The 56,769-nt window shown below is 73.4% G+C and carries 51 protein-coding genes (2 of these 51 cut by a window edge); 21 read left to right on the forward strand and 30 right to left on the reverse strand.

The features are described from left to right. A protein-coding gene (locus tag OHB09_RS07945; RefSeq protein WP_006143511.1) for a chorismate mutase crosses the window boundary here: on the reverse strand, positions 1-132 show its 5' portion. Its footprint begins 222 nt before the window's first position; 132 of the gene's 354 nt are visible here — the first part of the coding sequence; its start codon is at positions 130-132; its stop codon lies beyond the left edge, outside the window. A gap of 119 nt (positions 133-251) precedes the next feature. On the opposite strand from OHB09_RS07945, the gene OHB09_RS07950 reads away from it, so the two are divergent. The 4 genes from OHB09_RS07950 to OHB09_RS07965 all read left to right on the forward strand — a co-directional run bounded on the left by OHB09_RS07950 (position 252) and on the right by OHB09_RS07965 (position 4,022). Beyond that, complete coding sequence (locus tag OHB09_RS07950) at positions 252-1,154, forward strand: RING finger protein (RefSeq protein ID WP_328921770.1); 903 nt, start codon at positions 252-254, stop codon at positions 1,152-1,154. A 115-nt stretch (positions 1,155-1,269) separates the two neighbouring features. Next, positions 1,270-2,010, forward strand: a complete 741-nt coding sequence (locus OHB09_RS07955; RefSeq protein WP_167795567.1) for an ankyrin repeat domain-containing protein — start codon at positions 1,270-1,272, stop codon at positions 2,008-2,010. A 175-nt stretch (positions 2,011-2,185) separates the two neighbouring features. After that, on the forward strand, positions 2,186-3,019 hold the full coding sequence (locus OHB09_RS07960; protein ID WP_328921771.1) for a chitosanase: 834 nt from the start codon (positions 2,186-2,188) through the stop codon (positions 3,017-3,019). Between the two features lie 61 nt (positions 3,020-3,080). Continuing rightward, complete coding sequence (locus OHB09_RS07965) at positions 3,081-4,022, forward strand: chitosanase (protein WP_319352326.1); 942 nt, start codon at positions 3,081-3,083, stop codon at positions 4,020-4,022. A gap of 320 nt (positions 4,023-4,342) precedes the next feature. Here OHB09_RS07965 and OHB09_RS07970 read toward each other — a convergent pair whose 3' ends face one another. The 3 genes from OHB09_RS07970 to OHB09_RS07980 form a co-directional block, all read right to left on the reverse strand. Next, on the reverse strand, positions 4,343-5,806 hold the full coding sequence (locus tag OHB09_RS07970) for a glutamate synthase subunit beta (RefSeq protein WP_006143516.1): 1,464 nt from the start codon (positions 5,804-5,806) through the stop codon (positions 4,343-4,345). After that, the gene (gene gltB, locus OHB09_RS07975; protein WP_449336655.1) at positions 5,799-10,322 is read right to left on the reverse strand and encodes a glutamate synthase large subunit; all 4,524 of its coding nucleotides are present in this window, start codon (positions 10,320-10,322) and stop codon (positions 5,799-5,801) included. The genes OHB09_RS07970 and gltB overlap by 8 nt, the downstream gene beginning before the upstream one ends. Before the next feature lie 679 nt (positions 10,323-11,001). Next, the gene (locus tag OHB09_RS07980) at positions 11,002-11,733 is read right to left on the reverse strand and encodes a VIT1/CCC1 transporter family protein (RefSeq protein WP_191852853.1); all 732 of its coding nucleotides are present in this window, start codon (positions 11,731-11,733) and stop codon (positions 11,002-11,004) included. 297 nt (positions 11,734-12,030) lie between these two features. On the opposite strand from OHB09_RS07980, the gene OHB09_RS07985 reads away from it, so the two are divergent. Genes OHB09_RS07985 through OHB09_RS08010 form a run of 6 tightly spaced genes read left to right on the forward strand, consistent with a single transcriptional unit; the run spans position 12,031 to position 19,562 of the window. Next, positions 12,031-13,791, forward strand: coding sequence for an ADP-ribosylglycohydrolase family protein (locus OHB09_RS07985; RefSeq protein WP_328921772.1), 1,761 nt, complete (start codon positions 12,031-12,033; stop codon positions 13,789-13,791). Continuing rightward, a complete protein-coding gene (locus OHB09_RS07990) occupies positions 13,788-14,924 on the forward strand; it encodes an ADP-ribosylglycohydrolase family protein (protein ID WP_328921773.1) in 1,137 nt (378 codons plus the stop codon). The genes OHB09_RS07985 and OHB09_RS07990 overlap by 4 nt, the downstream gene beginning before the upstream one ends. Before the next feature lie 7 nt (positions 14,925-14,931). Beyond that, positions 14,932-16,089, forward strand: a complete 1,158-nt coding sequence (locus tag OHB09_RS07995) for an ADP-ribosylglycohydrolase family protein (RefSeq protein WP_328921774.1) — start codon at positions 14,932-14,934, stop codon at positions 16,087-16,089. Between the two features lies 1 nt (position 16,090). Then, positions 16,091-17,494, forward strand: coding sequence for an ADP-ribosylglycohydrolase family protein (locus tag OHB09_RS08000; RefSeq protein ID WP_328921775.1), 1,404 nt, complete (start codon positions 16,091-16,093; stop codon positions 17,492-17,494). Then, positions 17,491-18,717: a CaiB/BaiF CoA transferase family protein gene (locus OHB09_RS08005; RefSeq protein ID WP_328921776.1), complete on the forward strand. Its 1,227-nt coding sequence runs from the start codon at positions 17,491-17,493 to the stop codon at positions 18,715-18,717. The genes OHB09_RS08000 and OHB09_RS08005 overlap by 4 nt, the downstream gene beginning before the upstream one ends. Beyond that, positions 18,714-19,562, forward strand: a complete 849-nt coding sequence (locus OHB09_RS08010; protein ID WP_328919066.1) for an HpcH/HpaI aldolase/citrate lyase family protein — start codon at positions 18,714-18,716, stop codon at positions 19,560-19,562. Before OHB09_RS08005 ends, OHB09_RS08010 begins: the two co-directional genes overlap by 4 nt. An 83-nt stretch (positions 19,563-19,645) precedes the next feature. On the opposite strand, the gene lgt is transcribed toward OHB09_RS08010, so the two are convergent. The 11 genes from lgt to hisI all read right to left on the reverse strand — a co-directional run bounded on the left by lgt (position 19,646) and on the right by hisI (position 28,905). Next, complete coding sequence (lgt, locus tag OHB09_RS08015) at positions 19,646-20,755, reverse strand: prolipoprotein diacylglyceryl transferase (RefSeq protein WP_328921777.1); 1,110 nt, start codon at positions 20,753-20,755, stop codon at positions 19,646-19,648. A 120-nt stretch (positions 20,756-20,875) separates the two neighbouring features. After that, positions 20,876-21,652: a DsbA family protein gene (locus OHB09_RS08020; RefSeq protein WP_176945091.1), complete on the reverse strand. Its 777-nt coding sequence runs from the start codon at positions 21,650-21,652 to the stop codon at positions 20,876-20,878. Between the two features lie 96 nt (positions 21,653-21,748). After that, the gene (gene trpA, locus OHB09_RS08025) at positions 21,749-22,570 is read right to left on the reverse strand and encodes a tryptophan synthase subunit alpha (protein ID WP_328921778.1); all 822 of its coding nucleotides are present in this window, start codon (positions 22,568-22,570) and stop codon (positions 21,749-21,751) included. Further along, positions 22,567-23,850, reverse strand: a complete 1,284-nt coding sequence (gene trpB / locus OHB09_RS08030; RefSeq protein ID WP_328921779.1) for a tryptophan synthase subunit beta — start codon at positions 23,848-23,850, stop codon at positions 22,567-22,569. Before trpB ends, trpA begins: the two co-directional genes overlap by 4 nt. Positions 23,851-24,097: 247 nt before the next feature. Beyond that, entirely contained in the window at positions 24,098-24,415 is a 318-nt protein-coding gene (gene trpM / locus OHB09_RS33285) for a tryptophan biosynthesis modulator TrpM (RefSeq protein WP_371788678.1), read from the reverse strand. Position 24,416: 1 nt separating this feature from the next. Continuing rightward, positions 24,417-25,226: an indole-3-glycerol phosphate synthase TrpC gene (trpC, locus tag OHB09_RS08040; protein ID WP_006143531.1), complete on the reverse strand. Its 810-nt coding sequence runs from the start codon at positions 25,224-25,226 to the stop codon at positions 24,417-24,419. A 170-nt stretch (positions 25,227-25,396) separates the two neighbouring features. Continuing rightward, on the reverse strand, positions 25,397-25,807 hold the full coding sequence (locus OHB09_RS08045) for a DUF2752 domain-containing protein (RefSeq protein ID WP_191852860.1): 411 nt from the start codon (positions 25,805-25,807) through the stop codon (positions 25,397-25,399). Between the two features lie 101 nt (positions 25,808-25,908). Beyond that, positions 25,909-26,133, reverse strand: a complete 225-nt coding sequence (locus tag OHB09_RS08050) for an HGxxPAAW family protein (RefSeq protein WP_006143533.1) — start codon at positions 26,131-26,133, stop codon at positions 25,909-25,911. Between the two features lie 109 nt (positions 26,134-26,242). Further along, positions 26,243-26,881, reverse strand: a complete 639-nt coding sequence (locus OHB09_RS08055; RefSeq protein ID WP_006143534.1) for a TIGR02234 family membrane protein — start codon at positions 26,879-26,881, stop codon at positions 26,243-26,245. Between the two features lie 60 nt (positions 26,882-26,941). Then, positions 26,942-28,459, reverse strand: coding sequence for an anthranilate synthase component I (locus tag OHB09_RS08060; protein ID WP_006143535.1), 1,518 nt, complete (start codon positions 28,457-28,459; stop codon positions 26,942-26,944). Positions 28,460-28,470: 11 nt separating this feature from the next. Continuing rightward, positions 28,471-28,905 carry a phosphoribosyl-AMP cyclohydrolase gene (gene hisI / locus OHB09_RS08065; RefSeq protein ID WP_050811340.1) on the reverse strand — a complete coding sequence of 145 codons (435 nt, stop codon included), beginning with the start codon at positions 28,903-28,905 and terminating at the stop codon, positions 28,471-28,473. Positions 28,906-29,144: 239 nt separating this feature from the next. Here hisI and OHB09_RS08070 point away from each other — a divergent pair, with 239 nt between their 5' ends. Beyond that, the gene (locus OHB09_RS08070; protein WP_006143537.1) at positions 29,145-29,780 is read left to right on the forward strand and encodes a TIGR03085 family metal-binding protein; all 636 of its coding nucleotides are present in this window, start codon (positions 29,145-29,147) and stop codon (positions 29,778-29,780) included. Positions 29,781-29,804: 24 nt separating this feature from the next. Here the strand turns inward: OHB09_RS08070 and hisF are convergent, their stop codons facing one another. The 8 genes from hisF to hisD all read right to left on the reverse strand — a co-directional run bounded on the left by hisF (position 29,805) and on the right by hisD (position 35,744). After that, on the reverse strand, positions 29,805-30,560 hold the full coding sequence (hisF, locus tag OHB09_RS08075; protein ID WP_006143538.1) for an imidazole glycerol phosphate synthase subunit HisF: 756 nt from the start codon (positions 30,558-30,560) through the stop codon (positions 29,805-29,807). Further along, entirely contained in the window at positions 30,557-30,961 is a 405-nt protein-coding gene (locus tag OHB09_RS08080) for a RidA family protein (RefSeq protein WP_006143539.1), read from the reverse strand. Before OHB09_RS08080 ends, hisF begins: the two co-directional genes overlap by 4 nt. After that, complete coding sequence (gene priA, locus OHB09_RS08085) at positions 30,958-31,683, reverse strand: bifunctional 1-(5-phosphoribosyl)-5-((5-phosphoribosylamino)methylideneamino)imidazole-4-carboxamide isomerase/phosphoribosylanthranilate isomerase PriA (protein ID WP_006143540.1); 726 nt, start codon at positions 31,681-31,683, stop codon at positions 30,958-30,960. The genes OHB09_RS08080 and priA overlap by 4 nt, the downstream gene beginning before the upstream one ends. 4 nt (positions 31,684-31,687) lie before the next feature. Beyond that, positions 31,688-32,335 carry an imidazole glycerol phosphate synthase subunit HisH gene (hisH, locus tag OHB09_RS08090; protein ID WP_006143541.1) on the reverse strand — a complete coding sequence of 216 codons (648 nt, stop codon included), beginning with the start codon at positions 32,333-32,335 and terminating at the stop codon, positions 31,688-31,690. Further along, entirely contained in the window at positions 32,335-32,493 is a 159-nt protein-coding gene (locus tag OHB09_RS08095; RefSeq protein ID WP_006143542.1) for a hypothetical protein, read from the reverse strand. Before OHB09_RS08095 ends, hisH begins: the two co-directional genes overlap by 1 nt. Before the next feature lie 88 nt (positions 32,494-32,581). After that, a complete protein-coding gene (hisB, locus tag OHB09_RS08100; protein WP_006143543.1) occupies positions 32,582-33,175 on the reverse strand; it encodes an imidazoleglycerol-phosphate dehydratase HisB in 594 nt (197 codons plus the stop codon). Then, on the reverse strand, positions 33,172-34,422 hold the full coding sequence (locus OHB09_RS08105; RefSeq protein WP_328921780.1) for a histidinol-phosphate transaminase: 1,251 nt from the start codon (positions 34,420-34,422) through the stop codon (positions 33,172-33,174). The genes hisB and OHB09_RS08105 overlap by 4 nt, the downstream gene beginning before the upstream one ends. Beyond that, entirely contained in the window at positions 34,419-35,744 is a 1,326-nt protein-coding gene (gene hisD, locus OHB09_RS08110) for a histidinol dehydrogenase (RefSeq protein ID WP_167794391.1), read from the reverse strand. The genes OHB09_RS08105 and hisD overlap by 4 nt, the downstream gene beginning before the upstream one ends. 233 nt (positions 35,745-35,977) lie before the next feature. On the opposite strand from hisD, the gene OHB09_RS08115 reads away from it, so the two are divergent. The 4 genes from OHB09_RS08115 (at position 35,978) to ybaK (ending at position 40,244) form a co-directional block, all read left to right on the forward strand. Then, a complete protein-coding gene (locus tag OHB09_RS08115; RefSeq protein WP_191853209.1) occupies positions 35,978-37,534 on the forward strand; it encodes an oxidoreductase in 1,557 nt (518 codons plus the stop codon). 209 nt (positions 37,535-37,743) lie between these two features. After that, positions 37,744-38,934: a hypothetical protein gene (locus OHB09_RS08120; protein WP_328921781.1), complete on the forward strand. Its 1,191-nt coding sequence runs from the start codon at positions 37,744-37,746 to the stop codon at positions 38,932-38,934. 11 nt (positions 38,935-38,945) lie between these two features. Continuing rightward, positions 38,946-39,686, forward strand: a complete 741-nt coding sequence (locus OHB09_RS08125) for an LON peptidase substrate-binding domain-containing protein (RefSeq protein WP_093595831.1) — start codon at positions 38,946-38,948, stop codon at positions 39,684-39,686. 54 nt (positions 39,687-39,740) lie between these two features. Beyond that, positions 39,741-40,244 (forward strand): Cys-tRNA(Pro) deacylase, encoded by a 504-nt coding sequence (gene ybaK / locus OHB09_RS08130; protein ID WP_191852863.1) that lies wholly within the window; start codon positions 39,741-39,743, stop codon positions 40,242-40,244. Positions 40,245-40,487: 243 nt separating this feature from the next. Here the strand turns inward: ybaK and OHB09_RS08135 are convergent, their stop codons facing one another. From OHB09_RS08135 to OHB09_RS08150, 4 genes are all read right to left on the reverse strand, one after another. Further along, positions 40,488-41,195, reverse strand: coding sequence for a DUF2567 domain-containing protein (locus OHB09_RS08135; protein ID WP_006143550.1), 708 nt, complete (start codon positions 41,193-41,195; stop codon positions 40,488-40,490). Between the two features lie 34 nt (positions 41,196-41,229). Further along, positions 41,230-42,054, reverse strand: a complete 825-nt coding sequence (locus tag OHB09_RS08140) for an ABC transporter permease (RefSeq protein WP_006143551.1) — start codon at positions 42,052-42,054, stop codon at positions 41,230-41,232. A 104-nt stretch (positions 42,055-42,158) separates the two neighbouring features. Then, complete coding sequence (locus OHB09_RS08145) at positions 42,159-43,172, reverse strand: ABC transporter ATP-binding protein (protein WP_006143552.1); 1,014 nt, start codon at positions 43,170-43,172, stop codon at positions 42,159-42,161. Between the two features lie 177 nt (positions 43,173-43,349). Beyond that, on the reverse strand, positions 43,350-44,561 hold the full coding sequence (locus tag OHB09_RS08150; RefSeq protein WP_040896925.1) for an NYN domain-containing protein: 1,212 nt from the start codon (positions 44,559-44,561) through the stop codon (positions 43,350-43,352). Positions 44,562-44,792: 231 nt separating this feature from the next. Here OHB09_RS08150 and OHB09_RS08155 point away from each other — a divergent pair, with 231 nt between their 5' ends. Then, a complete protein-coding gene (locus OHB09_RS08155) occupies positions 44,793-44,987 on the forward strand; it encodes a hypothetical protein (RefSeq protein ID WP_006143554.1) in 195 nt (64 codons plus the stop codon). A 175-nt stretch (positions 44,988-45,162) separates the two neighbouring features. Here OHB09_RS08155 and dnaE read toward each other — a convergent pair whose 3' ends face one another. Further along, on the reverse strand, positions 45,163-48,702 hold the full coding sequence (gene dnaE / locus OHB09_RS08160) for a DNA polymerase III subunit alpha (protein ID WP_006143555.1): 3,540 nt from the start codon (positions 48,700-48,702) through the stop codon (positions 45,163-45,165). Between the two features lie 327 nt (positions 48,703-49,029). Here dnaE and OHB09_RS08165 point away from each other — a divergent pair, with 327 nt between their 5' ends. The 4 genes from OHB09_RS08165 (at position 49,030) to OHB09_RS08180 (ending at position 53,933) form a co-directional block, all read left to right on the forward strand. Further along, on the forward strand, positions 49,030-50,364 hold the full coding sequence (locus OHB09_RS08165) for a DUF2252 domain-containing protein (RefSeq protein ID WP_006143556.1): 1,335 nt from the start codon (positions 49,030-49,032) through the stop codon (positions 50,362-50,364). A 94-nt stretch (positions 50,365-50,458) separates the two neighbouring features. Then, on the forward strand, positions 50,459-51,160 hold the full coding sequence (locus OHB09_RS08170) for a hypothetical protein (RefSeq protein WP_328921782.1): 702 nt from the start codon (positions 50,459-50,461) through the stop codon (positions 51,158-51,160). Positions 51,161-51,272: 112 nt separating this feature from the next. Beyond that, a complete protein-coding gene (locus OHB09_RS08175) occupies positions 51,273-52,097 on the forward strand; it encodes a thioredoxin domain-containing protein (protein WP_191890238.1) in 825 nt (274 codons plus the stop codon). 162 nt (positions 52,098-52,259) lie between these two features. After that, on the forward strand, positions 52,260-53,933 hold the full coding sequence (locus tag OHB09_RS08180) for an alkaline phosphatase D family protein (RefSeq protein ID WP_328922996.1): 1,674 nt from the start codon (positions 52,260-52,262) through the stop codon (positions 53,931-53,933). A gap of 34 nt (positions 53,934-53,967) precedes the next feature. On the opposite strand, the gene OHB09_RS08185 is transcribed toward OHB09_RS08180, so the two are convergent. Further along, on the reverse strand, positions 53,968-54,546 hold the full coding sequence (locus OHB09_RS08185; RefSeq protein ID WP_093595843.1) for a dienelactone hydrolase family protein: 579 nt from the start codon (positions 54,544-54,546) through the stop codon (positions 53,968-53,970). 174 nt (positions 54,547-54,720) lie between these two features. Between OHB09_RS08185 and OHB09_RS08190 the strand changes: the two genes are divergently transcribed. Next, positions 54,721-55,902, forward strand: a complete 1,182-nt coding sequence (locus OHB09_RS08190; RefSeq protein ID WP_093595846.1) for a mechanosensitive ion channel family protein — start codon at positions 54,721-54,723, stop codon at positions 55,900-55,902. A gap of 48 nt (positions 55,903-55,950) precedes the next feature. On the opposite strand, the gene OHB09_RS08195 is transcribed toward OHB09_RS08190, so the two are convergent. Further along, positions 55,951-56,769 carry the 3' portion of a Na+/H+ antiporter gene (locus OHB09_RS08195; RefSeq protein WP_006143562.1) on the reverse strand. 771 nt of this gene lie beyond the right edge of the window, so 819 of the gene's 1,590 nt are visible here — the last part of the coding sequence; its start codon lies beyond the right edge, outside the window; the stop codon is at positions 55,951-55,953.

The following is a 56,769-nucleotide window of genomic DNA, read 5'->3' on the forward strand; positions in this document are numbered from 1 at the left end:
CTGCTGGGTGCACTTGAAGCGTTCGGCGAGCATGTGGACGACGGCGGCGTCGATGTTGTCGATGCTGTCGCGCAGCCGTTCGAGCTCGGCGTGGACCGCGGGATCGGTCCCGGCACTGTTGCTGGTGGTCATGGGCGCACACCCTACGGGGAGGCGGGGGGCGGCTCGGGAGCGTTCCGCAGGCCGGACAGTGCCTACAGTGGAGGGCGCGGCCGGTCCTCGCGCGGCCGGCGTCTTGTGGGGGTGCGGACGTGGCGAACGGCGGTCCTGTGGAGCACGGCTTTCCCCATCTGGACACGGTGCGGTCGGCCCTCACCGCGCTGTACCGGCGGTTGTCGTACGACACCGTGCGGAGCTTCGAGGTGAGCGTGGCGCCCGCGGACGTGGCGTTCGCCGACGGGGACGACCTGCATCTGGGGGCGCAGCGGGTGGCGCGGGAGCTGGTGCGCCACTACCGGTTGCCGGACGCGCGGATGATCGTCGGCTTCCGGGAGATGACGCATGCCGCCCAGGTGGAACTGGAGGCGGGTCCCGAGTACTTCATCGAGCTGAACGACCGTTTCCGCACGCACCGCAGGGACATCGGGGCGGCCCTCGCGCACGAGGTGATGCACGTCTTTCTGCACCGTCTGGACCTGGCGTTCCCCGGTACGCGGGACAACGAGATCCTCACGGACACGGCGGCGGCCTATCTCGGCGCGGGCTGGCTGCTCCTGGACGCCTACCGGGAGGACGGGGCGTCCTCGCAGAAGCTGGGCTATCTGACGCCGGAGGAGTTCGGGTACGTGGTGGCCAAGCGGGCGCTGGTGTTCGGGGAGGATCCCTCGGTGTGGTTCACCAGTCCGCAGGCGTACACGGCGTACACCAGGGGGCTGGCGCGGGCCCGGCAGGACGGGCGGGAGCCGCCGCTGACGGCCGCGGGCTGGGCGGGCCGCCGGCGGTACGCGCACGAGCGTCGGCGCGCGCGGGAGCACGTGGGCGGCGGGGAGCGCGCGCCGGAGGGGGTCGGGTACTCCTTCGCGCCGGGTGGTGCGGGGGCGGAGCGGGTGTCGTTCTCGTGTCCCGTCTGCTTCCAGCGCATCCGGGTGCCCGTACGGGGCCGGGTGCGGGCGCGGTGCGGGTTGTGCCGGACGGTGCTGGAGTGCGACACCTGAGCCGAGGATCTGGTGCCGTCCCGGGAGGTGACAGGGTGACAGGTGGTGCGACAAGTGGTGTGGAACACCCCGAATTCCCTTTGCCCGGGGGCCCTTGGCGCGCGAGGGTCGAGGGATGGACAGGCAAGGGCCGCCGGGGCTGCTCCCTGCGGTGCACGAAGGGGACGAGGACGCGGTCGTACGGCTGCTGCGGGCCGGCGCGGACCCGGAGGAGGCCGACGAGGACGGGCAGACGGCCCTGTATCTCGCGGCGGTCGCCGACGCGCCCGGCCTCGTGCGGCTGCTGCTGGCGGCCGGCGCCGACCCGGACCGGCTGAGCCGCGGCACGGACGCGCCGCTGTGCGGGGCGGCCTGCGGCGGGCACGAGCAGGTGGTGCGGGCGCTGCTGGGGGCCGGGGCGGCGGTGGACCTGGAGGAGGAGTACGGCTTCCGGGCGCTGACGTGGGCGGTGCGGCTGGGGCACGCCGGGGTGGTCTCGGCGCTGCTCGCGGCCGGGGCGGACCCGGACCGGCCGGGTCCCGGCGGGGAGCCGCCGCTGGTCGCGGCGGCGCGGCGGGGCTCGCCCGGATGCGTGCGGGCGCTGCTGGCGGCGGGCGCCGGGGCGCGTGCCGAAGCCCTCGCGGAGGCGCGGCGCTGGGCGGCGGCGGACGTCGCCGCGGAACTGCGGGCGGGCCTGGAGGCGGCGTACGGGGCGGGGCCGGGGTACCGGGTGCGGCGCTTCGTGGCGGAGAAGGGGGCGCCGACGGTGGAGGTGACGCTGGTCCGGGACGGCCGCGTGGTGGCCGGCGACGACCGCCAACTGGGGCATGCGGCGATCGTGAGGGAGTTGCTGGGCCGGGCCGGTGAGCAGGGCTGAGCCGGACGGGGCGGGGCCGCCGTGCCGGACAGGGCAGGGGCCGCTGTGCCGGACGGGCCGGGGCCGCCGTGCCGGGCGGGCGGCGCTGCATGACTGGTCGGAACGGGTGTGCGAGCCGGGCGCCCGGAGCCGTGTCACCTCCGTGGGGCGGTGCGGCGTCCGTACGCTGTATCGCATGAAGCGAGTCCGTCACCTCTTGTGGGCGGCCGTGACCGTGCTGGTCGTGGCCACGGTGTACGGCCTGACGCCCGGCCCCGGCGACCGGGGCCGGGACGACGGGGCCGGCCGGAAGTCCGACGGGACGGGTCTCGGCTCCCCCGCGAAGAAGGAGATCGCCCAGCAGATCGTGGCGAGCGCGGAGAACGGCACCCTGGACTGGCGCAGCGCCTACGGGTACATCGAGGACATCGGCGACGGGCAGGGGTACACGGCCGGGATCATCGGGTTCTGCACGGGCACGCACGATCTGCTGACGCTGGTGGAGAAGTACATGGAGGAGCACCCGGGCAACCGGCTGGCCCGGTACCTCCCCGCGCTGCGCGCGGTGGACGGCACGGATTCGCACGAGGGGCTGGGCGCCGGGTTCACGGCGGCCTGGAAGGCGGAGGCCAGGGTTCCGGCGTTCCGGCGGGCGCAGGACGCGGAGCGGGACCGGGTGTACTTCGACCCCGCGGTGCGGCGGGCCGAGGAGGACGGCCTGGGGGCGCTCGGCCAGTTCGTCTATTACGACGCGATCGTCTTCCACGGGCCGGGCACGAGGCCGGGGAGCTTCGGCGGGATCCGGGCGGCGGCACTGCGGCGGGCGAAGAGCCCGGCGGAGGGCGGTCCGGAGGCTGCCTACCTCGGGGCCTTCCTGGACGTCCGCAGGGCGGCGATGCGAAAGCGGGGGCCGGAGGTGGACACGAGCCGGGTGGACACCGCGCAGCGCGTGTTCCTGCGGGAGGGCAACCTGGAACTGAACCCGCCGCTGGTGTGGCGGGTGTACGGGGAGCGGTACGAGATCGGGTGACCCCTTCGCCCCCCGGATCCCTCTATTCCCCCGTTTCACAGTCGTTCGATAGATTGTTCGCATGCGTGCGGAGTCGGGGTCCAAGCAGAGGTCAGGGGCGTGGCGAGGGTGCCTGCTCGTCCTGGCCGTGCCGATCGTCGCGGGCGTGGTGCACCTCGCGCTGCCCGACGGCGGGTCCGACGCCCCCGGTGAGCCCTCGGCGGCCGCCTCCGCCGCCGCGCGGGCCGCGCACGGCAAGGAACGGCGCGCGGACGACGCGGTCGTCGCCGACGCCCCGCCCGGGCTGGCCGGGCCGGCCCTGAAGGAACTGGCGCAACGTTTCGTCTCCAGTGTGGAGAACTCCACCCTCGACTGGCGCACGGCGTACGGGGCGATCGAGGACACCGGTGACGGGCACGGCTACACCGCCGGGATCATCGGCTTCTGCACGGGCACCGACGACCTGCTGACCCTGGTGGAGCAGTACACCGAGGCCCATCCGGACAACGGTCTCGCCCGCTACCTGCCCGCCCTGCGCGCGGTGAACGGCTCGGACTCGCACGAGGGCCTCGATCCCGGGTTCACCGCCGCCTGGCGTGCCGAGGCGCGGGTGAAGGCGTTCCGCGAGGCGCAGGAGGAGGAGCGCGACCGGGTCTACTTCGATCCCGCAGTGCGGCTGGCCAAGCTGGACGGACTCGGGGCGCTGGGTCAGCTCGTCTACTACGACGCGATGGTGCTGCACGGCCCGGGCCTCGACGCCGACGGCTTCTACGGGCTGCGCGAGAAGGCGCTGCAACGCGCCGACCTGCCCTCGGACGGCGGCTCGCGCAAGGACTATCTGAACGCCTTCCTGGATGTGCGGCGCGCGGCGATCGAGCGGTCCGGCGCGGACCGTCCGCACGGCGACACCTCGCGTATCGACACGGCGTTGCGGACGTTCGTGGACAAGGGCTACTTCGAGCTGAGAATGCCACTGGAGTGGCGGGTGTACGGCGAGCGGTACCGCGTCGACCACGTGTCCTGAGGCCCGGGCGCACGGCCGGCTCCCCGGCTCGCCCTCAGCCCTCAGCCCTCAGCCCTCAGCCCTCAGCCCTCAGGCTCCCGGCTCCCGGCTCCCGGCTCCCGGCACAAGCAACGACGCCCGCCCAGGTGTCCGGTCGGGGACGGTGGGGCGGGCGCCGTTCGGGGGGCCCGGGGGAACTGGTTCACCCGGATGTCCCGCCCGTACGCCGTTGTACGGGACGTGTGTGCGACGACCTTACCGCCGGGCCTTCCGGCCCGGTCGCGGCGGGTCGCCGGTCCGGTGCCGGACGCCCGGCGGGCGGGCGTCCGGTTCCGCGTGCGTCAGACCGTCAGCGAACGGTCCGTCGGGCGGATCGGCGCGGGCAGGTCGCTCGCGCCGGTCAGGAAGCGGTCCGCGCCGCGTGCCGCGGAGCGGCCCTCGGCGATGGCCCACACGATGAGCGACTGGCCGCGGCCGGCGTCACCGGCGACGAACACACCGGGCACGTTGGTCTGGAAGTCGGCGTCGCGGGCGATGTTGCCGCGCTCGTCGAGGTCCAGGCCCAACTGCTCGACCAGGCCGTTCTCCTTGTCGGGGCCGGTGAAGCCCATGGCGAGGGTGACGAGCTGGGCGGGGATCTTGCGCTCGGTGCCCGGCTTCTGGTTCAGCCTGCCGTCGACGAACTCGACCTCGGTCAGGTGCAGCCACTGCACGTTGCCGTCCTCGTCGCCCTCGAAGTGGGTGGTGGAGACGGAGTAGAGCCGCTCACCGCCCTCCTCGTGCGCGGAGGTGACCTTGTACAGCATCGGGAAGGTCGGCCAGGGCTGGCTGACCGGGTTCCGCTCGGCGCCGGGCCGGGGCATGATCTCCAGCTGCGTCACGGAGGCCGCGCCCTGACGGTGGGCGGTGCCCACGCAGTCGGCGCCGGTGTCGCCGCCGCCGATGACGACGACGTGCTTGCCCTCGGCGGAGATCGGGGAGGTGACGTAGTCGCCCTCCTGGACCTTGTTCGACAGCGGCAGGTACTCCATCGCCTGGTGCACGCCCTTGAGTTCCCGGCCCGGGATGGGCAGGTCGCGGGCGGTGGTGGAGCCGGCGGCGATGACGACGGCGTCGTACCGCTTGCGCAGGTCGTCCGCCGTGACGTCGCGGCCGACCTCGACGCCGGTGCGGAAGCGGGTGCCCTCCGCGCGCATCTGCTCGATGCGGCGGTTGATGTGCCGCTTCTCCATCTTGAACTCGGGGATGCCGTAGCGGAGCAGGCCGCCGATGCGGTCGGCGCGCTCGTAGACGGCGACGGTGTGGCCGGCCCGGGTGAGCTGCTGGGCGGCGGCCAGTCCGGCCGGTCCCGAGCCGATCACGGCGACGGTCTTGCCGGACAGGCGCTCGGGGATCTGCGGCGTGACGTCACCGGTGTCCCACGCCTTGTCGATGATGGAGACCTCGACGTTCTTGATGGTGACCGGCGGCTGGTTGATGCCGAGGACGCACGCCGCCTCGCACGGGGCCGGGCACAGCCGCCCGGTGAACTCCGGGAAGTTGTTGGTGGCGTGCAGCCGCTCGGAGGCGGCGGACCAGTCCTCGCGGTAGGCGAAGTCGTTCCACTCCGGGATCAGGTTTCCGAGCGGGCAGCCGTTGTGGCAGAACGGGATGCCGCAGTCCATGCAGCGGCTGGCCTGCTTGGAGATGATCGGGAGCAGCGAGCCGGGAACGTAGACCTCGTTCCAGTCCCGCACCCGCTCCTCGACGGGGCGGGAACGGGCGACCTCGCGGCCGTGGTTGAGAAAGCCCTTGGGATCAGCCATTGGTCGCCGCCTCCATCATCTTCTCGGTGATCTCGTTCTCGGAGAGACCGGCACGCTCGGCGGCGTCCTTGGCGGCGAGCACGGCCTTGTAGGTGCTGGGAATGATCTTGCTGAAGCGGGTCACCGCGGTGTCCCACTCGGCGAGGAGCTTGGCGGCCACGGTGGAACCGGTCTCCTCCTGGTGGCGGCGCACGACCTCGTGCAGCCACTGCCGGTCGGCCTCGTCGAGCGCCTGGACGGCGTCGGTGTTGCCCGGGTTGACGTCGGCCGGGTCGAGGTCGATGACGTAGGCGACGCCGCCGGACATGCCGGCCGCGAAGTTGCGCCCGATGGGGCCGAGGACGACGGCGTGACCGCCGGTCATGTACTCGCAGCCGTGGTCGCCGACTCCCTCGGAGACGACGAGCGCCCCGGAGTTGCGGACGCAGAACCGCTCACCGGTGCGGCCGCGCAGGAACAGTTCGCCGCCGGTGGCGCCGTAGGCGAGGGTGTTGCCCGCGATGGTGGAGTACTCGGCGAGGTGGTCGGCGCCCCGGTCGGGGCGGACGATCACGCGGCCGCCGGACAGGCCCTTGCCGACGTAGTCGTTGGCGTCGCCCTCCAGGCGCAGGGTGATGCCGCGCGGCAGGAAGGCGCCGAAGGACTGGCCCGCGGAGCCGGTGAAGGTGATGTCGATGGTGTCGTCGGGCAGACCGGCGCCGCCGAACTTCTTCGTCACCTCGTGGCCGAGCATCGTGCCGACCGTGCGGTTGATGTTGCGGATGGCGACCTGGGCCCGCACCGGGGCCGCGTCGGTGGCGGCGTCGGCGGACAGGGCGTCGGCGGCCAGCTTGATGAGCTGGTTGTCGAGGGCCTTCTGCAGTCCGTGGTCCTGGGCGACGATCCGGTGGCGGGCGGCGCCCTCGGGCAGCGCGGGGACGTGGAACAGCGGGGCCAGGTCCAGGCCCTGTGCCTTCCAGTGGTCCACGGCCCGGGTGACGTCGAGGGCCTCGGCGTGGCCGACGGCCTCCTCGATGGAGCGGAAGCCCAGCTCGGCGAGGATCTCGCGGACCTCCTCCGCGATGAACCGGAAGAAGTTCACGATGTACTCGGCCTTGCCGGAGAACCGCTCGCGCAGCACCGGGTTCTGGGTGGCGATGCCGACCGGGCAGGTGTCCAGGTGGCAGACGCGCATCATGACGCAGCCGGAGACGACGAGCGGGGCGGTCGCGAAGCCGAACTCCTCGGCGCCGAGCAGCGCGGCGATGACGACGTCGCGGCCGGTCTTGAGCTGGCCGTCGGTCTGCACGACGATGCGGTCGCGCAGGCCGTTGAGCAGCAGGGTCTGCTGGGTCTCGGCGAGGCCGAGCTCCCAGGGGCCGCCCGCGTGCTTGAGCGAGGTCAGCGGGGAGGCGCCGGTGCCGCCGTCGTGGCCGGAGATCAGCACGACGTCCGCGTGGGCCTTGGACACGCCGGCCGCGACCGTGCCGACGCCGACCTCGGAGACCAGCTTCACGTGGATGCGGGCCTTGGGGTTGGCGTTCTTCAGGTCGTGGATGAGCTGGGCGAGGTCCTCGATGGAGTAGATGTCGTGGTGCGGCGGCGGGGAGATGAGGCCCACGCCCGGCGTCGAGTGCCGGGTCTTCGCCACCCACGGGTACACCTTGTGGCCGGGGAGCTGGCCGCCCTCGCCGGGCTTGGCGCCCTGGGCCATCTTGATCTGGATGTCGTCCGCGTTGACCAGGTACTCGCTGGTGACGCCGAAGCGGCCGGAGGCGACCTGCTTGATCGCCGAGCGGCGCGCCGGGTCGTACAGGCGCTCCGGGTCCTCGCCGCCCTCGCCGGTGTTCGACTTGGCGCCGAGCTGGTTCATGGCGATGGCGAGCGTCTCGTGCGCCTCGCGGGAGATGGAGCCGTAGGACATGGCGCCGGTGGAGAACCGCTTGACGATCTCGGAGGCCGGCTCGACCTCCTCGACCGGGATCGGGCTCCGGTCGGAGGTGAAGCCGAACAGGCCGCGCAGCGTCATCAGGCGCTCGGACTGCTCGTTCACGCGGTCCGTGTACTGCTTGAAGACGTCGTAGCGGCCGGTGCGGGTGGAGTGCTGGAGGCGGAAGACCGTCTCCGGGTCGAACAGGTGGGGCTCGCCCTCGCGGCGCCACTGGTACTCGCCGCCGATCTCCAGCGCGCGGTGCGCGGGGGCGATGCCGGTGGCCGGGTAGGCCTTGGCGTGCCGGGCGGCGACCTCCTCGGCGATGACGTCGATGCCGACGCCGCCGATCTTGGTGGTGGTGCCGTTGAAGTACGCGTCCACGAAGGAGTCGTCCAGGCCGACGGCCTCGAAGACCTGGGCTCCGCGGTAGGAGGCGACGGTGGAGATGCCCATCTTGGACATGACCTTCAGGACGCCCTTGCCGAGGGCGTAGATCAGGTTGCGGATGGCCTGCTCGGTCTCGATGCCGGACAGGAAGGTGCCGGCGCGGACCAGGTCCTCGACGGACTCCATCGCCAGGTAGGGGTTGACCGCGGCGGCGCCGTAGCCGATGAGCAGGGCGACGTGGTGCACCTCGCGGACGTCGCCGGCCTCGACGAGCAGTCCCACCTGGGTGCGCTGCTTGGTGCGGATCAGGTGATGGTGGACGGCCGAGGTGAGCAGCAGCGAGGGGATCGGCGCGTGCTCGGCGTCGGAGTGCCGGTCGGACAGGACGATCAGGTGGGCGCCGTTGCCGATGGCGGCGTCGGCCTCCGCGCAGATCTCCTCGAGGCGGGCGGCCAGCGCCTCGCCGCCGCCGGAGACCCGGAACAGTCCGGAGAGGGTGGCGGCCTTCATGCCGGGCATGTCGCCGTCGGCGTTGATGTGGATGAGCTTGGCCAGCTCGTCGTTGTCGATCACCGGGAAGGGCAGGGTGACGCTGCGGCAGGAGGCCGCGGTGGGCTCCAGCAGGTTGCCCGAGGGGCCGAGGGAGGAGCGCAGCGAGGTGACCAGTTCCTCGCGGATGGCGTCCAGCGGCGGGTTGGTGACCTGCGCGAAGAGCTGGGTGAAGTAGTCGAACAGCAGGCGCGGGCGCTCGGAGAGCGCGGCGATCGGGCTGTCGGTGCCCATCGAGCCGATCGGCTCGGCGCCGGCCTTGGCCATCGGCGCGAGGATGACGCGGAGTTCTTCCTCGGTGTAGCCGAAGGTCTGCTGGCGGCGGGTGACCGAGGCGTGGGTGTGCACGATGTGCTCGCGCTCGGGCAGGTCGGACAGCTCGATCTCGCCGGCCTGGAGCCACTCGGCGTAGGGCTGCTCGGCGGCGAGGGACGCCTTGATCTCGTCGTCCTCGATGATCCGGTGCTCGGCGGTGTCGACGAGGAACATGCGGCCCGGCTGGAGGCGGCCCTTGCGGACCACCCGGGCGGGGTCGATGTCGAGGACGCCGACCTCCGAGCCGAGGACGACGAGGCCGTCGTCGGTGACCCAGTAGCGGCCGGGGCGCAGGCCGTTGCGGTCGAGGACCGCGCCGACCTGGGTGCCGTCGGTGAAGGTGACGCAGGCCGGGCCGTCCCAGGGCTCCATCATCGTGGAGTGGTACGCGTAGAAGGCGCGGCGGTCGGCGTCCATGGAGGCGTGGTTCTCCCAGGCCTCCGGAATCATCATCAGCACGGAGTGCGGCAGGGAGCGGCCGCCGAGGTGCAGGAGCTCCAGGACCTCGTCGAAGGAGGCGGAGTCGGAGGCGTCCGGGGTGCAGACGGGGAAGAGGCGCTCGAGGTCGCGGGCCTCGGCGTTGCCGCCGCCGAGCAGGTCCGAGGCGAGCTGGGACTCGCGGGCGCGCATCCAGTTGCGGTTGCCCTTGACCGTGTTGATCTCGCCGTTGTGCGCGACGAAGCGGTACGGGTGGGCCAGCGGCCAGCTCGGGAAGGTGTTGGTGGAGAACCGGGAGTGCACCAGCGCGATCGCGGAGCCGAAGCGGCGGTCGGACAGGTCCGGGAAGAAGGGCTCGAGCTGGCCGGTGGTCAGCATGCCCTTGTAGACGATGGTCCGCGCGGACAGCGAGGGGAAGTACACGCCGGCCTCGCGCTCGGCGCGCTTGCGCAGGGCGAAGGCCTTGCGGTCCAGCGCGATGCCGGTGGAGGCGCCGTCGGCGACGAAGACCTGCCGGAAGGCGGGCATCGTGGCGCGGGCGGTGGAGCCGAGCAGTTCGGGGGCGACCGGCACCTCGCGCCAGCCGAGGACGGTCAGGCCCTCCTCGGCGGCGATGCCCTCGATGCGGTTGACGGCCTCGGCCGTCCCGGTCTCGGGCAGGAAGGCGATGCCCACGGCGTACGCGCCGGCCTCGGGGAGCTCGAATCCGGCCACCTCGCGGAAGAAGGCGTCCGGGACCTGGGACAGGATGCCGGCGCCGTCGCCCGAGTCGGGCTCGGAGCCGGTGGCACCGCGGTGTTCCAGGTTGCGCAGGACGGTGAGCGCCTGCTCGACCAGCGTGTGGCTCGCCTCACCGGTGAGCGTGGCCACGAAGCCGACGCCGCAGGCGTCGTGCTCGTTGCGCGGGTCGTACATGCCCTGTGCGGCAGGGCGAGCATCCATGAAGGACCAGTTCTGGCCAGTCGTGGAGTGCTGGGACGGCTGGCGCGTCGTACGCATCGGCTCTCCCGTCGTCGTCTGTGGCTGGGGTACGCGCCTCCCGCCGTCGGATCGCGGCCTGTGCGGGAGGGGCGGGTGCCGAGGGACGACGCTGGCCCTCTGCGGGAAGTGCGGCGCGGTGACACCGCGGCACTTCGACAAGTGCACTGCGCCATGCGTACGGGGACAAGTCCACATGAGCGCAAAATTTCGTGCAGATTACATGATGGAGGGATTCTCGGGAACCGGATACTCCGTTCCATCATGCGGACATCCGGGGGACATCCGGTGGACACACGCGGACATCCGTTGTGCGGTCGCCGGGGAGCGCGGCGGGGGTACCGCGCGCGACGACCGGGAAGGGGACGGACCGGGACGGGCAGATCGGTGACCGGCGGTCCGGTGTGGCGGGCGGTACCGCCCGGCCCACGGGGTGCGGCAGGCTTCATTGCCCACAGCGCTTACGGCTCATGCCCAGTGGCCGACTCGCCGAAACCAGCGGAACCGGCCGGGATTACCGAACAGTAGCGGCCCTTCGGAGGACCACGGAGGGCTGCTCCCCAGGGGATGATCACGCGGTGATACTTATACGGAGTCCCGCATAAGGCTGCGCACCTTATCCTACGACTCCGCCGAACACGCTGCCCAGGAGGTAGGTCACACCGGCCGCCGCGCCGCCCACCGCGAGCTGCCGCAGACCGCTGAACCACCAGCTGCGCGCGGTCACCCGGGCCACCACCGCACCGCACAGGAAGAGCCCGATGAGCGCCAGCAGCACGGCGGGCCAGATCACCGTGGCGCCCAGGAGGTAGGGCAGGACGGGAAGGAAGGCGCCGAGCGCGAAGGAGCCGAAGGAGGAGACGGCGGCGACCAGCGGGGAGGGCAGGTCACCGGGGTCGACGCCCAGTTCCTCGCGGGCGTGGATCTCCAGCGCCTGCTCGGGATCCTTGGAGAGCTGGCGGGCCACCTCGCGGGCGAGCGCCGGCTCCACGCCCCGCGTCTCGTACAGCGCGGCGAGCTCGGCCTCCTCGTCCTTGGGGTGCTTGCGCAGCTCGCGCCGCTCGACGTCCAGCTCGGCCTCGACCAGCTCCCGCTGGGAGGCGACGGAGGTGTACTCGCCGGCCGCCATCGAGAAGGCGCCGGCGGCGAGGCCCGCGAGTCCGGTGAGCACGATGGTGGACCGGCTCAGCTCGCCGCCCGCGACACCCGTCATCAGCGCCAGGTTGGAGACGAGGCCGTCCATCGCCCCGAACACGGCGGGGCGCAGCCAGCCGCCGTTGACGTCGCGGTGGGTGTGGTTGTCGCGATGCGCCTCGTGCAGCGCGGCACCGGTCTCGATGACGGCCATGCGGTCCCCCAAGGTGTGTGCGCGGGAAGTTTTCTGGACTGAATCCATACTTCGACAACACCTAAGTTACGCCGTCGATTCCATGGCCGCCAGCAAGGAAAGGCAGCCCTAACCTGGGCTTTTGCCGTGCGCGGCACCCCCTTCGATCGTACGTCCGGACGGTCGACCGGGTGACAGTAGGGCACTTCGTGCTCTTGTGAACCGCCGTTCGGGGACAGATCCGCCAGGGGTGTCCACGGACCGCGCTCCCACCGCGGGAGCGGCGCGCACGCCGTGCCCCCGGAAGGAGAGGCGCTCATGGCTTCCCCCGCCCGCACTCCCCCGGCCCGGACACGGGAGCGGCCCCCCGCCGGCGCCATCGACCCCGGCGACACCGCCGACACCGCCGATTCCGCCGGTCTCGTAGACGTCGGCGTTCTCGCACGCACCACCGACACCCGCGATCCCGCGGACACCGCGGACACCGCTGACACCGCTGACACCGGCGATCCCGCGGACACCGGCGCGCCCCTGGCCCGGCCGTCGGAGGAGCCCCGTTCTCCCGCCCCCGAGGGACGGCACGACCCGGCGGCCTCGGCACCGGTGGACCTGCGCGACCGGGCCCGGGGCGCGCTGCTCGGGCTGGCCGTCGGGGACGCGCTCGGCGCGCCCGCCGAGAACCTCAGGCCCTCCGAGATCCGGGCCCGTTGGGGCCGCGTCACCGGATACGTCACCGACCACCCGGCCGGCACGGACGACACCGAGTACGCGATGTTCTCCGGGCTGCTGCTGGCCCGGCACGGCTCGGCGCTCACCGTGGCGCACGTGGAGGCCGCCTGGCACCACTGGATCGCCGACCGCGACGAGGGCCCCTTCCGCGGCGCCGGGTTCAGCGAGCGGGGCACGCTGGAGAACCTGCGCCGGGGGCTGGCGGCGCCGATCTCCGCGCAGCACCGGCACGCCTGGAGCGACGGGCTCGCCATGCGGGCGGCGCCGTTCGGGGTCTTCGCCGCCGGACGGCCCGCCGAGGCGGCCCGGCTCGTCGCGATCGACGGCTCGGTCAGCCACGAGGGCGAGGGCATCTACGGCGGCCAGGCGGTGGCGGCCGGTGTCGCGGCGGCGATGGCCGGGGCGCCGGTCGGCGCGGTGGTCGCCTCCGCGCTGGCGGTCGTCCCCGAGGACTCCTGGACCGCCCGCTCCCTGCGCCGTGCGGTGACGGCGGCCCACCGGGGCGAACGCGCGGTCCGCTCCGCGGTGGTCGTCGGCGGCTACCCCTGGACCGACCTGGCCCCCGAGGCGGTCGCCCTCGCCTTCGGCGCCTACGCGGCGGCGGACGGCGAGTTCCGCGAGGCGGTGCTCACGGCCGTCAACATGGGGCGCGACGCCGACACGACTGCGGCGGTGACCGGTGCCCTGGCGGGCGCGACCGGGGGCGCCGGCGCCATCCCCGCCGACTGGGCCGCGGCCATCGGCCCCTCCCGCGGCACCTGCCTGCCCTCGATGCGCGGCCACCATGTGGAGGAGGTCGCGGACGCCCTGGTGACAGCGGCGACCCGCCCGGCTCCCACCACCCCACCGGTGACCAACGGGGCCGGCACCACCGCCGCCACCGACGCCACCGCCGCACCGCCCGGCCCGACGCCGGCGCGCGGCACGGCAGACGCGCGGGCCGCGGTAGGCGCGCAGGGCACGGCTGGTGCACCTGTCACGCCGGGTGCGCCGCCCGCCCCCGGCACCCTCGCCGACGCCGCGCCACCCGCGCGCGGCACGGCCGGCCGCGTCGCGGCGCCCTCCGCCGGGCCGGTCGCCCGTGTGCCGGGCGGCGCCATGCTCCGGGGGGCGGCCACCGCCCTCGCGGACACCACCCCGGCCCCGGAAACTACGAACCCCTCCCCGGCCCCGAAAGCCCCCGCACGGGGCACCCCCGCCACGGGCGCCGTTGCCGTCGAGGCCCCCCGGGCGCTCGCAGGGGGCACCCCCGTCGCAAGCGCCGTCACCGCCGCGGCTCCCCCGGTGTCGGACGCCTCCCCGGCCCGGGGTCTCGTGCTCGCCGCGGCCGACGAGGAGGCCGGCTCGTGAGCGCCGAGGTCCACGGTGACCCGCGCCGTACCGAGGGGCTCCTGCTCGGGCTGGCCGCCGGGGACGCCGCCGGGTGGCCCGCCGCGCGGCACCGGGCCGCCCGGATGCCGGACTGGACCCGGCGGCTGACCCGCGAGCTCGACACCTTCGCCGAGCAGAACGCGACCACCACCCTGCCCGTGCCCATCGCCCTCAACCAGCCCCCCGAGCCGCTGTGCCTCGGGCCCTCCGACGACGCCGAGTGGGCGGCCTTCACCGCCGAGGCCGTGCTGCGGGCGGGCGAGGGAGCCGTCCTCGGCGACCTCACCCACGACCGCCGCATACGCGCCGCGATCGACCTGTCCTGGAGCGCCGTCGCGGACGAGGTCGCCGCCGCCACGGACCGCGCCCCCGAGGTCGAGTCCGCCCTGCTCCCCCTGCGCGCCCGCATCTCGGTACGGGCCGGCCTCGGCAACCTCGCGGCCGGACTGCGCCCGCCCGCGACCGGCCACGACAATCCGCACTACTTCGACGACGCCGCCTGCGTACGGGCCTGCGTGCTGGCCGTCGCCCATCCCGGCGCACCCCGCCGCGCCGCCGACCTCGCCGAGTTCGACGCCCGCTACACCCAGGACGGGGACGGTGTGCACGGCGCCCGCGCGATGGCCGCCGCGCTGTCCCTCGCCCTGGCCGGCGAGGACGTCGCCGCGTGTGCCGGGGCCGCCCTCACGGAGCTTCCCGCGACGACCGAGATCGGCCGCAACGCCCGCCACGCCCTGGACCTCGCCGAGGGCTGCCCCGGTGCCTTCGCCCTGCTCCCGCTCCTGGAGCACAGGATCGTCGACCACGTCTACAGCTACGGCATCGCCGCCGCCGAGACCGTCCCCGTCGCGCTCGCCCTGGCGACGGCGGCCCGCGGGCGGATCGCCGAGGCGGTGCCGGCCGCCGCCTGCCTGTCCCGGGTCGCGGACTCGGCCCCGGCCCTGGCCGGCGCCCTCACCGGCGCGCTCGGCGGCGGCGCCGCGATCCCGGACACCTGGCGGGAGGCCTGCCGCACCCTCTCCGGCTGCGCGCTGCCCCGTCTCACCGGCACCGATCTCGTACACCTCGCCGAACTCCTGGCCTCCACGGAACCGGCCCGCACGGGAGGATGATTCGGACATGACGCCCACTCTTGACGAACGGATCACCGGCGCGCTGGTCGGTGCGGCCGTCGGCGACGCCCTCGGCGGACCGGTCGAGGGGTACAGCCCCGAGCAGATCACCGAACGGCACGGCGGCCGGATCCACGGCATCGTCGGCCCCTGGGACGGCGACCGCTGGCGCACCGCCCGCCCCCTCGCCCCGTACCACAAGGGCGACGGCCATGTCACCGACGACACCCTGCTGACCCATGCGCTGGTCCGGGTCTATGCCACGGTCCGCGACCACTTGGACGCGTACGACGTCGCCGAGCACCTGGTCCCGGAGCTGATCGGGCAGCCGCGCTGGATCCCGGAACTGGAGGCCGAGGCGCTGCCGCTGCAACGCGTCTTCCTCGCCGAGAAGTGGCTCGTGGCCCGCCTGCACTACGGCCATGTCGACCCCCGCGAGGCCGGCAACGGCAACATCGTCAACTGCGGGGCGGCGATGTACATGGCGCCGGTCGGCCTGGTCAACGCGGCCAACCCGGCGGGTGCGTACGCCGAGGCGCTCGACGTGGCGGGCGCCCACCAGTCCTCCTACGGCAGGGAGGCGGCCGGGGTGTTCGCGGCGGCGGTCGCGGCGGCCTGCGCGCCGGGCGCGAGTCCGGACTCGGTGGTGGCCGCGTGCCTGTCGCTGGCGAAGGACGGCACGCGGTCGGCGATCGAGGCGGTGTGCGAGACGGCCGCCCGGTACACGGACTTCGAGTCGGCGCTGGGCCCGCTGCGGCGGGCGGTGGAGCCGTACGACACCGTCGGCCCCGAATACCGCGCGCCCTCGCTCGGCGCCCGCCGCCCCTCCCGGCTGCACGCGATCGAGGAACTGCCCGTGGCACTGGGGATGCTGGTGGTCTCCGGCGGCGACCACCGGCACGCGGTGCTCGGCTCGGTCAACTACGGCCGGGACTGCGACTCCATCGCGACCATGGCGGGCGCGCTCGCGGGCGCCCTGGGCTCACCCGCGCCGGACGAGTGGGCGAAGACGGTCGCCGAGGCGAGCCGTCTGGACCTGACGGCCCCGGCGCACACGCTCGCGGAGGTCGCGCGCGAGGTGTTCGCCCGCGACGTGGCACGGCGCCGGGCGCACGAGGCCGCGTTCGCGGGGATGCGCGACGGGGCCGCCGGGGAGGTCGGCTGACATGCTGCGCGTCACCTGGGTACAGCCGGAGGACCTGCTGGGGCACGAACTGCGCCAGGCCGAGCAGGACGGCCGTCGCCCCGAGGCGATCGCGCGCCGCTGGGCGGCGGCGGGCGGCCCCGAGGCCCCGGCACGGGCGGGCGCCTCCCCGCAGCCCGTCTCCCGCTATCTGCGGCTGCTGGCCGAGGACCTCCTGGACGAACTGGCCGACCTGCCCAGCCGACTGGCGGACGAGGAGCCGACGGACCTCGCCGCCATCAGGGCCACCCGCACCACCCTCCCGGCACCGCCCGCGCACCCCGCGCGCCCCGCGCCGCCCGCGCACCCCGCGCCGTCCGCGCCCACCGCCCCCTCCCCCGCCGCGCTGGAGGCGTCCTGGCTGGGCCGGGCCGTGGGCTGCCTCCTCGGCAGGCCGGTGGAGAAGCTTCCCCTCGCCACCCTCCGGGAGGTCGCCGCGGCCACCGGCAACCGGCCGCTCACCGGCTACTTCACCGCTCGCGGCCTGCCCCCGGAGCTGGCCGCCGCCCCGCCGTGGAACCGCCGCGCCGCCCCCACCTCCCTCGCCGAGAACATCGACGGCATGCCCGAGGACGACGACCTCAACTACCCCGTCCTGGGCCTGCTCCTGCTCCAGCGCCACGGCCGCGCGTTCACCACCGCCGACGTGGCCCGCCTCTGGCTCGAGGAACTCCCGGCGGGCCGCACCTTCACCGCCGAACGCGTCGCCTACCGCAACCTCCTGTGCGGCATCGAGCCCCCGTCCACCGCCCGCCACCGCAACCCGTTCCGCGAATGGATCGGCGCCCTCATCCGCGCCGACGTCCACGGCTGGACCCACCCCGGCGACCCGGTGGCCGCCGCCGACCAGGCGCACCGCGACGCCACCCTCACGCACACCGCGAACGGGGTCTACGCGGCGATGTTCACCGCCGCCGTGCTCGCGACGGCCGCCACCGGAACCCACGACGTGCACGACTGCCTGGCCGCCGGGCTGGGCGTCGTACCGCCCCGCTCACGGCTCGCCCGGGCCGTCCGGCAGGCGATCGAACTGGCGCGGGAGGAGCGGGACTTCGACACGGTCGTCGACCGGCTGCACGAGGTGCACCGCGGCTACCACTGGGTGCACTCCGTCCCCAACACCGCGCTGATCGCCGCCGCCCTCACCCACGCGGACGGCGACTTCTCCGCCTCCCTCTGCCGTGCCGTCTCCGGCGGCTGGGACACCGACTCCAACGGGGCGGCCGTCGGCAGCGTCGCCGGGCTGCTCGCGGGCGATCCCGCCGCGCTGCCGGAGCACTGGACCGCCCCGCTGAAGAACCGGCTCGCCACCTCCGTCGGCGACTTCGACGGCGTCGGCTTCGACACCCTCGCCCAGCTCACCCACCGGGAGATCCACCGCCCATGACCGCCCCTCAGGACCAGGCACCCCCGTCCGCCCCCGTCCCGCCGCTGGCCGGTCTGCGCGTCCTCGACGTGGCCACCCTCTTCGCGGGCCCCCTCGCCGCCACCCTGCTCGGCGACTTCGGCGCGGAGGTCGTCAAGGTCGAGCACCCGGCCAAGCCGGACCCCTGCCGCGGCCACGGCCCCGCCAAGGACGGGGTCGGCCTGTGGTGGAAGCTGCTCGGCCGCAACAAACGGACCGTCACCGCCGATCTGTCCACGCCGGGCGGCCGGTCCGTCCTGCTCCGGCTGGCCGCGCACGCCGACGTGCTCGTGGAGAACTTCCGCCCCGGCACGCTGGAGAAGTGGGACCTGGGCTGGGAGGAGCTGTCCGCCGTCAATCCCCGACTCGTGCTGGCCCGGGTCACCGCCTTCGGCCAGTTCGGCCCCTACGCGCACCGGCCGGGCTTCGGCACGCTCGCCGAGGCGATGAGCGGCTTCGCCGCGATCACCGGCGAGCCGGACGCCCCGCCCACCCTGCCGCCGTTCGGTCTCGCCGACTCCATCGCGGGCCTGACCACCGCGTACGCGGTGATGACCGCGCTCGCCGCGCGCGAGCGCACCGGGCGGGGCCAGGTCGTCGACATGGCGATCATCGAGCCGATCCTCACCGTGCTCGGCCCCCAGCCGGTCTGGTACGACCAGCTCGGCTACGTCCAGCCGCGCACCGGCAACCGGTCCACCAACAACGCGCCCCGCAACACCTACCGCACCGCCGACGGCGGCTGGGTCGCCGTCTCCACCTCCGCGCAGTCGGTCGCCGAACGGCTGATGGACCTGGTCGGCCGCCCCGACCTCGCCGCCCGGCCCTGGTTCACGAGCGGCGCCGGGCGGGCCGCGCACGCGGAGGAGCTGGACGCGGCGGTCGGCGGGTGGATCGCCGCGCGCACCCGCGAGGAGGTGCTCGCGGAGTTCGAGAAGGCGGAGGCGGCCGTCGCCCCCGTGCAGGACGTGCGGGAGGTGCTGACCGACCCGCAGTACCAGGCGCTCGGCACCTTCGCCACCGTCCCCGAGGACCCCGAGCTGGGCGTGCTGCGCATGCAGAACGTGCTGTTCCGGCTGTCCGCGACACCCGGCGCGATCCGCTGGGCGGGACGGCCGCACGGTGCCGACACCGACGCGGTCCTCGGTGAGCTGGGCCTCACGGCCGCCGAGATCGCGGCGCTGCGCGCCGAGGAGGCCGTGTGATCACCGAGGTCCTGCCGCTGACCTGGCTGTACGCGCCCGGGGACCGGCCGGACGTGGTGGGCAAGGCGCTGGACTCGGGGGCGGACGTGGTGCTGATCGACTTGGAGGACGCGGTCGCCCCCGACCGCAAGGAGTACGCCCGCACGGCGACGGCGGACCGGCTGCGGGAGCGGCAGCCGGTGCCGGTCCATGTACGGGTCAACGCGCTGGACGGGCCCTGGGTGAAGGGCGATCTCAAGGCGCTGTCCGGGCTGCCGGGGTTGTCGGGGCTCCGGCTGCCGAAGGTGACCTCGCCCCGGGAGGTGGTGCGGGTGGCGGAGCTGACGGGCCCGGCGCGGGCGGCCCAGGACGGCGAGGTCGCGTTGCACGCCCTGCTGGAATCGGCGCTCGGGGTGGAGCACGCCTTCGCCATCGCGTGCGCGCATCCCGCGCTGCGCGGGATCGCGCTGGGCGAGGCCGATCTGCGGGCCGATCTGGGGGTGCGGGAGGACAGGGGTCTGGACTGGTCGCGCTCCCGGGTGGTGGCGGCCGCGCGGGCGGCGGGTCTGCCGGCGCCCGCGCAGTCGGTGTTCCCCGACGTCCGGGACCTGGAGGGGCTGGCCGCGTCCTGCACGCGCGGGCGCGCCCTGGGATTCCTGGGGCGCGCGGCCATCCATCCGCGTCAGCTCCCGGTCATCGAGCAGGCGTACCTGCCGACGCCGAAGGAGATCGTGGAGGCGGAGCAGATCGCCCGGGCGGCCACCGCCACGGCGGGTGCCCAGGCCCTGCCCGACGGGCGTTTCATCGACGCGGCGGTGGTGGCGGTCGCCCACCGCACCCTGACCCTGGCCCGCCGCCGGCGCTGAACCGGGCGGGACGGGACGCGCCGGGGGCGCCGCACGAGTTCCGTGCGGCGCCCCCGGTCGTGCCGAGTGCGGTGTCGGCGGCCTCAGCTCTCCCCGGCCGTCGGCGCCGACTTCGAGGAAGCGCCGGCCGCGGCCTTGTCCTCGCCCGCGGCCTTCGGCGCCGCCGTGGCACCCCCCTTGTCCTCGGCCTTGGCGCCCTCGGCCTTCGCGTCTTCGGCCTTCGCGTCTTCGGCCTTCGCGTCTTCGGCCTTCGCGCCCTCTGTCTTAGCGCCCTCGACCTTCGCGCCCTCTGTCGTGGTGCCCTCGGCCTTCGCGCCTTCGACGGGCTCCTCGGCCTCCGGGGAGGCGGCCTCCGCGTCCGGCCCGCCGGGCACGTCCGCCTCCGGCTCCACGATCTCCTCGCGGCCCGGCCGCTTCTTCGCCGAGACGATGATGTAGGCGACGGCCAGCAGGAACACGATCAGCGCGGTCCAGTCGTTGAGCCGCAGACCGAGGAAGTGGTGGGCGTCGTCGACGCGCATGTACTCGATCCAGGCGCGGCCCACGCAGTACGCCGCCACGTACACGGCGAAGGCCCGGCCGTGGCCGAGCTTGAAGCGCCGGTCGGCCCAGATGACCAGCAGGGCGACGCCGATGCACCACAGCGACTCGTAGAGGAACGTCGGGTGGTAGTAGCCCGGTACCCGGCCGCCCTCGTCGGAGGTGATGTGCAACGCCCACGGCAGATGGGTCTCGCGGCCGTACAGCTCCTGGTTGAACCAGTTGCCCCAGCGTCCGAGCGCCTGTGCGACGGCGATGCCGGGCGCGATGGCGTCGGCGTAGGCCGGCAGGGGGATGCCCCGGCGGCGGCAGCCGATCCAGGCGCCGACCGCGCCGAGGGCGATGGCACCCCAGATGCCGAGGCCGCCCTGCCAGATCTTGAAGGCGTCCACCCAGTCGCGACCCTCGCTGAAGTACAGCTCGTAGTCGGTGATGACGTGGTAGAGCCGTCCGCCGACGAGGCCGAACGGCACGGCCCAGACCGCGATGTCGGCCACCGTGCCGGCCCGGCCGCCGCGGGCGATCCAGCGCTTGTTGCCGAGCCAGACGGCCACGAAGACGCCGATGATGATGCAGAACGCGTAGCCGCGCAGCGGAATGGGGCCAAGGGGCAGCTCTCCGCGCGACGGGCTGGGAATATAGGCAAGGTACATGGCAGGGTCGACGCTACCGTGCCGACCCTGTGGCGCGGCAACCCGACGGGATACGGCTCCATAACGTACGCCCCGGTAACCGGGGCCCCGGCAGGCGCCGGAACGCCGTCCCCGCCCGGGTCATTTCCTGTTCGCCGCCTCGACCATCTGCTTGAGCTTCGCCGGGGTCATGGAGCGGTCCTCGATGAGGTTCTTGCCGTCGAGGAGCACGGTGGGCGTGCCGCCGAAGCCTCCGTCCTGGAAGGCGGCGTTGGACTTGTCCACCCAGGTGTTGTGCGTGCCGTCCTCGACGCAGGAGCGGAACGCCGGGGTGTCGAGCCCGTCGACCTTCTTCGCCAGGTCGATCAGCTTGGCGTCCTGCGCGAAGGCGTCCTCCGTCTCCGGCGGCTGGTTGTCGTAGAGCACGTCGTGGTAGGCGGTGAACTTCCCCGCGTCCTGGGCGCAGGCGGCCGCGTTCGCCGCGTGGCGGGAGCCGCTGCCGCGGGTGTTGCCGTCGATGAGGGTGGCCAGGTGGTACTGGACCTTGAGCTGTCCGGCGTCGACCAGTTCGTGGATCGTCGCGCGGTAGGTCTTCTCGAAGGCCTGGCAGGCCGGGCAGCGGAAGTCCTCCCAGACGGCGAGGCTGGCCTTGGCGGAGTCCTTGCCGACGGGGATGGCCAGGGCGTCCTTGCCGACCGCCCCGGAGGGGGCGACCGCCGGGCCGGAGGTCTCGCTCTTGTCCTCCTTGCCGGAGTTCGCGGCCAGCACGCCGCCGACGGCCGCGAGGCCCAGCACGCCGATCACCGCGGCCCCGATGATCAGCCCGCGGCGGCGCTTGTCGGCGGCCTTCTGCTTCTCGCGCTCCTCCGCCAGCCGCTGCCGGGCTGTGCGCTTTCCCTCACGGTTCTTCTCGCTCACATCCGGCAGAACGAACCGGGGAGGCGCAGCGCGCCTCCCCGGCCCCAGGTCCACCCGTTCGAGTGAGTGGACGTCGTCGTATTGATCGCTGGACGCCTACCGCCGGGCCCCGCAGACCCCGGCCGCGAGTTCGCCCGCCAGCTCCCGCACGGCCCTCAGTCCGGCCGCCTCGTCCGGCGCGTCCAGCATCCGCTTCACGAACGCCGAACCGACGATCACGCCGTCGGCGAAGCCGGCCACCTCGGCGGCCTGGGCCGCGTTCGAGACGCCGAGGCCCACGCAGACGGGCAGGTCGGAGCGGGTGGCGCGGGTCCGCTCCACCAGGTCATGGGCCTGCGCGCCGACCGACTCGCGGGTGCCGGTGACGCCCATCAGCGAGGCCGCGTACACGAAGCCGCTGCCGGCTCCGGTGATCTCGGCGAGCCGGGCGTCCTTGCTGCTGGGCGCCACCACGAAGACGGTCGCGAGACCGTGCTTCTCGGCGTGCTCCCGCCACAGCGCCGACTCCTGCACCGGCAGGTCGGGCAGGATGCAGCCGGCGCCCCCGGCCTCGGCGAGCTCGGCGGTGAAGCGCTCGACGCCGTAGCGGTCGATCGGGTTCCAGTACGTCATGACGAGGACGGGCTTGCCGGTGGCCGCGTGGGCCTCCCGGACGGTCCGCATGACGTCCGCGATCCGCACCCCGCCGCGCAGGGCGATGTCGTCGGCGGTCTGGATGACGGGGCCGTCCAGGACGGGGTCGCTGTGTGGCAGGCCGACCTCGACGACGTCGGCGCCGCCGTCGAAGACCTCCTTGATGGCGGCGATGCCGCCGTCCACGGTCGGGAACCCGGCCGGGAGGTAGGCGATGAGCGCGGCCCGGTCCTCCGCCTTCGCGGCGGCGAGGGTGTCGCGCAGGAGTTGGATGGTGCCGCTCACTTGGCGTCCCCCTCGATCTCCGCGGTGTCGGCGGCGTCGGCCGCCACCTCCGCGTCGGTGTCGTACAGCCCGAAGTACCGGGCGGCGGTGTCCATGTCCTTGTCGCCGCGTCCGGAGAGGTTGACCACGATCAGCCCCTCCGGGCCCAGCTCCCGGCCCACCTCCAGGGCGCCGGCCAGGGCGTGGGCGCTCTCGATGGCCGGGATGATGCCCTCGGTGCGCGACAGCAGGCGCAGCGCCTGCATGGCGGCGTCGTCGGTGACCGCGCGGTACTCGCCGCGGCCGCTGTCCTTGAGGTAGGCGTGCTCGGGGCCGATTCCCGGGTAGTCGAGGCCGGCCGAGATCGAGTACGGCTCGGTGATCTGGCCCTCCTCGTCCTGGAGCACGTAGGACCGCGAGCCGTGCAGGATGCCGGGCTCGCCGGCGGTGAGGGTGGCGGCGTGCTCGCCGGTCTCCACCCCGTGTCCGGCCGGCTCGCAGCCGATCAGGCGCACGCCCTCGTCGGGGATGAAGGCGTGGAACAGGCCGATGGCGTTGGAGCCGCCGCCGACGCAGGCCACGGCGGCGTCGGGCAGCCGTCCGGCGCGCTCCAGGAGCTGGCGGCGGGCCTCGACGCCGATGACCCGGTGGAAGTCGCGGACCATCGCCGGGAAGGGGTGCGGTCCGGCGACGGTGCCGAACAGGTAGTGGGTGCGGTCGACGTTGGCGACCCAGTCGCGGAACGCCTCGTTGATGGCGTCCTTCAGGGTGCGGCTGCCGGACTTCACGGCGACGACCTCCGCGCCGAGCATCCGCATCCGGGCCACGTTGAGGGCCTGGCGCCGGGTGTCGATCTCGCCCATGTAGATGGTGCACTCGAGGCCGAACAGCGCGCAGGCGGTCGCCGTGGCCACGCCGTGCTGGCCGGCGCCGGTCTCGGCGATGACCCGGGTCTTGCCCATCCGCTTGGTCAGCAGGGCCTGGCCGAGCACATTGTTGATCTTGTGCGAGCCGGTGTGGTTGAGGTCCTCGCGCTTGAGGAAGACCCGGGGGCCCCCGGCGTGCTCGGCGAACCGGGGCACCTCCGTCAGGGCGCTGGGCCGGCCGGTGTAGTCGACCATCAGCGCGTTGAGCTCGCGGGCGAACTCGGGGTCCGACTTCGCCTTGTCGTACTCGACGGCGACCTCGTCCACGGCGGCGACGAGGGCCTCCGGGATGAACTTGCCGCCGAAGGCGCCGAAGTAGCCCTCGGCGCTCGGGACGTGACCCTCGGGGTCGGGAATGAAGAACTCGCTGGACATGGGATACCTCGTGGGCACAGGGCCCTGGGGTCGTCTTCGGACGGGGTGTACGTGCGACGTGTGCGTACGCGCGCGGGAAGCCCATGCCGTCCCGTGGCCGCTCGCGTCGGGGACGCGGCCGGGGGCCGTGGCACCGGGGCGGGCCGCGGGGCCGTTCACGCCGGGGAGGGACCAGAGGTGTGCCTCGGGCGGCAGGCGGGGGGACCGCCTGCCGCGCGGACTCCACGGACGGGGCCGTGGACCTCGTTCAGTCCACCGCGGGTGACCGGCGCGCACCGGGCGCGCCGTGCCATCGCATCCCGTTCACCTGTCCCGGCTCGGCCCCGATGACGTACCGCACCCGCCGCCCGTGCACCCGGCGCGCGGGCGCCCGGCAGCCACGCGGCCGGCAGCCGCGGGCGAGACGGGCGTAGGGGTCCCTGGCCGACGGGGCGGGTGTGCAGGGCGTGCCGGCCGCTCCGGCCGGCGTGCGGCCGTCCGGGTGGGCGCACGGCACCGGGATCCGGGGCCGTCCCACGGGCTCCCCGGCCCGTACGGCGGGCGCGGACACCGGCACCACGCTCATCTCAGCCGCGTCCGTGCCGCAGCGCGGGGTGCGTGCCGGCGGCGACGAGGTCGGAGACGGCCGTCTTCGGGTCACGTCCGGTGACGAGGGACTCGCCCACCAGCACGGCGTCGGCGCCCGCGTTGGCGTAGGCGATGAGGTCGTGCGGGCCGCGCACACCCGACTCGGCGACCTTGACGATGTTCTCGGGGATTTCGGGGGCCACCCGGTCGAAGGTGCCGCGGTCGACGTCGAGGGTCTTGAGGTTGCGCGCGTTGACGCCGATGACCTGGGCGCCCGCGTCCACCGCCCGCTCGGCCTCGTCCTCGTCGTGCACCTCGACGAGCGGGGTGAGGCCGATGGAGACGGCGCGCTCGATCAGCGACTCCAGGGCCGGCTGCTCCAGGGCGGCCACGATCAGCAGCACGAGGTCGGCGCCGTAGGCCCGGGCCTCCCAGAGCTGGTACGAGGTGACGACGAAGTCCTTGCGCAGGATCGGGATGTCGACGCGCGCCCGGACCGCCTCGAGGTCGGCGAGCGAACCGCCGAAGCGGCGCTCCTCGGTGAGGACGGAGATGACGGAGGCGCCGCCCGCCTCGTAGTCGGCGGCCAGTCCGGCGGGGTCGGCGATCGCGGCGAGCGCGCCCTTGGACGGGCTGGACCGCTTGACCTCGCAGATCACCTTGACGCCGTCGCCGCGCAGTGCGGCGAGCCCGTCCTTGGCCGCGGGAGCCTTCGCCGCGCGCTCCTTCAGCTCGTCGAGGCTGACGCGCGCCTGCCGCTCCGCGAGGTCGGCACGGACTCCGTCGATGATCTCGTCGAGCACACTCACGCGAGCGGCCCCCTTCCTGACGGTTGATGCTGAGCCGATGGCCCTTGCGATGGTATCCGGAGGAACCGGTGGTCCTCGCATCCGGCTCGGGCCGGTCCCACCGACTGGACGCGTCCTGTGCGTCCGGACGGTGCCGGTGCTCGCGGGTGGTCCGGGGCGCTCCGTGGTGCTCAGGGGTGGAGCAGGCCCCCGAAGGGCAGGTTGCGGGCCACCGTGAAGAGCAGCAGCAGCGCCCCGCCGGTCCACAGCGGGGCCGCGCCGAGTTCGACCCGGACGGGCCGCCCGGTCAGGGAGCGGACCACCCAGACGGTCCACAGCACGGCGAAGGCGAGGAAGCCCACGGCGGCGAGGACGTTGTCGGTGAGCGCGGCGGCGAATTCGCCGTGGGCGAGGGCGTGGGCGCTGCGCAGACCGCCGCAGCCGGGGCAGTACAGCCCGGTGACGCGCAGGAGCGGGCAGGCGGGGTAGTGGCCCGGCTCGTTGGGGTCGACCGCGGCGACGTACCCGAAGGCCGCGACGACGACCGCGAGGACCGCGGCCGGGACCGCCGCGGCGCGTGCGTGGACGTTCACCCGGGGCATTCTGCCGCCTCGTGCGGCCGTGCGCGCGGGCGGCGTGGTCCTGACGGGAGGTCCCCGCACCCCCTCGGGGGGCGCGAGGAACCGTGCGGGAGGGTCTGCGCTCAGCCCTTGGCCTCGTGGACCGGGTGGGTGTGCTTCGGCTGGCCCAGGCCCATCATGCGCATGATCCCGCCGACGACCCCGCCCAGGAGGATCAGCGCCATGCCCGCCCAGAAACCCGCCGGCTGGGCCGCGACCATGAACACCCCCGCGACGCAGAAACCGATGAAGGCGATGATGACACCGGTCCAGGCGGCCGGGGTGTGACCGTGGCTGCTGCCCGCCATGACTTGCTCCTCGTTGCTGTGTGCGTATGTGAGCCGAACGCTCCGCGTCCATTCTTCCGCACCGGCGCGTACGCCGTGAGCCCGGGGGTGGTCCGTCGGCGGCGGCTCGCTACGCCCCGGTCGGGTCCTCGCCCCGGTCCAGGGCCCGCCACAGGTCCTCGGGGCGGTCCGGGTCGACCGGGCGGGTCCGGCGCGGCCGGGGCGTCCCGTCGCGTTCGTAGCGGCCGGACATCGCGGGCCACAGCCGGCCGTAGCGCAGCGCGAGCAGTCCGGCGAGGAGCAGCAGCGCGCCGCCGAAGGCAGCGAGGTAGGGCCAGGCCGTATGGGTGAGCGCCGCCGCGGTGGCGGAGGTGTCCCCGGAGGTCCGAGCGGCCTGCTCGTCGAGGGCCGAGCTGTCGCCGAGGCCGAACAGGGCCGCCGCCATCGTGCCGGCGCCGGAGAGCGCGAGCAGTGCGGCGACCAGGTAGCGGCCGGTCCTGCGGACGGCGAAGACGGCGACGAGCGCGGCGAGCCCGACCACGGCGAGGGCCGCGGGGACACCGGTGACGTCGCTTCCCTTGACGTGCAGCGGGAAGGTGCCGCCGGGCACCGCGACGGTGCCGGAGGACCAGCCCTGCCGGGTGGAGAGCAGGGCCACGGCGGCGCCGAGCGCCCCGCTCAGCAGGGCGGTGGCGAGGCTGCGGCGGCCGGACCGGGCCGGCGCGGGCTCCTCGGCGGAGGGGTGAGGTAGGGCTGTCACGTACTCCACTATCACCCGAACACCGGGCGTTCCGTCACCCGGGGTTCGGGTGAGCCCACGTGTCCTCGGTCACCGTGCGCGCGTTCCGGCTCCTTCCAGTCGGTTGGCGGTGTGCACCGCGCGGAGCACCGCGGCGGCCTTGTTGCGGCATTCGGTGTCCTCTGCGACGGGGTCGGAGTCCGCGACGATGCCCGCGCCGGCCTGCACGTAGGCGGTGCCGTCCCGCAGCAGGGCGGTGCGGATGGCGATGGCCGTGTCGGAGTCGCCGGCGAAGTCGAGATAGCCGACGCAGCCGCCGTAGAGCCCGCGCCGGGACGGTTCGAGCTCGTCGATGATCTGCAGGGCGCGGGGCTTGGGCGCGCCGGAGAGGGTGCCGGCGGGGAAGCAGGCGGTCAGCACATCGAAGGCGGTGCGGCCGGGGGCGACGCGGCCGGTGACCGTGGAGACGATGTGCATGACGTGGGAGTACCGCTCCACGGACATGAAGTCGACGACCTCGACGGAGCCGGGCCGGCAGACCCGTCCCAGGTCGTTGCGCCCGAGGTCGACGAGCATGAGGTGCTCGGCACGCTCCTTCGGATCGGCGAGGAGTTCCTCGGCGAGGGCCTGGTCCTCCTGCGGGCCGGCGCCGCGCGGGCGGGTGCCGGCGATGGGGTGGACCATCGCGTGTCCGTCCTCGACCTTGACCAGGGCCTCGGGCGAGGAGCCGACGACGTCGAAGTCGTCGAAGCGGAACAGGTACATGTAGGGCGAGGGGTTGGTGGCCCGCAGGACCCGGTAGACGTCGAGCGCGCTCGCCGTGCAGGGTGTCTCGAAGCGCTGCGAGGGCACGACCTGGAAGGCCTCGCCGGCCCGGATGCGCTCCTTGATGTCCTCGACGGCCTTCCGGAAGTCGGGGCCGCCCCAGAGCGCGCTGTACTCGGGCAGTTCGGAGGGCGGGAGCGCGGCGGGCGGCTGGGCGACCGGCCGGGCCAGGTCCGCCTCCATCGCGTCCAGGCGGGCGACGGCGTCGGCGTAGGCCTCGTCGACGCCGGTGTCCAGGTCGTTGTGGTTGATGGCGTTGGCGATGAGCAGGACCGTGCCGTCCCAGTGGTCGAGGACGGCGAGGTCGGAGGTGAGCAGCATGGTCAGCTCGGGGAGCTTCAGGTCGTCCCGCTCGCCGGGGCCGACCTTCTCCAGGCGGCGCACGATGTCGTAGCCCAGGTAGCCGACCATGCCGCCGGTGAAGGGCGGCAGCCCCAGGTCGTGGGTGAGGTCCCGGGGGGTGTGCAGGGCCTCGACGGTGGCGCGCAGCGCGGCGAGCGGGTCGCCGTCGGCGGGGACGCCGACGGGCGGGGTGCCCAGCCAGTGGGCGCGGCCCTCGCGTTCGGTGAGGGCGGCCTGGCTGCGGACGCCGACGAAGGAGTAGCGGGACCAGGTGAACGCCGCGCGGCCGTTCTCCGCGGACTCCAGCAGGAAGGTGCCGGGGCGCTCGGCGGCGAGCTTGCGGTAGAGCGCGACCGGGGTGTCGCCGTCGGCGAGGAGCTTGCGGCTGACGGGGATGACGCGGCGGTCGGTGGCCAGCTTGCGGAAGGTCTCGAGGTCCATGGCGGTCGACCCTACTGAGCGGGGGTGGTGGTGTCCGCCCCGGCGGGCGCGGGCGGGGCGGTGGGCGCGGTGTCCGGGGCGAGCAGGACGTCCGCGTCGAAGCAGGTGCGGTCGCCGGTGTGGCAGGCGGCGCCGACCTGGTCGACCTTGACCAGCACGGTGTCGGCGTCGCAGTCCAGGGCGACGGACTTCACGTGCTGGACGTGGCCGGAGGTGTCGCCCTTGACCCAGTACTCCTGGCGGCTGCGGGACCAGTAGGTGCAGCGGCCGGTGGTGAGGGTGCGGTGCAGGGCCTCGTCGTCCATCCAGCCGAGCATGAGGACCTCGCCGGTGTCGTACTGCTGGGCGATGGCGGGGAGGAGCCCGTCGGGGGTGCGCTTGAGGCGGGCGGCGAGGTCGGCGGGCAGGGGGCCGGCGGGAGGGGGCGCGGGTGTGCTGCTGGTCATGCGTGCCATTGTGCCGCGCGGCGGGGCGGGGACCTGCGACTTGTCCACAGGCCGGACCCTGTAGTCACACTTATCGGCCGTCTCGTCCGTCACCTCCGTGCGGCGGTCGCGGGCGGTCGCGACGAACGGGCCCACCCCCGTCGACGGCTCGACGCCCCCAAGGGCTCGATGACCCGACGGCTCGACGGCTCGACGGCTCCTCACGCCCCTCGCGGCCGCCGCGGTCGTAAGCTGAGCGTATGTCGACCCATGCGAAGCGTGAACGACTTCTCCTCGCCGATCTGTTGGAGGCCTCGGGGCCCGATGCGCCCACCCTGTGCGAGGGGTGGACGACACGGGACCTGGCCGCGCACCTGGTCGTGCGCGAGCGACGGCCGGACGCGGCCGGCGGGATCCTGATCAAGCAGCTCGCCTCCCGGCTGGAGCGGGTGATGGACGAGATGCGGGCGAAACCCTACGAGGAGCTGATCCAGCTCGTCCGGACGGGCCCGCCGCGGTTCTCCCCCTTCTCCCTCAAGCAGGTCGACGAGGCGTCGAACACCGTCGAGTTCTACGTCCACACCGAGGACGTGCGCCGCGCGCAGCCCGACTGGACGCCCCGCGAGCTGGACGCGGTCTTCCAGGACACCCTGTGGTCCCGGCTGGAGCGGATGGCCCGGGTGATGGGCCGCGGCGCCCCGACGGGCCTGGTGCTGCGGCGGCCGGACGGCCGGACCGTGGTCGCGCACCGGGGCCTCCCGGTGGTCACCGTCACCGGGGAGCCCGCGGAGCTGCTGCTGTTCGCGTACGGCCGGCAGGGTGCCGCCCGGGTGGAGCTGGACGGCGACGCGGACGCGGTGGCCAAGGCGCGGGGCACCAAGCGGCTGGGTTACTGAGAGCCGCCGGGCGACGCGGCGGGCCTACCGTACGGGGTGGCCCGCCTCCCGCAGCTCCCGCTTGACCTCGCCGATGCGCAGGTCGCCGAAGTGGAACACGGAGGCGGCCAGGACCGCGTCCGCGCCCGCCTCGACGGCCGGCGGGAAGTGCGGCAGGGCGCCGGCCCCGCCGGAGGCGATCACGGGGACGGTGACGTGTTTGCGGACGGCGCGGATCATCTCCAGGTCGTAGCCGTCCTTGGTGCCGTCGGCGTCCATGGAGTTGAGCAGGATCTCCCCGGCGCCGAGTTCGGCGGCCCGGTGGGCCCATTCGACGGCGTCGATGCCGGTGCCCTCGCGGCCGCCGTGGGTGGTGACCTCGAAGGAGCCGGTCCCGGTGCGCCGGGCGTCGACGGACAGGACGAGGACCTGGCGGCCGAAGCGTTCGGCGATCTCCCGGATCAGTTCGGGGCGCGCGATCGCCGCGGTGTTGACGCCGACCTTGTCCGCGCCGGCCCGCAGCAGCTTGTCCACGTCCTCGGCGGTGCGTACGCCGCCGCCGACGGTGAGCGGGATGAAGACCTGCTCGGCGGTGCGGCGGACCACGTCGTAGGTGGTCGCGCGGTTGCCGGAGGAGGCGGTGATGTCCAGGAACGTCAACTCGTCGGCACCCTCGGTGTCGTACACCTTGGCCATCTCGACGGGGTCGCCCGCGTCGCGCAGGTTCTGGAAGTTGACGCCCTTGACGACCCGGCCGTTGTCCACGTCCAGGCAGGGGATGACTCGGACCGCCAGGGTCATGAATCCACGGCTCCTCTGAATGCTTCGAGTTCGACTTCGACCAGCACGCGCGAGTCGAAGAATCCGTCGACGACGAGCAGGGTGGCGACCGGCCGCACCGCGTCGAACATTTCCTTGTGCGCCCGGCCCACCTCGTCCACGTCCCGCGGATGGGTGATGTAGACCCGGGTGCGGATCACCGCCTCCGGGCCGAGACCGAACTCGGCGATCGCCTCCAGGGCGCCGGTGAAGGCCGCCCTGGCCTGCTCGTAGGGGTCGCCCTCCCCCTGCAGCACGCCCTCCCGGAGCGCCGTCGTGCCCGCCACCAGCACGCGGTCGCCCGCCGCGACGGCGCGTGCGAAACCGAAGGACTCTTCCCAGGTGCTTCCGCTCTGCACGCGCCGTACGGCGTCGGACGTCATGAGGACACAACCTCCAGGGCTTCTTCGAGAGTGAACGCCTTCGCGTACAGGGCCTTCCCGACGATGGCACCCTCGACACCGAGCGGGACGAGGGAGGACAGGGCGCGCAGGTCGTCCAGGGAGGAGACGCCGCCGGAGGCCACGACCGGGCGGTCGGTGGCCGCGCAGACGTTCTTCAGCAGCTCCAGGTTGGGACCCTGCAGGGTCCCGTCCTTGGCGATGTCGGTGACGACGTAGCGGGCGCAGCCCTCCTTGTCGAGGCGCGCGAGCGTCTCGTAGAGGTCGCCGCCGTCGCGGGTCCAGCCGCGGCCGCGCAGGGTGGTGCCGCGCACGTCGAGGCCGACGGCGATCTTGTCGCCGTGCTCGGCGATGACCTCGGCGACCCATTCGGGGGTCTCCAGGGCGGCGGTGCCGAGGTTGACGCGGGTGCAGCCGGTGGCGAGGGCGGCGGCGAGGGTGTCGTCGTCGCGGATGCCGCCGGACAGCTCGACCTTGATGTCCATGGCCCTGGCGACCTCGGCGATCAGCGCCCGGTTGTCGCCGGTGCCGAAGGCGGCGTCCAGGTCGACCAGGTGCAGCCACTCGGCGCCGGAGCGCTGCCAGGCCAGGGCGGCCTCCAGCGGGGAGCCGTAGGAGGTCTCGGTGCCGGACTCGCCGTGGACGAGGCGGACGGCCTGGCCGTCGCGGACGTCGACGGCGGGGAGGAGTTCGAGCGTGGCCATGGTTCTACAGGGTTCCGATCCAGTTGGTGAGGAGCTGGGCTCCGGCGTCGCCGGACTTCTCGGGGTGGAACTGGGTGGCCCACAGGGCGCCGTTCTCGACGGCGGCGACGAACTTCTCGCCGTGCGTGGACCAGGTGACCCTGGGGGCGCGCAGGGCCGGGTTCGCGGTCTCCAGGGACCACTCGTGGACGGCGTAGGAGTGCACGAAGTAGAAGCGCGCGTCGCTCTCGAGTCCGGCGAAGAGCTCGGAGCCCTCCGGGGCCTCGACGGTGTTCCAGCCCATGTGGGGGACGACGGGTGCCTTGAGGGGCTCGACGGAGCCGGGCCACTCGTCCATGCCCTCGGTCTCGACGCCGTGCTCGATGCCGCGGGCGAAGAGGATCTGCATGCCGACGCAGATGCCCATGACCGGGCGGCCGCCGGCCAGCCGGCGGCCGATGATCCAGTCCCCACGGGCCTCCTTGAGACCCTTCATGCAGGCGGCGAAGGCGCCGACGCCGGGGACGAGCAGGCCGTCGGCGTTCATGGCCCGGTCGTAGTCACGAGTGATCTCGACGTCCGCGCCGGTGCGCGCGAGGGCGCGTTCGGCGGAGCGGACGTTGCCGAAGCCGTAGTCGAAGACGACGACCTTCTTGGCGGGGCCGGTCGACATCACACCTCCAGTCGCACGATGCCCGCGACCAGGCACATGGCCGCGCCGACGGAGAGCAGCACGATGAGACTCGTGGGCATCTTCTGCCGGACGAAGGAGACGATCCCGCCGACCAGGAAGAGCCCCAGCACGATGAGCGCCGTGGACCCGCCGTTCACAGTGCCTCCCCGTTCGCTTCTCCGCCCGCGCGGCGCGAAGGCGCCGGCATCGTCGTCGTCCGCGGCCCGGCGGCCGCGCGCACGTCGCTCACAGCGCCCCCTTGGTGGAGGGCAGGATTCCGGCCGCACGCGGGTCGCGTTCGCTGGCGTAGCGCAGGGCCCGGGCGAGGGCCTTGAACTGGCACTCGACGATGTGGTGCGCATTGCGCCCGTAGGGCACGTTGACGTGCAGCGCGACCTGCGCCTGGGCGACGAAGGACTCGAGGATGTGCCGCGTCATCGTGGTGTCGTACGCGCCGATCATCGGCGCCATGTTCTCGGGCTCGGTGTGCACCAGGTAGGGGCGGCCGGAGAGGTCGACGGTGACCTGCGCGAGGGACTCGTCCAGCGGCACCGTGCAGTTGCCGAAGCGGTAGATGCCCACCTTGTCGCCGAGGGCCTGCTTGAAGGCGGCGCCCAGCGCGAGGGCGGTGTCCTCGATGGTGTGGTGGGAGTCGATGTGCAGGTCCCCCTCGGTCTTCACGGTCAGGTCGAACAGACCGTGCCGGCCGAGCTGGTCGAGCATGTGGTCGTAGAAGCCGACGCCCGTCGACACATCGACCTTGCCGGTGCCGTCGAGGTCGATCTCGACGACGACCGAGGTCTCCTTGGTGGTGCGCTCCACGCGCCCGACGCGGCTCATGCGCTCCGCTCCTGTCGTTGGTCGTTGGGGTCCGTGAGGCCGGTGTGGTCCGGCTGGTCACCGGTGTTCGGCTGATCCGTGAGGTTCGGCTGATCCGTGTGGTCCGGCTGATCCGGGTGGTCCGTGTGGTCCGTGTGGTCCGGGTGGTCCTTCTTGAGTGCGCGTGCCGCTTCGAGGAACGCGTCGTTCTCCGCGGGGGTTCCGGCGGTGACGCGCAGCCATCCCGGTACCCCGTTGTCCCGGACCAGGACGCCCCGGTCGAGGATGCTCCGCCACGCCTCGTGCGCGTCGGTGAACCGCCCGAACTGCACGAAGTTGGCGTCGGAGGGTGTCACCTCGTAGCCGAGGGCGCCGAGTTCGGCGGCCAGGCGGTCCCGTTCGGACTTGAGCCGCTCGACGTAGCCGAGCAGGGTGTCGGAGAACTCCAGCGCGGCCAGCGCGGTCGCCTGGTTGACGGCCGAGAGGTGGTACGGCAGCCGTACGAGCTGGACGGCGTCGACGACGGCCGGGTGCGCGGCGAGGTAACCCAGGCGCAGTCCCGCCGCCCCGAACGCCTTCGACATCGTGCGGGAGACGACCAGGTTCGGGCGGCCCTCGAGCAGCGGCAGCAGCGAGTCGCCGTGGCTGAACTCGATGTACGCCTCGTCGAGGACGACCAGGGACGGCTTCGCGGCCTGGGCCGCCTCGAACAGCGCGAGGACGGCCTCCGGCGGGACCGCGGTACCGGTGGGGTTGTTGGGGCTGGTGATGAAGACGACGTCCGGGCGGTGCTCCGCGATGGCCCGCTCGGCGGCGGGGACGTCGAGGGAGAAGTCCTCGGCTCGCGGGCCGGAGATCCATCCGGTGCCGGTGCCGCGCGCGATGAGCGAGTGCATCGAGTACGAGGGCTCGAAGCCGAGGGCGGTGCGCCCGGGCCCGCCGAAGGTCTGCAGCAGTTGCTGGATGACCTCGTTGGAGCCGTTGGCGGCCCACACGTTCTCCGGCCCGACCGGGTACCCGCCGGTTTCGGTCAGGTACGCGGCGAGCCGGGTGCGCAGTTCGACCGCGTTCCGGTCGGGGTAGCGGTTGAGGTCGCGGGCGGCCTCGCGCACCCGTTCCGCGATCCGCTCGACGAGCGGCTCCGGCAGCGGGTACGGGTTCTCGTTGGTGTTCAGCCGTACGGGGACGTCCAGCTGCGGTGCGCCGTAGGGGGACTTGCCGCGCAGTTCGTCCCGTACGGGGAGGTCGTCGATGCCGAACGTGCTCACTTGCTTCCGGGTACCTTCCAGTCGAACCGTGCCTTGACCGCGGCGCCGTGCGCCGGCAGGTCCTCCGCCTCGGCGAGCGTCACCACGTGGTGGGCGACCTCGGCGAGCGCGTCGCGCGTGTAGTCCACGACGTGGATACCGCGCAGGAAGGACTGGACGGAGAGCCCCGAGGAGTGGCAGGCGCAGCCGCCGGTCGGCAGGACGTGGTTGGAGCCGGCCGCGTAGTCGCCCAGCGAGACCGGGGCCCAGGGCCCGACGAAGATCGCGCCGGCGTTGCGTACGCGGTCGGCGACGGCCGCGGCGTCGGCGGTCTGGATCTCCAGGTGCTCGGCGCCGTAGGCGTTGACGACGCGCAGGCCCTCCTCGACGCCGTCGACGAGCACGATCGCGGACTGCCGTCCCTTGAGGGCGGGCACGATGCGGTCCTCGACGTGCTTGGTGGCGGCGACCTGGGGCTCCAGCTCGCGCTCGACCGCCTCGGCGAGTTCCGGTGAGTCGGTGACGAGGACGGCGGCGGCCAGCGGGTCGTGCTCGGCCTGGCTGATCAGGTCGGAGGCGACGTGCACCGGGTCGGCCGTGGAGTCGGCGAGGATCGCGATCTCGGTCGGGCCGGCCTCGGCGTCGATGCCGATGCGGCCGGTGAAGAAGCGCTTGGCGGCGGCGACCCAGATGTTGCCGGGGCCGGTGACCATGGTGGCGGCCGGGCAGGACTCGGTGCCGTAGGCGAACATCGCGACGGCGGTGGCGCCGCCCGCCGCGTACACCTCGTCGACGCCGAGGAGGGCGCAGGCGGCGAGGATCGTCGGGTGCGGCAGGCCACCGAACTCGGCCTGGGCCGGGGACGCGAGGGCGATCGACTCGACACCGGCCTCCTGCGCGGGCACCACGTTCATCACCACGGAGGACGGGTAGACCGAGCGGCCGCCGGGCGCGTAGAGCCCGACGCGGTCGACCGGCACCCACTTCTCGGTGACCGTGCCGCCGGGCACGACGCGGGTGGTGTGGGTGGTGCGGCGCTGCGCGCGGTGCACGGCGCGGGCGCGGCGGATCGACTCCTCCAGGGCGGCGCGGACCGCCGGGTCGAGCAGCTCCAGTGCCTCCTTGAGGGCCTCGGCGGGGACGCGGACGGACTCCAACCGCACGCCGTCGAACCTCTCGGCGAAGTCGATCAGTGCCGCGTCGCCACGATGATGCACGGCCTCGCAGATGGGACGCACCTTTTCCAGGGCGGCCGCGACGTCGAAGTCGGCTCGGGGCAGCAGGTCGCGCAGGGCGGGTCCCTCCGGGAGGGCATCGCCGCGCAGATCGATTCGGGAGATCACAGGCTCAATTCTCTCAGACCGCGGGCGGTGACCGTCCGTCCGTATCAGTGGCTGATACCTCACCTGTCGGCGCACACGGAGCGAAGTCATCGTCACTTTCAGTGTTCAACACGTGACCCAGTGGGCATGACCGGTTGTACCAACCCGCGAGTAACGCCACCTGTGGTGCAGAAGGGAGGCACCGTGACGGGGAGGACGGGCGCACCGTGACCGAGAGTGACGGCCTGCGCGCCATGAGAGAGGTTCCCGGCGGACTGACCACCGTCGAGGCCGGCATGTGGCAGGCGTTCCGTGCCGGCACCGTCTACGACCTGCGCAGTGGTGACGCGGCGGTGGACGATCCGCACGGCGGCGCCCCCTGGGGCCCCGAGCGCACGGTCCGGGCCCGGGTCGTCTGCTGGCTGCTGCTGGACGGCCCGCCCGCGCTGGCCGGCCGGGTCTCCTCGCTGAAGCTGACCGGCGTCCACGTCACCGGCCCGCTCGACCTGGCGGGCGGCACGGTCGAGCCCTACGTCGAGATGACGGGCTGCCGCTTCGAGCAGGAGATGCGGCTCCCGGAAGCACGGTTCACCACGATGCGGCTCCTCGACTGCGCGATACCCCGCCTGGAGGCGGCCCGGGTGCACACCGAGGGCGATCTGCACCTGCCGCGCTGCCGCGTCCCCGGCGGCATCCGGTTGACCGACGCCCGCATAGGCACCGATCTGCTGCTCAACCAGGCGGTCGTGGGCGGGGACCGCACCGGCCGGGCGATCATCGCGGACGGCATCTCCGTCGGTCAGGACCTGCAGGCGGAGATGCTCCACGCGGAGGGCGAACTGAGCCTGCGCAGCGCCCAGATCGGCGTGTCGCTGAGCCTTCGGGGCGCCCGGCTGAGCAGTACGGGCACCCGGAACGCCCTGAACGCCCCCCAACTCACCGTCGAGCGCACGCTCTACCTGAGCCCGGCCGGGCTCGGCAACCCGGTGCTGACCAGCGGCACCACCCCGGCCCGCGGCACGCTGGTGCAGCGCTTCGAGGCGCGGGGCGGGATCCGGCTGGACGACGGCCGCTTCGGCGACTCCGTCGACCTGGAGGGCGCCCGCTTCCTGCTCGGGGACGCCGAGGAGCTGTCGCTGCGCCGGGTGCAGGTTCCCGAGCTGCGGTTCCTCGGGGATCGGCCGGAGCGGGGCCGGGTGGTGCTCTCGGGCGCGCGGATCGGCAACCTCGTCGACCGCACGACGAGCTGGCCCGGCCCGGGGCGGCTGCACATGGGTGGCTTCGCCTACGAGAACCTGGTGCCGCAGGACGCCTTCCCGCTGGCCCGGCGGCTGGACTGGGTGACGGCGGCGACCGCCGAGTACGACCCGGAACCGTACGAACGGCTCGCGGCCGTCCTGCGCGGCTCCGGAGAGGACGAGGACGCACGCGAGGTACTGCTCGCCAAACAGCGCCGCCGGCGGGAGACGCTGCCGCTCGCCGCGAAGCTGTGGGGGTACGCGCAGGACTGGACGGTGGCCTACGGGTACCGGCCGGGCCGCGCCGCGGTGTGGATGGCGGTGCTGTGGGCGGCCGCGTCGCTGGCCTTCGCACGCGACGATCCGCCGCCCGCCGATCCCGAGCGGCATCCGCACTGGAACGCCTCCCTGTTCGCACTCGACCTGCTGCTGCCGGTGATCGATTTCGGCCAGGTCGGCCAGTGGCAGCTGCGCGGCGGCTGGCAATGGCTGGCGGCCGCGGTGATCCTGCTCGGCTGGGTCCTGGCGACGACGGTGGCCGCGGGCGTGACGCGGACGCTGCGGCGGCACTGACCCGTGACCGAGGCGGTTCAAGGGCGGGCGCCCCGGCGCGGGGTCATCTCACGGCCGGGGGGCGTCTCGCGGCCGACGCCCGTGAGGCGTGGGTAGAGCCGTGCGACAGATGAGAAACACTCACCTTTTACTCCGCCTTGACCGTCCCCCGTACAACCAATACGGGTTTCGCCCCCACCCCTGGCGCGCACTCGACCTGCGTGTTTTCAATGGTCGACACCATGCTCCGCCTGCGCGCCCTGCTCCGTCACACCCGGCCGTCCCGGAACGCCCCGCGACTCGCCGGGTTCGTCCCGCACGGCCTCGCCCGAGACGCCCTCGCACGGAACGGACTCGTGCCGGACGGGCTCGTGCCCGGGGGATTCGTGCCGGACGGACTCGTACCGGACGACGAGGTGCTGCTCGACGCGCCCGACGGCCGCCTCTCCCCCGTGCTCGCCGCGGCCGGGCGCGGGGAGCACGGTCCGGCGGCCGCGCTGCTCGCCGGCACCCGCGAGGCCGCCGAGTGGGAGGCCCGCGACGGCTACGTCCGGCGGCTCGCACTCTTCGCCCGCTCGCGCGGCGAGTGGTTCGAGGCCTGGTGCGCCGCCGCCCCGGACTCCCCCGACGTCGTGCTGGTCGGGGCACAACTCGCGGTGGACAGCGACTGGGCCTCCCCCGCCCGCGCCGAACTGCTGCGCCGGGCCGCTCCGTCGGTGGCGGCGGCCACCGCGGGCGGCGGCGGGGACCCGGTGCCCTGGCGGATCGCACTGGACCACGCCCGGGGCGTCCGCGCCGGACACGCCGCCTTCGAACGGCTGTGGGTCGAGGCCGTGCGCCGCGCCCCGCACCACTACGGGTGCCATGTGGCGGCCCTGCGGTACCTCGCGGGCGCCTGCGGCTCCGAGGGCGCCTCCCGCGCGGAGTGCCATCGCGAGTGCTTCGACTTCGCCGAGCGGGCCGCCCAGGACGCGCTCCCCGGATCGCTGGTGCAGGCCCTTCCCGTCCGGGCCGCCCATGCCTACCTGACCGCGCGCCGGAGCGGTCCCGCCGTGCCACGGGAACGGCTGGACGCGGCGGCCGACCGTGCCCTCGCCCTCTCCGCGGGGTACGCGCCCGCCGACCCCTGGCCCGCGGAGGTGCGCAACCTCCTCGTCCACGTGCTGGTCCGGCTGCGCCGCTGGGAGGACGCGCTGGAGCAACTCCGGCTGATCGGGCCCTGCGCCACCTCCTTCCCCTGGGAACGCGAGGGCGAGGACCCGCTCGCCCGGTTCCTGCACGTACGGGCCGGTGTCCGGCTCAGGGTGGCCTCCGGCCTGCCCCCGGGCGCGGGCGGTCCACGCCCGACGCGGCCTCGCGGCGCGCGCGATCCGTACCCGCCGGGTGACCGCACCGGCCGGTCCGGGCCGCGCGACCATTAGGCTGTCCCGTCGTGACCACCGTCCGGCTTCCGCTCTTCCCGTTGAACTCGGTGCTGTTCCCGGGGCTCGTGCTTCCGCTGAACGTCTTCGAGGAGCGTTATCGCGCCATGATGCGCGAACTGCTGAAGACCCCCGAGGAGGAACCGCGCCGTTTCGCCGTCGTCGCCATCCGCGACGGCCACGAGGTCGCGCCCAGCGCGCCCGGCCTGCCCGACCCGACCGCCGCGCCGGACCGTGGCCCGGCGGCGGGCTTCGGGGACGATCCGGCCAAGGCGCTGCACACGGTGGGCTGCGTCGCGGACGCGGCGACGATCCGCGAGCGGCCCGACGGCACCTTCGAGGTGCTCGCCACCGGCACCACCCGGGTCCGGCTGCTCTCGGTGGACGCCTCGGGCGCCTTCCTGACCGCCGAACTGGAGGAGCTGGAGGAGGAGCCGGGCGACGGCGCCGGAACGCTGGCCGAGGGCGTGCTGCGCGCCTTCCGCACGTACCAGAAGCGGCTGGCGGGGGCCCGGGAGGGTTCGCTGTCTACGGGCGGGGACCTGCCGGACGAGCCGTCCGTGGTCTCGTACCTGGTCGCGGCGGCGGCGATGCTGGACACCCCGGCGAAGCAGCGGCTGCTCCAGGCCCCGGACACCGCCTCGCGGCTGCGGGACGAACTGAAACTCCTTCGCGCGGAGACCGCGATCATCCGTAACCTGCCGTCCTTGCCGGCGGCGGATCTGACGCGGGGACCGCAGAGCCTCAACTGACCGGCGCCGCGCGCCGCGCGAGGAACGACGGAACACGGCTGGACGAGGGTCGCAATGGCGAAGAAGGCGAAGAAGCAGCAGTCGGGCGGCACCCCGGCGACGGTGGCGCTAACGGCGGCGGGGGTGGCGCACACGCTCCACTCCTACACGCACGATCCCTCCCACCCCTCGTACGGCGAGGAGGCGGCCGAGGCGATGGGCGTCTCCCCGGACCGGGTCTTCAAGACCCTGGTGGCCGACGTGGACGGGGCGCTGGTGGTCGGCGTCGTCCCGGTGGCGGGCTCGCTCGACCTGAAGGCGCTGGCCACGGCGGTGGGCGGCAAGCGCGCGGCGATGGCCGACCCGGCGCTGGCGGAGCGGACGACGGGCTACGTGCGGGGCGGCATCTCGCCGCTGGGGCAGCGCAAGCGGCTGCGGACGGTCCTGGACGACTCCGCGTCCGCGCACGCCACGGTGTGCGTGTCGGCGGGCCGGCGGGGTCTCGAGGTGGAGCTGGCCCCGGGCGATCTGGCGGCGCTGACGGACGCGGTCCTCGCCCCGATCGCGCGGGGCGCGTAGGAGCGGGAGCGGCCCCCGGGCTGCCGGGCGCGCGGGGCGGCGCGCAGGCGGGTGCGCCGCGCGGCCCGCCCGCCGCCGGCGGTGCGCGGGCTGCCGGGCCACCGGGCCACCGGGCCACCGGGCCACCGGGCCACCGGGCCGAGTCTCTCCCGGCGGGAGGCCGGGACACCGGCCGGGGCCGTGTGCCTCCGCCCCCGCCTCCCCGCTTGCCGCCGCTGTCCCACCGGCGCCGCTTGCCCGCCGCTATCCCACCGGCGGCAGCTGCGCCGGTTCCGGGTCCCTCGGGCCGAACAGGGCCGTGAGGCCCAGGTGGACCACCAGCGCCGCCACGGACCAGGCGAGGAGCGCCCCCTTCGCGCCGAGCTTCAGCGGGGCAGAGAACGTCACGCCCTTGCCGACGCTCTTGGCGTGGGCGATCACGTCCCCGGAGGGACCCAGCCAGATCCCCACCCGCCAGGCGAGCAGCGAACCGAGCAGCCCGCCCACGGCGAGCGCCACGACCAGCGGCACCCCGCCCTGCCGCCGCACGAGGAACACCGCCAGCGCGGTCACCGCCCCGAACGCCAGCGCGAGCAGCGTGAACGTCCCGTCGACGCCGATCGCCTGCTCCCCCTCGCTGTCCTTGAGGTAGACGACCCAGTTCTTGCCGACCACGTCACCGACCAGCGGCACCTGCGGCGCCAGCCACCACCACAGCACCCCGAGCAGCGCTCCCGTCACCGCCACGCCCAGCGCGAGGAGTGCCGCCTCCCGTACTTCGGTCTTCATGCCGGGTCCGTCCTGTCCGTACGGCACGCCGGGGGCACCGTTCACCGCCGCGCCGTCGAAGCCCCGCCACGACTCGTGGGCGGACTCGGGCGCCACGGGGGCGGAGGGGGCGGGGGCCTGCTGTCCGGCCTGGTCGCGACGGGACGGTTCCTGCGGGGGCGGAGGAGTCAACGGAGCGGTCACCCTGTCATCGTGCCAGTCGAATCGGTCGGTCGCGTCACCGGACGGCCGCGCGCCGGTACGCCCAGGTCGCCACGGCCAGCGAGGCGAGCCCGACGCCCGCGCACACGGCGAGGTCGACGAGGACGTGCGTCCAGTCCGGGTGTCCCCCGAACGTCCGCGCGAACGCCTCCACACCGTACGTGGAGGGCAGCAGGTCGCGCGCGAGGCGGACGACTTCCGGCAGCCGGCCGGCCGGGAGCACCCCGAGCAGGAGCGCCGCCGACATGCCGAGCTGCCCGAGCAGGGTGGCCAGTTCGGGCCGCGGGGCGAGCAGCCCGAGGGCGGCGCCGAGCCCGGAGAGCGCGGCGCCGGCCAGCGGGATCACCGCGGCGAGGATCCACAGGTGGCCGAGCGGCAGGCCGAAGAGCAGACATCCGGACACGGCGGTGACGAGCGTGCCGGGCACCGTGAAGGAGGCGTACGCGCCGGCCGCGCCCAGCACCACGGCGGCGGGCGGCACCGGGAGGGTCGCGTAGTGGTCGAGGCCGCCGTCGGCCCGCAGCTGCCCGAAGTACTGCGCCAGCAGGTTGAGCGCGACGAAGGCGACGACGAGGACCGAGGATCCGGCGACCACCGCGCGCGCCCCGGCCTCGTCGTCCACGACCCCGCGCATGAGGATCATGATGCCGATCGACTGGAACGTCGCCACGAACAGCAGCGGGATGCGCGCCACCCGGGCCCGGGAGAGCTGCGCCTTGTACACGGCGGCGAGCGCGGGCCACAGCCGGGCGCGCGGCCCGAGGGCGACGGCCTCCCGGCCGGTGTCCGGGGCGGCCCCGGGGCCGGCGGGCAGGGTTCCGGCGGGTGCGGCACTCGCCACGCGCTGCTCCTTCTCGCTTCGGCGGTCGTTGCGCGGGGGCCGTCCGTACCGTGCGGACCGCACGGACGCCGTCTCCCGCGTGCTCACCGCCGCATCGGCCCGCCTCACGCCTTCACCAGCCCCTGGGCGTCCCCGCCAAGGGCGAGGTACACGTCCTCCAGGCTGGGTGTGGCGAGGGTGAAGTCGTCCAGGGCGGCGAAGGCGGCGCCTCCGGTGACGGTGGAGACGACGGCCCGGGCCTCCTCGGGGGCGAGCCGCAGCGTCCAGCGGCGCCCGGACTCGGTGGCGCGGCCGTGCAGGGCGGCGACCTCGGGCACCTCGAGGGGCGGGCGGTCGCGCCAGACGAGGTCCACACGCACCTCGCCGGCCACCTCGGCCTTGAGCCCGGCGGGCGTGTCGCAGGCGACGACGCGGCCGCGGTGCAGGACCGCGACCCGGTCGAGGACGGTCTCGGCCTCGATGACGTTGTGGGTGACCAGCAGCACGGTGGTGCCGTGTTCCGCGCGGCGCCGGTCCACGGCGGCCCACACCGCGCGCCGGGCGACCGGGTCCATGCCGGTGGTGGGTTCGTCGAGCACGAGCAGCGGGCGCTCGCCGACGAGGGCGGCGGCGAAGCAGGCGAGGCGGCGCTGGCCGCCGGAGAGCTTCTTCAGGGGGCGCGCGGCCAGCGGGGCGAGGCCGAGTTCCTCGAGGACGGCGTCCCGTTCCGCGCGGGCCCGGCGCAGGTCGAGTCCGCGCAGCCGGCCGGTCGTCTCGGCGGCCAGGGAGACGGTCAGCTCGTCGAGGGCGGTGGACTGCTGGCCGAGGTAGGCGAGGATGCGGGAGGCTCGCTCGGGGTGCCGCACGATGTCGTGGCCGAGGATGTCGACGCTGCCGCGGTCGGGGCGCATGAGGCCGGTGAGCTGGCGGACGAGGGTGGACTTGCCGGCTCCGTTCGGGCCGAGCAGCCCGAAGATCTCGCCGCGGCCGACGTCGAGGCACACGTCGTCGGTGGCACGGATCTCGGGGGTCGCGGCGGTTCCGCGGCGGGCGCGGACCGCGGGGTAGCTCTTGGTCAGCCCGCGTACGCGTACGACGTCGCCCTGCTGCCGGGCCGACGGTGCGGTGCGCGTGTTCACAAGGGACGAGAGTACGGGGTATCGCCGACAAACCCGCGTCCGGGTGGGCCCCGGAGGGGATTTCGCCACGGCCCTCCCCCGCCCTTTCGCCGCTCCTCGTCCTCGCGCCCGCCACTCGCCCCTCACCGCCGTGCGTTCCGGGTGCCCGGCGCTCGCGGGCGCCCGGGAGCGTGCCGGCTACTCCCCCGCCGGGACGCGTTCCGTGGCGGTCCTGGCGTCGATCTCCCGCCAGAACCCCGCCCGGATCGCGTAGCGGTCCTGTTCGTCGATCTGGTCGTCCTTGTGGGCGAGGAGGCCGAAGCGTGCCGCGTACCGCAGCAGCTCGCCGTCGATGCGGTGGGGCACCCGCGGGTACATGCCGGAGATCTTCTGGAGGTGGACTTGGTCGGTCAGGCGCTCCGCCCACCTTCGGGCGAACACCTGTCCGACCTCGAGCGGGTCGCCGCCGACCGCGGTGATGTCCTCCTCGCGGTCGGCCCAGCGCTGTTCGGCGCTGGTGAGCTGCGCGAGCGTCGGCAGGGAGGCGGCCTCCGGGGACTCCGCCCCGGGCCGGTCCACCCAGCCCTTGTCGGAGGACCACCGCAGCGTCGCCGAGGGCGGCGGGGACACCGGCTGCGGGCCGGGAGCCCGCAGGGCGGCCAGGTCCTTCGGGGTGGGGACGCCCTTGTGGGGGTGCCCGCGTTCCGCCGAGCCGTTGCGCGGTTCGGCGGCCTGCTCGTGGCGCGGCTGCTCGGCCGGGCGCTCGGGCCCGGCGGAGAGCGAGGACTCCGGCAGCGGGGCGGAGAGGATCGCGGCGATCTCGGGCCGGGGCAGATGGGGAGGCGCGCAGGTGCCGCCGTACTCCTTGGCGCGGACGGCCCGGGTGATCCAGGCGCGGTCGAGGACCCGGCGTTCGTCGGCCTCGGCGACGAGGTCCTCGGACTGGTTGTAGTCGCCGTCGGCGGCCTGCACCGCCCACAGGTGGACGGCGACGCCGTGCTCCTTGGCGGCCATCATGCCCGGGAGCAGATCGCCGTCCCCGGTGATCAGGACCACGTCGGAGCAGGCCCGGTTGCGGGCGAGTTCGGTCAGTTCGGCGTGCATGGCGGCGTCGACGCCCTTCTGCGCCCACCGCCCGTCGCTGCGGGTCAGGGCGCCGAGGCGCACCGTGACCCGGGGCATCACGCGCAGCCGGCGGTGCTCGGGCTGGGGTACGCGGTCGGGGGCGCCGTCGAACCAGTAGATGCGCAGCAGGGGCTGCCGGGTGTCGGACTCGGCGCGTTCGCGCAGGCCCTGGATGAGGGCGGCGTGGTCGACGGTGATGCGGGAGCGGGAGGGTTCACCGGCGAGGAGGCTGGCGGCGGCCCCGAGCAGGTATCCGGCGTCCACCAGGACGATGCAGCGGTCCACGCGGTCCACCTCTTTCCGGGAGGTTTGCTTCGGGCTTCCTTCGAGTCTGCCCGACGGCACGGGGGTTAACGGTCCGAACTCGATCTTCGGCGTGGCGCAGGAGCGGGTGTGCTGCCAGCCACCTTGTCACACACGGTAATTGCCCGGAATGCGTTCTTTGTATGGCTGTGTGAGTCTGATCCCGTCCACGGCCCCCAGGGCCCCCGGATCGCTTCCAGGAGGCGAATCAGCATGGCCAAGAACAAGAACCAGAACCGTAAGCAGCAGAAGAACAACGGCCCGCAGAACCGCTCGGCGCAGGCCGAGCACGCCCAGGAACAGGCGCACCGGCCCGAGCGGGAGGCGCAGGCCGCCTCGATAGCCCCGGCCGATGCGGGCCCGGCCCAGTCCGGCCGCAAGCAGCGGAAGAGCTTCGGCCACAACTGAGGCCGGGCGCACCAAGTAGGGGCGCATCCCGTGCGGGATGCGCCCCTTGCGTGCACCTGTGCGCGACCGGCCGGCGAACGGATCGCCGGTCACTCACCGCCCGGTCACCGGCCGATCACCGTCACTCACCGGTCGAATCAGCACCGGGACCTCACCCGGCGTTCACACCGGCCCCTCAACCCGCCAGGCAGGCCGGACCGAGCAGCACCTTGAGGTCGCCGAAGAGCGCGGGGTCCGGCTTCACCCGGTGCCGGTCCAGCCGGAGCACCGTGGTCTTGCGGGGTCCCTGGAGCTTGATCCGCACCTCGCTGTCGCCCTTGTGGTGGCTGAGGATCTCGCCGAGGCGGCTGACCATCGGCGGGGTGACCCTGGTGGCCGGGATGGTGAGCACCACGGGCGCGTTGGTGCCCGCGTTCGACAGGTCGGGCACCTGGAGCTCCATCGCGACCAGCCGGGGCACGTCCTCCCGCTTGTCGAGTCGGCCCTTGACGAACACCACGGCGTCCTCGACCAGTTGGGTCGACACGAGCTGGTACGTCGCCGGGAAGAACATGCACTCCAGGGAGCCTGCGAGGTCCTCGACGGTGGCGATCGCCCAGGCGTTGCCCTGCTTGGTCATCTTGCGCTGGAGTCCGGAGATGATGCCGCCGATGGTGACGACCGCGCCGTCCCCGAAGTCGCCGCCGGTCAGCTGGGCGATGCCCGCGTCGGCCTTGTCGGACAGCACGTGCTCCAGGCCGAAGAGCGGGTGGTCGGAGACGTACAGGCCGAGCATCTCCCGCTCCTGGGCGAGCAGGTAGGTCTTGTCCCACTCGTCGGGGGAGAACTCCACGTCGAGTCCGAAGCCCGGCTCGCTGGTGTCCCCCTCGCCCATGCCGCCGAAGAGGTCGAACTGGCCCTCGGCCTCCTTGCGCTTGACCGCGACCACGTTGTCGATCATCGGCTCGTACTGGGCCGTGAGCCCCTTGCGGGTGTGTCCCATCGAGTCGAAGGCGCCGGCCTTGATGAGCGACTCCGTGGTCCGCTTGTTGCAGACGACGGCCTCGACCTTGTCGAGGTAGTCCGGGAAGGAGGCGTACTTCCCCTTCGCCTTGCGGCTCCTGATGATCGAGTCGACCACGTTGGTGCCGACGTTGCGCACCGCGGAGAGGCCGAAGAGGATCACGTCGTCGCCCTGGGCGGCGAAGTTCGACTCCGACTCGTTGACGTTGGGCGGGAGCACCTTGATGCCCATGCGGCGGCACTCGTTGAGGTAGACCGCGGACTTGTCCTTGTCGTCCTTGACCGAGGTGAGCAGCGCGGCCATGTACTCGGCCGGGTAGTTGGCCTTCAGGAAGGCGGTCCAGTACGAGACCAGGCCGTACGCGGCGGAGTGCGCCTTGTTGAAGGCGTAGCCGGCGAAGGGGACCAGCACGTCCCACAGCGCCTGGATCGCCTCGTCGCTGTAGCCGTTCTTCTTGGCGCCGGCCTGGAAGATGGTGAAGTTCTTCGCCAGTTCGTCGGGCTTCTTCTTGCCCATGACGCGGCGGAGGATGTCGGCCTCGCCGAGCGAGTAGCCGGCGATGATCTGGGCGGCCTTCTGCACCTGCTCCTGATACACGATCAGGCCGTAGGTGACGTCCAGGACCTCCTTGAGCGGCGCCTCCAGCTCGGGGTGGATCGGGGTGATCTCCTGCAGGCCGTTCTTGCGCAGCGCGTAGTTGGTGTGCGAGTCCATGCCCATGGGGCCGGGCCGGTACAGCGCGGAGACGGCGGAGATGTCCTCGAAGTTGTCGGGCTTCATCAGGCGCAGCAGGGAGCGCATGGGGCCGCCGTCGAACTGGAAGACGCCGAGGGTGTCGCCGCGCTGGAGCAGTTCGAAGGTCGTGGGGTCGTCCAGCGGCAGCGACAGCAGGTCGATGTCGCGGCCCTTGTTGGACTTCACCATCTTGACGGCGTCGTCCATGATCGTCAGGTTGCGCAGGCCGAGGAAGTCCATCTTCAGCAGGCCGAGCGACTCGCAGCTCGGGTAGTCCCACTGCGTGATGGTCACGCCGTCGGTGTGCCGGACCCAGACGGGCACGTGCTCGGTGATGGTCTCGCTGGACATGATCACGCCGGCCGCGTGCACGCCCATCTGCCGGACCAGGCCCTCGACGCCCTTGGCGGTGTCGATGACCTTCTTCACGTCCGGCTCGTTCTCGTACATCCCGCGGACCTCGCCGGCCTCGCTGTAGCGGGGGTGCGTGGGGTCGGTGATGCCGTTGAGGTCGATGCCCTTGCCGAGGACGTCGGCGGGCATCGCCTTGGTGATGCGGTCGCCCATCGCGTACGGGTAGCCGAGGACGCGTGCGGAGTCCTTGATGGCGTTCTTGGCCTTGATCTTGCCGTAGGTGCCGATCATGGCGACCTTGTCGGCGCCGTACTTCTCCGTGACGTACCGGATCACCTCGACGCGCCTGCGCTCGTCGAAGTCGATGTCGACGTCGGGCATGGAGACGCGCTCGGGGTTGAGGAACCGCTCGAAGATCAGACCGTGCGGGATCGGGTCGAGGTCGGTGATGCCCATGGCGTAGGCGACGATCGAGCCGGCCGCGGAGCCACGGCCGGGGCCCACCGCGATGCCGTTGTTCTTGGCCCACATGATGAAGTCGGCGACCACGAGGAAGTAGCCCGGGAACCCCATCTGGATGATGACGTCCATCTCGTACTCGACCTGCTTCTGGCGGTCCTCGGGGATGCCGCCGGGGAAGCGGCGCTCCATGCCGCGGCGCACCTCCTCCTTGAACCAGGTGACCTCGGTGTAGCCCTCGGGGATGTCGAACTTCGGCATCAGGTCGCGCTTCTCGAACATGCCCGTGGTGTCGATCTGCTCGGCCACCAGGAGGGTGTTGCGGCAGCCCTCCTGCCAGGCGTCCGAGGAGTCGATGGCGTACATCTCGTCCGCGGACTTCAGGTAGTAGCCGGTGCCGTCGAACTTGAAGCGGTCGGGGTCCGAGAGGTTCTTGCCGGTCTGGATGCACAGCAGTGCGTCGTGGGCGCTCGCCTCGTGCGCGTACGTGTAGTGCGAGTCGTTGGTGACCAGGGGCGGGATGCCGAGCTTCTTGCCGATCTCCAGCAGGCCCTCGCGGACCCGGTGCTCGATGTCGATGCCGTGGTCCATCAGCTCCAGGAAGTAGCGGTCCTTGCCGAAGATGTCCTGGTAGTCGGCGGCCGACTTCAGGGCCTCGTCGAACTGGCCGAGACGCAGCCTGGTCTGCAGCTCGCCCGAGGGGCAGCCGGTGGAGGCGATGAGCCCCTCGGACCACTGGGAGATGGTCTCCTTGTCCATGCGGGGCCACTTCTGCAGCCAGCCCTCGGCGTAGGCGTCGGAGGACAGGCGGAAGAGGTTGTGCAACCCGCCCGCGTCGGCCGCCCAGATCGTCTTGTGGGTGTAACCACCCGAACCGGACACGTCGTCCCGCTTCTGGTGCGGCTGACCCCAGCGGATCTTGCGCTTGTTGCGCCGGGACTCGGGGGCGACGTACGCCTCGATGCCGATGATCGGCGTGACGCCCGCCTTCTTCGCCGAGTGGAAGAAGTCGTAGGCCCCGTGCAGGTTGCCGTGGTCGGACATGGCGATGTGCGTCATGCCCATCTCGTTGCACGCGTCGAACATGTCCTTCAGCCGCGCGGCACCGTCCAGCATCGAGTACTGGGTGTGGACGTGCAGGTGCGTGAACGGCTTGTTCGACACGTTCGGCCTCCCTGGGCAGAAGCGGGCGACGGGCTGGCGGACAGTCCGGGGGTCAGCGTCGAAGTCTATGCCCCGGCACCGACACCGGCGGGCCCCCTCCGCGTACCTTCGGGCGGGGGTACGCGGACAGTCCGCCAGTCCCCGGCCCCGCGTGTGCGGGGCCGGGGAATCCCGCGCGTGTCGTCCGGGCGCGCGCGGGCGCGGGCACTTCCGGTGGCCCTCGCGCGTTGGACCGACCGGCGGGGCCACCGCCGGTCCGTCCGGCCCGGCGGGCGCTCGCTCCCGCCGCATCCGTCACGCACCACCCGCACCTGGAGGCACCCAGCGATGTCGGTCCCGCAGCTCAACGACGAGCACCGCGGCGAGGAGATCCTCGCCGTCTTCGACACCGCCTTCGGCAGGCTGCTGGCCGCCGACCCGGCCGCGTTCCGCGTGAAGTTCCGCAAGATGGCGGCCTCCGCGTTCGCCTTCTACCGGGGCACGGCGTGCCTCTTCTACCACGACCTGGACGCCGGCGGCGAGGGCGACCTCAGGGGCCCGTACCTGGACGAGCGCACCTCACGGGTGTGGATCCACGGCGATCTGCACGCGGAGAACTTCGGCACCTACATGGACGCCAACGGCCGGCTGATCTTCAACGTGAACGACTTCGACGAGGCCTACGTCGGCCCCTTCACCTGGGACCTGAAGCGGCTGGCGGCCTCCGTCGCCCTCATCGGCTACGCCAAGGCGCTCAGCGACGAGCAGATCAGCGAACTGGTCGGCGTCTACGCGGCCGCCTACCGGGAGCGTATCCACGCCCTGGCCACCGGCGCCAAGGACGACGAGGTGCCGCCCTTCACCCTGGACACCGCCCAGGGACCGTTGCTGGACGCGCTGCGGGACGCCCGCTCGCTGACCCGCTTCGGCCTGCTGGACTCGATGACGGAGATCCGGGACTTCGAGCGCCGCTTCGCACCCGGTGGCGGCTCCGTCGAGCTGGACGCCGCCACCCGCTACAAGGTGCTGGCCGCCTTCGACGGCTATCTGGAGACGCTGCCCGAGTCCTCCCTGACCCGTCCGGACTCCTACCGCGTGAAGGACGTCGTGGGCCGCCGCGGGATCGGCATCGGCTCGGCCGGGCTGCCCTCGTACAACATCCTCCTGGAGGGCAACAGCGACGCCCTGGAGAACGACGTCGTCATCTACATCAAGCAGGCCCAGGTCCCGGCCGTCTCCCGGCACATCACGGACCGGGCGATCCGCGACTACTTCCAGCACGAGGGCCACCGCACGGTGATCTCCCAGCGCGCCCTCCAGGCCCACGCCGACCCGTGGCTGGGCTGGACGGAGCTGGACGGCGCCGGGCAGCTCGTCGCCGAGGTGTCCCCCTACGCGGTGGACCTGGACTGGGGCGAGATCGACGACCCGGAGGAGATCGCCGCCGTCGTCGCCGACCTCGGCCGGGCCACCGCCACGATGCACGCGGCGGCGGACGACCAGTCCGGCGAGTCCCTCGTGCCCTTCTCCACCGAGCGCGCGATCGACGCCGCCATCGCCGCCGACGAGAGCGGCTTCGGCGACCTCCTCGTCGACTTCGCGCACGACTACGGGGCCCGCGCGCGCGGTGACCACCAGATCTTCGTCGACCTGTTCCGCAACGGCCGCATCCCCGGCCTCTGAGCCCGCGGCGGCCCCGCCCACCACAACGCTCCGGTAACGCACAGCTCCCCTTTAGGGGCCGCTTACCGGAGCGCATGGGACACTCTCCAGCGCGATGGACATATCAGCGACCCACCTCAGAGCCGTACGCGCGGCGCTGTTCACGGCGATCGTCGTGACGCTCGGCACCGCGTCGCACGTGCTGCTGTCCGGGGTCCCGCTGCCGACGGCCACGGTGACGGTGACCGCCGTCGCCGTGTTCGCCCTCGCCTACCTCCTCGCCGGGCGCGAGCGCGGCTTCGGACGGATCGCGGCGCTCCTGGTCCCGCTGGAACTGGGCGCCGACACGATCTTCACCACCGGGCAGCACGCCTGCTACGGCCCCGCGGGCGGCCCGGTCACCGGTCCGCTGCGCTCGGTCGGCTGGGACGTGCTGTGCCGCGGCGGCGGGGTCGGCACCCCGCTCGGGCACATGACCGGCTCCGGCGCCGCCCGGGTCTCCACCCTGCTCGCCGACCCGGCCACCGCCTGGCTGCTGCTCGCCGCCCACGTGGGCGTGGGACTCCTCGCCGCCCTCTGGCTGCACCGCGGCGAGCGGGCCCTGGCCCAGTTGCTGCGGGCGGCCGGCGCGCTCACCTTCCGCCCGCTGCTGCTGGCGGTCGCCGCGGTCACGGTACGGCGCCGCCCGCCGGCCCGCACCGCGCTCCCCGCGCCTCCGGCGGCCCCCGCCCCCCGCACCCGGCTGTTCACGCACTCCCTGGGCCTACGGGGCCCGCCGCGTGCCGCCGTCCCCTCCCCCGCGTACACCCTCGTCTGAGGCGCGTGGCGCGGGCGCCCTCGCGCGGGGCGGGACGGCACCCGAGCACGGCCCCCACCCGAAGCATCCCGCGTACCCCACCGGTACGCGCGTTCCCACGGAGATCACCCACATGAGCAAGCGAAACAGCCCCGCGGCGAAGTCGGCGGCCCGGGAGCGGCTGCGCCAGGAGCGCGAGCGCCAGGCCAAGCGCGACAAGGCCAAGCGGCAGGTCATCGTGGCCGGCTCCATCGTCGCGGTCCTCGCGATAGCCGGCGGCATCAGCTACGCGGTCGTGCAGGCCAACAAGCCCGACGGCTGGGAGGCCGTCCGGGACCAGAAGCTCGTCCAGCCGGCCCACACCACGGGCAAGAACGGCACGACCGTCGTCGTCGGCAAGGACAGCGCGAAGAAGACCCTCACGATGTACGAGGACCCGCGCTGCCCCGTCTGCGCCCAGTTCGAGCAGTCCGTCGGCACGACGGTCGACAAGGACGTCGAGAGCGGCAAGTACAAGATCCAGTACGTGGGTGCCACGTTCATCGACAACAACATCCCCGGAGAGGGATCCAAGAACGCCCTCAGCGCGCTGGGCGCCGCCCTGAACGTCAGCCCCGAGGCCTTCCTGGACTACAAGAGCGCCCTCTACTCGGCGAAGTACCACCCCGAGGAGACCGAGGACAAGTTCGCGAAGGACGACTACCTGATCAAGGTCGCGGACACGGTCAAGGAGCTCAAGGGCAACAAGACCTTCCAGAACGCCGTCGAGAAGGGCACCTACGACAAGTGGGCCCTGCTGATGAGCGACAAGTTCGACGCGGACGGCAAGAAGTACGGATTCGGCGGCACGCCCACGCTGATGATGGACGGCAAGGTCCTCACCGGCAGCGACGGCAAGAACGCGCCGATGACGACGGAGGACTTCAGCACCGCCATCGGCAAGGCCCTCGCCTCCTGAGGGCGTTGACCCGGCGACCGACGGCGGGCGGACTTCCTGGGGTTCGCCCGCCGGCGGGCGTCGCGGTCACTAGCCTGATCGTCCGTGACTCCCAGCCGACACGGATCGCCCGATCCCCGCACGCCCGCCGACGCGCCGGCGCCCCCCGCGCCCGTCCCGTCCATCCCCTCGCCCTCCACCTCGCCCGAGGAGACCTCCCGGCTGGCGGAGGCCCTCGCCCCGCTGCGCCGCACGGTCGTCAAGGCGGCCGCCGCGACCGCCGGGTTCGTCGGTCCGCTGGCCGCCGCGCTGCCCGCCCGGGCCGCGCCCGGCACGACCGCCTTCCTGCACGGCGTGGCCTCCGGGGACCCGCTGCCCGACGGCGTCCTGCTGTGGACCCGGGTGACCCCGACCCCCGAGGCGGTGCCCGGCTCCGGGCTCGGACCCGACGTCCGGGTCGGCTGGGTCCTCGCCGCCGACCGGGCGTTCACCGACGTCGTCGCCAAGGGTTCCGTCACCGCGAGCGCCGCCACCGACCACACCGTCAAGGCGGACGTGCGCGGGCTGCGGCCGGCCACCGACTACTGGTTCCGCTTCACCGCCGGGCCCGCCGAGTCCCCCGTCGCCCGCACCCGCACCGCCCCGGCCGCCGACGCCCCCGTCGACCACCTGCGGCTGGGCGTGGTGGCCTGCGCCAACTGGGAGGCCGGGCACTTCTCCGCCTACCGCCATCTGGCGGCCCGCGGCGACCTGGACGCCTGGCTGCATCTCGGCGACTACATCTACGAGTTCCCCACCGGCCAGTACGCCCACCGCGGCACCGTCGTGCGCCCGCACTCCCCGGCGCACGAGATCGTCACGCTCGCCGACTACCGCGTACGCCACGGCACCTACAAGACCGACCCCGATCTGCAGGCCCTGCACCACACCGCGCCGGTCGTCGCGATCTGGGACGACCACGAGTTCGCCGACAACGCCTGGTCCGGCGGCGCGGGCAACCACACCGAGGGCGCGGAGGGGAGCTGGACGGACCGCCAGGCCGCCGCGAAACAGGCGTACTTCGAGTGGATGCCGGTCCGGCCCTCGACCGAGGGCACCACCTACCGGCGGCTGCGCTTCGGCACGCTGGCCGACCTGTCCCTGCTCGATCTGCGCACCTTCCGCTCCGAGCAGGCGGCCACCGGCAGCGGCTCGGTCGACGACCCGGGCCGCACGCTCACCGGGCGCGCCCAGCTCGACTGGCTCAAGGCGGGACTGACGGCCTCCGACACCACCTGGCACCTGGTCGGCAACTCGGTCATGATCGCGCCCTTCGCCGTGGGCTCCCTCTCCGCCGCCCTGCTGCGGCCCCTGGCCGAGCTGTTCGGCAAGCCCAAGGAGGGACTCGCCCTCAACACCGACCAGTGGGACGGCTACACCCACGACCGGCGCGAACTCCTCGCCCACCTGCGGGAGAACGGCATCCGCAACACCGTCTTCCTCACCGGAGACATCCACATGGCCTGGGCCAACGACGTGCCCTTCGAGGCCAGGTCGTACCCGGGCTCCGGCTCGGCCGCCACCGAGTTCGTCGTCACCTCGATCACCTCCGACAACCTCGACGACTTCGTCAAGGCACCCGAGGGCACCATCTCGGCGATGGCCGCCCCCCTGATCCGGGCGGCCAACAAGCACGTCCGCTGGGTCGACACCGACCGGCACGGCTACGGCGTACTCGACCTCGACCGCGAGCGGGCGCAGATGGACTTCTACGTCCTGTCCGACCGCCGGGACCCGGCCGCGTCCTCCTCCTGGGCCCGCTCGTACCGCACGCTCAACGGCAGCCAGCGCGTCGAGCGGGCCAAGGACCCGGTGTGAGCGCCTCGCGTCCGCGCGGGGAGGTGCCGCGGGGTCAGGAGGGCTCCAGCGTGCCGAGGAAGCCGAGCGCCACCCGCCAGGTGGCCTCGGCCGCCTCCTCGTCGTAGTCGGGGAGGTCGGGGTCCGTGTAGAGGTGCCCGGCGCCCGCGTACCGGTACACCTCCACGTCGGCGCCCGCCCGGCGCATCTGCAGGTACCAGGCGCTCAGCCAGTCGTCCGGCTCGAACGGGTCGGGCTCGGCCACGTGCAGCTGCACCGGCAGGTCGTCCACCGAGGCGTTCGGCGCGAGGTCCGAGGTGCCGTGCAGGAGCAGCAGTCCACGCGCCTTCGCGTCGCCGAGCGCGAGGGTCTGGGCGGTAGCGGCGCCCAGCGAGAGACCCGCGTAGACCAGGCCGCGCTCGGAGTACGGGGCGGCGGCCAGCACCGCCCGCTTCAGCAGCCCCTCCTTGCCGAGCTCCTCACGGTAGGCCCGGCTCTCCTCGACCGAGTCGAACGTACGGCCGTCGAACAGGTCCGGGGTCCAGACCCGGTGCCCGGCGGCACGCAGCCGGTCGGCGGCGGAGTGGACGGCGGGCCGCAGTCCGTACGTCGAGTGGAAGAGCATGATGTCCATGCGCCCATGGTGCCAGCCACCACTGACGGTCACCGACCGCCGGACCCCGCCCCGGCACCCGGGGCGCCGCTCGCGTGAGGTCGCTCACGCGGGGGCGGGCGGGGGCGGGGCGCTACCCGGGATCACCGGAGCCACACATGTTCATGCCTCCCGGTGCCGGTTACGTTCGGAGGCATGGAGAACGTACTCCGGCCCGTGATCGTCGTCGGCGGCGCGGTCGTGCTCACCCTGTTCCTCGGGTGGGCCTGCGACCGGCTGCTGCGCCAGGCCGACCAACGGCACCACGAAACCCCCCTGTGGGGGCTGCTGCGCCGCGGCCGCGTCCCCTACCAGCTCGTGCTGTGCGCCGCCCTGCTCAGAGGCTCCTACGACGAGGCGAAACTGCTCCAGGAGCACCACGTCGGCGTCGCCCGCACCCTGACCCTGGTGCTGATCGGCTCCGCCGCCTGGCTGGTGATCCGGATCGCGGCGGCCGTCGTGGAGACCTCGTACACCCGCTACGCGCGCGCCCACCGCGATCCGGCGCGGGTGCGCCGGGTGCGGACCCAGGTCACGCTGATCATGCGGGTCGTCTCGGCGGTCGTCGGGGTGGTCGCGGTCGCCGCGATGCTGCTGACCTTCCCCGCGATGCGGGCCGCCGGCGCCTCGATCCTGGCCTCCGCGGGCATCGTCGGCATCGTCGCCGGTGTCGCGGCACAGTCCACCCTCAGCAACATGTTCGCGGGGCTGCAGATCGCCTTCGGCGACATGGTCCGCATCGGCGACACCGTGGTGGTGGACGGCGAGTGGGGCACCGTCGACGAGATCACGCTGACCTTCCTGACGGTGCGGACCTGGGACGAGCGCCGGATCACCATGCCGGTCTCGTACTTCACCTCCAAGCCCTTCGAGAACTGGTCGCGCGGCGGCGTGCAGATGACCGGCACGGTGTACTTCCACGTCGACCACAGCGCGCCCGTGGAGGCGATGCGCGAACGGCTGCGGGACATCCTGCGGCAGTGCCCGGCCTGGGACGGACGCGCCTACGGCCTGGTGGTCACCGACACCACGCCCAACACCATGGAGGTGCGGGCGCTGGTGACGGCGAAGGACGCGGACGACATCTGGACGGTGCGGGTCACGGTCCGCGAGGAGATGATCCGCTGGCTGAGCGAGCACCACCCGTACGCGCTGCCCCGGGTCAACACGGCGGAGGCGGTGCGGCCGCCGCACCATCTCGACGGGCGCTTCGACGTCCCGGGCGCCCGGCCCGCCCCCGCGGAGGAGACGCGGCGCGGACGGCCCGGCGGCACGCGGTCCCGGCAGTCGGACGGGGCGGGCTGGGTCACGGCCAACCGCTCCCCCGGCAAGGGCTGAGCGGCCGCCGGGGCGGACCCAGGGGGCGGGGCGGCCCCAGGGGGCGGGTCAGCGCAGGCTGCGGACGTCCAGGTGGCGCAGGACGCGGTCGACGACCTCGGGGTCCGCGCCCGGCTCGCCGCGGGCCGCGAGGATCTCGTGCCGGGCGGCGCTCAGCATCTCGCCCTGGATCCGCCGGATCCGCTTCAGCCTCCGCGCCCGCTTCTCGTGCGCCTCCATGCGCTCGTCCTCCACGACGTCGGGGGTGATCCGCACCCCGAGGTCGAAGGCCCGGCGCAGCATCTGCTCGAACAGTTCCTCGGGCAGGTCCTCCTCCCGCTCGATCTCCGCGAGCCGCTCCTTGGCCGCCCGGGCCGCGCGGACGGCGAGTTCCTTCTCGAACTCCTTCTCCCGCGCGGTGTCGGCCTGGACGCCCAGCCTCCGCACCAGCCAGGGCAGGGTCAGGCCCTGCAGGACGAGCGTCACCACGATGACCACGAAGGCGATGAAGACGATCTCGTCCCGGTCGGGGAAGGGCGAGCCGTCGTCCATCTCCAGCGGGATGGCGAGCGCCAGCGCGACCGAGGCCACCCCGCGCATCCCCGACCACCACATCACGATGGTCTCCCGCCAGCTCGTCGGGATGTCCTCCTCCTGGTCGCCCCGCCTGCTGTGCAGCCACTGGGTCAGCCAGGTGGCCGGCAGCAGCCACAGCAGGCGGACGAGGATGACGACGCCGACGACCGCCCCGGCCCAGCCGAGCATCTCGCCCCAGTGGTTCTCGGCCGTCGCGATGGCGTGGTGCAGCTCCAGGCCGATCAGCCCGAAGGCCACACCCGTGACCAGGGTGTCCACGACCTCCCAGAAGCTGTGTCCGGCGAGCCGGGT

Origin of the sequence: Streptomyces griseoaurantiacus (assembly GCF_036189845.1) — a bacterium.
Taxonomy (GTDB): domain Bacteria; phylum Actinomycetota; class Actinomycetes; order Streptomycetales; family Streptomycetaceae; genus Streptomyces; species Streptomyces griseoaurantiacus.

Excerpts from the sequence above, each read along its gene's own strand:
- OHB09_RS07955 (WP_167795567.1), top strand. The coding sequence starts at position 1,270 with ATGGACAGGCAAGGGCCGCCGGGGCTGCTCCCTGCGGTGCACGAAGGG.
- OHB09_RS07960 (WP_328921771.1), top strand. The coding sequence starts at position 2,186 with ATGAAGCGAGTCCGTCACCTCTTGTGGGCGGCCGTGACCGTGCTGGTC.
- OHB09_RS07965 (WP_319352326.1), top strand. The coding sequence starts at position 3,081 with ATGCGTGCGGAGTCGGGGTCCAAGCAGAGGTCAGGGGCGTGGCGAGGG.
- OHB09_RS07970 (WP_006143516.1), bottom strand. The coding sequence starts at position 5,806 with ATGGCTGATCCCAAGGGCTTTCTCAACCACGGCCGCGAGGTCGCCCGT.
- gltB (WP_449336655.1), bottom strand. The coding sequence starts at position 10,322 with ATGTACGACCCGCGCAACGAGCACGACGCCTGCGGCGTCGGCTTCGTG.
- OHB09_RS07980 (WP_191852853.1), bottom strand. The coding sequence starts at position 11,733 with ATGGCCGTCATCGAGACCGGTGCCGCGCTGCACGAGGCGCATCGCGAC.
- OHB09_RS07985 (WP_328921772.1), top strand. The coding sequence starts at position 12,031 with ATGGCTTCCCCCGCCCGCACTCCCCCGGCCCGGACACGGGAGCGGCCC.
- OHB09_RS07995 (WP_328921774.1), top strand. The coding sequence starts at position 14,932 with ATGACGCCCACTCTTGACGAACGGATCACCGGCGCGCTGGTCGGTGCG.
- OHB09_RS08000 (WP_328921775.1), top strand. The coding sequence starts at position 16,091 with ATGCTGCGCGTCACCTGGGTACAGCCGGAGGACCTGCTGGGGCACGAA.
- OHB09_RS08005 (WP_328921776.1), top strand. The coding sequence starts at position 17,491 with ATGACCGCCCCTCAGGACCAGGCACCCCCGTCCGCCCCCGTCCCGCCG.
- lgt (WP_328921777.1), bottom strand. The coding sequence starts at position 20,755 with ATGTACCTTGCCTATATTCCCAGCCCGTCGCGCGGAGAGCTGCCCCTT.
- trpB (WP_328921779.1), bottom strand. The coding sequence starts at position 23,850 with ATGTCCAGCGAGTTCTTCATTCCCGACCCCGAGGGTCACGTCCCGAGC.
- trpM (WP_371788678.1), bottom strand. The coding sequence starts at position 24,415 with ATGAGCGTGGTGCCGGTGTCCGCGCCCGCCGTACGGGCCGGGGAGCCC.
- OHB09_RS08045 (WP_191852860.1), bottom strand. The coding sequence starts at position 25,807 with ATGCCCCGGGTGAACGTCCACGCACGCGCCGCGGCGGTCCCGGCCGCG.
- OHB09_RS08050 (WP_006143533.1), bottom strand. The coding sequence starts at position 26,133 with ATGGCGGGCAGCAGCCACGGTCACACCCCGGCCGCCTGGACCGGTGTC.
- OHB09_RS08060 (WP_006143535.1), bottom strand. The coding sequence starts at position 28,459 with ATGGACCTCGAGACCTTCCGCAAGCTGGCCACCGACCGCCGCGTCATC.
- hisI (WP_050811340.1), bottom strand. The coding sequence starts at position 28,905 with ATGACCAGCAGCACACCCGCGCCCCCTCCCGCCGGCCCCCTGCCCGCC.
- OHB09_RS08070 (WP_006143537.1), top strand. The coding sequence starts at position 29,145 with ATGTCGACCCATGCGAAGCGTGAACGACTTCTCCTCGCCGATCTGTTG.
- hisF (WP_006143538.1), bottom strand. The coding sequence starts at position 30,560 with ATGACCCTGGCGGTCCGAGTCATCCCCTGCCTGGACGTGGACAACGGC.
- OHB09_RS08080 (WP_006143539.1), bottom strand. The coding sequence starts at position 30,961 with ATGACGTCCGACGCCGTACGGCGCGTGCAGAGCGGAAGCACCTGGGAA.
- priA (WP_006143540.1), bottom strand. The coding sequence starts at position 31,683 with ATGGCCACGCTCGAACTCCTCCCCGCCGTCGACGTCCGCGACGGCCAG.
- hisH (WP_006143541.1), bottom strand. The coding sequence starts at position 32,335 with ATGTCGACCGGCCCCGCCAAGAAGGTCGTCGTCTTCGACTACGGCTTC.
- hisB (WP_006143543.1), bottom strand. The coding sequence starts at position 33,175 with ATGAGCCGCGTCGGGCGCGTGGAGCGCACCACCAAGGAGACCTCGGTC.
- OHB09_RS08115 (WP_191853209.1), top strand. The coding sequence starts at position 35,978 with ATGAGAGAGGTTCCCGGCGGACTGACCACCGTCGAGGCCGGCATGTGG.
- OHB09_RS08120 (WP_328921781.1), top strand. The coding sequence starts at position 37,744 with ATGGTCGACACCATGCTCCGCCTGCGCGCCCTGCTCCGTCACACCCGG.
- ybaK (WP_191852863.1), top strand. The coding sequence starts at position 39,741 with ATGGCGAAGAAGGCGAAGAAGCAGCAGTCGGGCGGCACCCCGGCGACG.
- OHB09_RS08155 (WP_006143554.1), top strand. The coding sequence starts at position 44,793 with ATGGCCAAGAACAAGAACCAGAACCGTAAGCAGCAGAAGAACAACGGC.
- OHB09_RS08165 (WP_006143556.1), top strand. The coding sequence starts at position 49,030 with ATGTCGGTCCCGCAGCTCAACGACGAGCACCGCGGCGAGGAGATCCTC.
- OHB09_RS08170 (WP_328921782.1), top strand. The coding sequence starts at position 50,459 with ATGGACATATCAGCGACCCACCTCAGAGCCGTACGCGCGGCGCTGTTC.
- OHB09_RS08175 (WP_191890238.1), top strand. The coding sequence starts at position 51,273 with ATGAGCAAGCGAAACAGCCCCGCGGCGAAGTCGGCGGCCCGGGAGCGG.
- OHB09_RS08185 (WP_093595843.1), bottom strand. The coding sequence starts at position 54,546 with ATGGACATCATGCTCTTCCACTCGACGTACGGACTGCGGCCCGCCGTC.
- OHB09_RS08190 (WP_093595846.1), top strand. The coding sequence starts at position 54,721 with ATGGAGAACGTACTCCGGCCCGTGATCGTCGTCGGCGGCGCGGTCGTG.